The sequence below is a fragment of the Psychrobacter sp. genome (assembly GCF_018260395.1).
Taxonomy (GTDB): domain Bacteria; phylum Pseudomonadota; class Gammaproteobacteria; order Pseudomonadales; family Moraxellaceae; genus Psychrobacter.
The window spans coordinates 1-57,671 of sequence record NZ_JAGLBC010000001.1 but is presented as its reverse complement, the minus strand read 5'-3'; the positions used below and the strand labels follow the sequence as shown (position 1 = coordinate 57,671).

The 57,671-nt window shown below is 39.1% G+C and carries 51 protein-coding genes and 2 tRNA genes (1 of these 53 running past the window's edge); 27 read left to right on the top strand and 26 right to left on the bottom strand.

What is annotated here, in order from left to right; translation table 11 throughout:
- The 3 genes from merB to QZ265_RS00255 form a co-directional block, all read left to right on the top strand.
- A protein-coding gene (gene merB / locus QZ265_RS00265) for an organomercurial lyase (RefSeq protein ID WP_296402215.1) crosses the window boundary here: on the top strand, positions 1–27 show its final stretch. Its footprint begins 600 nt before the window's first position; only the last 27 of its 627 coding nucleotides appear in the window; its start codon lies off the left edge, out of view; it ends in the stop codon at positions 25–27.
- A gap of 165 nt (positions 28–192) precedes the next feature.
- A complete protein-coding gene (locus tag QZ265_RS00260) occupies positions 193–789 on the top strand; it encodes a DJ-1/PfpI family protein (protein ID WP_296402213.1) in 597 nt (198 codons plus the stop codon).
- Positions 790–938: 149 nt separating this feature from the next.
- Positions 939–1,163 carry a hypothetical protein gene (locus QZ265_RS00255; protein ID WP_296402211.1) on the top strand — a complete coding sequence of 75 codons (225 nt, stop codon included), beginning with the start codon at positions 939–941 and terminating at the stop codon, positions 1,161–1,163.
- A gap of 28 nt (positions 1,164–1,191) precedes the next feature.
- On the opposite strand, the gene QZ265_RS00250 is transcribed toward QZ265_RS00255, so the two are convergent.
- Positions 1,192–3,198: a PDZ domain-containing protein gene (locus QZ265_RS00250; RefSeq protein WP_296402209.1), complete on the bottom strand. Its 2,007-nt coding sequence runs from the start codon at positions 3,196–3,198 to the stop codon at positions 1,192–1,194.
- A 600-nt stretch (positions 3,199–3,798) separates the two neighbouring features.
- Here QZ265_RS00250 and QZ265_RS00245 point away from each other — a divergent pair.
- Positions 3,799–4,281, top strand: a complete 483-nt coding sequence (locus tag QZ265_RS00245) for a peptidylprolyl isomerase (RefSeq protein WP_296402207.1) — start codon at positions 3,799–3,801, stop codon at positions 4,279–4,281.
- Between the two features lie 207 nt (positions 4,282–4,488).
- Here the strand turns inward: QZ265_RS00245 and phoR are convergent, their stop codons facing one another.
- From phoR to dtd, 3 genes are all read right to left on the bottom strand, one after another.
- Positions 4,489–6,054, bottom strand: a complete 1,566-nt coding sequence (phoR, locus tag QZ265_RS00240) for a phosphate regulon sensor histidine kinase PhoR (RefSeq protein ID WP_296402205.1) — start codon at positions 6,052–6,054, stop codon at positions 4,489–4,491.
- A gap of 95 nt (positions 6,055–6,149) precedes the next feature.
- Complete coding sequence (phoB, locus tag QZ265_RS00235) at positions 6,150–6,848, bottom strand: phosphate regulon transcriptional regulator PhoB (RefSeq protein WP_296402203.1); 699 nt, start codon at positions 6,846–6,848, stop codon at positions 6,150–6,152.
- Between the two features lie 208 nt (positions 6,849–7,056).
- Positions 7,057–7,503 carry a D-aminoacyl-tRNA deacylase gene (gene dtd, locus QZ265_RS00230; RefSeq protein WP_296402201.1) on the bottom strand — a complete coding sequence of 149 codons (447 nt, stop codon included), beginning with the start codon at positions 7,501–7,503 and terminating at the stop codon, positions 7,057–7,059.
- Between the two features lie 166 nt (positions 7,504–7,669).
- On the opposite strand from dtd, the gene asd reads away from it, so the two are divergent.
- Both asd and QZ265_RS00220 read left to right on the top strand, forming a co-directional pair.
- Entirely contained in the window at positions 7,670–8,554 is an 885-nt protein-coding gene (gene asd / locus QZ265_RS00225; RefSeq protein ID WP_296402199.1) for an archaetidylserine decarboxylase, read from the top strand.
- Positions 8,555–8,659: 105 nt separating this feature from the next.
- Entirely contained in the window at positions 8,660–9,376 is a 717-nt protein-coding gene (locus QZ265_RS00220) for a L,D-transpeptidase family protein (RefSeq protein WP_296402197.1), read from the top strand.
- Positions 9,377–9,448: 72 nt separating this feature from the next.
- Here QZ265_RS00220 and QZ265_RS00215 read toward each other — a convergent pair whose 3' ends face one another.
- Positions 9,449–10,054 (bottom strand): HD family hydrolase, encoded by a 606-nt coding sequence (locus tag QZ265_RS00215; protein WP_296402196.1) that lies wholly within the window; start codon positions 10,052–10,054, stop codon positions 9,449–9,451.
- 196 nt (positions 10,055–10,250) lie between these two features.
- On the opposite strand from QZ265_RS00215, the gene QZ265_RS00210 reads away from it, so the two are divergent.
- Positions 10,251–11,519 carry an MFS transporter gene (locus tag QZ265_RS00210; protein WP_296402195.1) on the top strand — a complete coding sequence of 423 codons (1,269 nt, stop codon included), beginning with the start codon at positions 10,251–10,253 and terminating at the stop codon, positions 11,517–11,519.
- A 57-nt stretch (positions 11,520–11,576) separates the two neighbouring features.
- Here QZ265_RS00210 and QZ265_RS00205 read toward each other — a convergent pair whose 3' ends face one another.
- From QZ265_RS00205 to fadB, 4 genes are all read right to left on the bottom strand, one after another.
- Entirely contained in the window at positions 11,577–12,155 is a 579-nt protein-coding gene (locus QZ265_RS00205; RefSeq protein ID WP_296402193.1) for an isochorismatase family protein, read from the bottom strand.
- 221 nt (positions 12,156–12,376) lie between these two features.
- Entirely contained in the window at positions 12,377–12,823 is a 447-nt protein-coding gene (locus tag QZ265_RS00200; protein WP_296402191.1) for a hypothetical protein, read from the bottom strand.
- 236 nt (positions 12,824–13,059) lie between these two features.
- Positions 13,060–14,232, bottom strand: coding sequence for an acetyl-CoA C-acyltransferase FadA (fadA, locus tag QZ265_RS00195; protein ID WP_296402189.1), 1,173 nt, complete (start codon positions 14,230–14,232; stop codon positions 13,060–13,062).
- A 135-nt stretch (positions 14,233–14,367) separates the two neighbouring features.
- Positions 14,368–16,527 (bottom strand): fatty acid oxidation complex subunit alpha FadB, encoded by a 2,160-nt coding sequence (gene fadB, locus QZ265_RS00190; RefSeq protein WP_296402187.1) that lies wholly within the window; start codon positions 16,525–16,527, stop codon positions 14,368–14,370.
- Positions 16,528–17,204: 677 nt separating this feature from the next.
- On the opposite strand from fadB, the gene QZ265_RS00185 reads away from it, so the two are divergent.
- From QZ265_RS00185 to panD, 10 genes are all read left to right on the top strand, one after another.
- On the top strand, positions 17,205–18,155 hold the full coding sequence (locus tag QZ265_RS00185; protein ID WP_296402185.1) for a polyprenyl synthetase family protein: 951 nt from the start codon (positions 17,205–17,207) through the stop codon (positions 18,153–18,155).
- A 185-nt stretch (positions 18,156–18,340) separates the two neighbouring features.
- Positions 18,341–20,413, top strand: a complete 2,073-nt coding sequence (locus QZ265_RS00180) for a tetratricopeptide repeat protein (RefSeq protein ID WP_296402182.1) — start codon at positions 18,341–18,343, stop codon at positions 20,411–20,413.
- Between the two features lie 214 nt (positions 20,414–20,627).
- Positions 20,628–21,227, top strand: a complete 600-nt coding sequence (gene lolB, locus QZ265_RS00175) for a lipoprotein insertase outer membrane protein LolB (protein WP_296402180.1) — start codon at positions 20,628–20,630, stop codon at positions 21,225–21,227.
- Between the two features lie 159 nt (positions 21,228–21,386).
- A complete protein-coding gene (gene ispE, locus QZ265_RS00170; RefSeq protein ID WP_296402178.1) occupies positions 21,387–22,382 on the top strand; it encodes a 4-(cytidine 5'-diphospho)-2-C-methyl-D-erythritol kinase in 996 nt (331 codons plus the stop codon).
- 82 nt (positions 22,383–22,464) lie between these two features.
- Positions 22,465–22,540 (top strand) — tRNA-Gln (locus tag QZ265_RS00165).
- Between the two features lie 224 nt (positions 22,541–22,764).
- Positions 22,765–22,840, top strand: a tRNA-Gln gene (locus QZ265_RS00160).
- A 94-nt stretch (positions 22,841–22,934) separates the two neighbouring features.
- Positions 22,935–23,891: a ribose-phosphate pyrophosphokinase gene (locus QZ265_RS00155; RefSeq protein WP_296402176.1), complete on the top strand. Its 957-nt coding sequence runs from the start codon at positions 22,935–22,937 to the stop codon at positions 23,889–23,891.
- Between the two features lie 292 nt (positions 23,892–24,183).
- Positions 24,184–24,858: a 50S ribosomal protein L25/general stress protein Ctc gene (locus QZ265_RS00150; RefSeq protein ID WP_296402174.1), complete on the top strand. Its 675-nt coding sequence runs from the start codon at positions 24,184–24,186 to the stop codon at positions 24,856–24,858.
- 121 nt (positions 24,859–24,979) lie between these two features.
- On the top strand, positions 24,980–25,564 hold the full coding sequence (gene pth, locus QZ265_RS00145) for an aminoacyl-tRNA hydrolase (RefSeq protein WP_296402172.1): 585 nt from the start codon (positions 24,980–24,982) through the stop codon (positions 25,562–25,564).
- Between the two features lie 439 nt (positions 25,565–26,003).
- Positions 26,004–26,384 (top strand): aspartate 1-decarboxylase, encoded by a 381-nt coding sequence (gene panD, locus QZ265_RS00140; RefSeq protein ID WP_296402170.1) that lies wholly within the window; start codon positions 26,004–26,006, stop codon positions 26,382–26,384.
- Between the two features lie 156 nt (positions 26,385–26,540).
- Here panD and QZ265_RS00135 read toward each other — a convergent pair whose 3' ends face one another.
- Both QZ265_RS00135 and QZ265_RS00130 read right to left on the bottom strand, forming a co-directional pair.
- On the bottom strand, positions 26,541–27,824 hold the full coding sequence (locus tag QZ265_RS00135; RefSeq protein WP_296402168.1) for a hypothetical protein: 1,284 nt from the start codon (positions 27,822–27,824) through the stop codon (positions 26,541–26,543).
- A 413-nt stretch (positions 27,825–28,237) separates the two neighbouring features.
- Positions 28,238–30,439, bottom strand: coding sequence for an NADPH-dependent 2,4-dienoyl-CoA reductase (locus QZ265_RS00130; protein ID WP_296402166.1), 2,202 nt, complete (start codon positions 30,437–30,439; stop codon positions 28,238–28,240).
- A 417-nt stretch (positions 30,440–30,856) separates the two neighbouring features.
- Between QZ265_RS00130 and QZ265_RS00125 the strand changes: the two genes are divergently transcribed.
- The gene (locus tag QZ265_RS00125; RefSeq protein ID WP_296402241.1) at positions 30,857–32,539 is read left to right on the top strand and encodes an AMP-binding protein; all 1,683 of its coding nucleotides are present in this window, start codon (positions 30,857–30,859) and stop codon (positions 32,537–32,539) included.
- A gap of 167 nt (positions 32,540–32,706) precedes the next feature.
- On the opposite strand, the gene QZ265_RS00120 is transcribed toward QZ265_RS00125, so the two are convergent.
- From QZ265_RS00120 to QZ265_RS00100, 5 genes are all read right to left on the bottom strand, one after another.
- Positions 32,707–33,855, bottom strand: coding sequence for an aminotransferase class V-fold PLP-dependent enzyme (locus QZ265_RS00120; RefSeq protein ID WP_296402164.1), 1,149 nt, complete (start codon positions 33,853–33,855; stop codon positions 32,707–32,709).
- A gap of 244 nt (positions 33,856–34,099) precedes the next feature.
- Entirely contained in the window at positions 34,100–34,570 is a 471-nt protein-coding gene (bfr, locus tag QZ265_RS00115; protein WP_296402162.1) for a bacterioferritin, read from the bottom strand.
- Positions 34,571–34,707: 137 nt separating this feature from the next.
- Positions 34,708–35,184: a bacterioferritin gene (gene bfr / locus QZ265_RS00110; protein ID WP_296402160.1), complete on the bottom strand. Its 477-nt coding sequence runs from the start codon at positions 35,182–35,184 to the stop codon at positions 34,708–34,710.
- Between the two features lie 280 nt (positions 35,185–35,464).
- Positions 35,465–35,668 carry a (2Fe-2S)-binding protein gene (locus QZ265_RS00105; protein WP_296402159.1) on the bottom strand — a complete coding sequence of 68 codons (204 nt, stop codon included), beginning with the start codon at positions 35,666–35,668 and terminating at the stop codon, positions 35,465–35,467.
- 235 nt (positions 35,669–35,903) lie between these two features.
- The gene (locus QZ265_RS00100; RefSeq protein WP_296402157.1) at positions 35,904–36,545 is read right to left on the bottom strand and encodes a thiol:disulfide interchange protein DsbA/DsbL; all 642 of its coding nucleotides are present in this window, start codon (positions 36,543–36,545) and stop codon (positions 35,904–35,906) included.
- Between the two features lie 565 nt (positions 36,546–37,110).
- On the opposite strand from QZ265_RS00100, the gene ubiG reads away from it, so the two are divergent.
- The 4 genes from ubiG (at position 37,111) to QZ265_RS00080 (ending at position 40,174) form a co-directional block, all read left to right on the top strand.
- Positions 37,111–37,875: a bifunctional 2-polyprenyl-6-hydroxyphenol methylase/3-demethylubiquinol 3-O-methyltransferase UbiG gene (gene ubiG / locus QZ265_RS00095; RefSeq protein WP_296402239.1), complete on the top strand. Its 765-nt coding sequence runs from the start codon at positions 37,111–37,113 to the stop codon at positions 37,873–37,875.
- 118 nt (positions 37,876–37,993) lie between these two features.
- Positions 37,994–38,701, top strand: coding sequence for an HAD-IA family hydrolase (locus QZ265_RS00090; protein ID WP_296402155.1), 708 nt, complete (start codon positions 37,994–37,996; stop codon positions 38,699–38,701).
- A 192-nt stretch (positions 38,702–38,893) separates the two neighbouring features.
- The gene (locus QZ265_RS00085; protein ID WP_296402154.1) at positions 38,894–39,670 is read left to right on the top strand and encodes a YciK family oxidoreductase; all 777 of its coding nucleotides are present in this window, start codon (positions 38,894–38,896) and stop codon (positions 39,668–39,670) included.
- A gap of 237 nt (positions 39,671–39,907) precedes the next feature.
- Entirely contained in the window at positions 39,908–40,174 is a 267-nt protein-coding gene (locus QZ265_RS00080) for a DksA/TraR family C4-type zinc finger protein (protein WP_296402152.1), read from the top strand.
- A gap of 236 nt (positions 40,175–40,410) precedes the next feature.
- Here QZ265_RS00080 and ompR read toward each other — a convergent pair whose 3' ends face one another.
- Positions 40,411–41,157, bottom strand: coding sequence for a two-component system response regulator OmpR (ompR, locus tag QZ265_RS00075; RefSeq protein ID WP_296402150.1), 747 nt, complete (start codon positions 41,155–41,157; stop codon positions 40,411–40,413).
- A 636-nt stretch (positions 41,158–41,793) separates the two neighbouring features.
- Between ompR and QZ265_RS00070 the strand changes: the two genes are divergently transcribed.
- Positions 41,794–44,265 carry a Tex family protein gene (locus tag QZ265_RS00070; protein WP_296402237.1) on the top strand — a complete coding sequence of 824 codons (2,472 nt, stop codon included), beginning with the start codon at positions 41,794–41,796 and terminating at the stop codon, positions 44,263–44,265.
- A gap of 322 nt (positions 44,266–44,587) precedes the next feature.
- On the opposite strand, the gene QZ265_RS00065 is transcribed toward QZ265_RS00070, so the two are convergent.
- Positions 44,588–45,868, bottom strand: a complete 1,281-nt coding sequence (locus QZ265_RS00065) for a saccharopine dehydrogenase NADP-binding domain-containing protein (RefSeq protein ID WP_296402148.1) — start codon at positions 45,866–45,868, stop codon at positions 44,588–44,590.
- A gap of 519 nt (positions 45,869–46,387) precedes the next feature.
- Here QZ265_RS00065 and dapA point away from each other — a divergent pair.
- From dapA to QZ265_RS00045, 4 genes are all read left to right on the top strand, one after another.
- A complete protein-coding gene (gene dapA / locus QZ265_RS00060) occupies positions 46,388–47,296 on the top strand; it encodes a 4-hydroxy-tetrahydrodipicolinate synthase (RefSeq protein WP_296402146.1) in 909 nt (302 codons plus the stop codon).
- A 241-nt stretch (positions 47,297–47,537) separates the two neighbouring features.
- Positions 47,538–47,888: a hypothetical protein gene (locus QZ265_RS00055; protein ID WP_296402144.1), complete on the top strand. Its 351-nt coding sequence runs from the start codon at positions 47,538–47,540 to the stop codon at positions 47,886–47,888.
- 114 nt (positions 47,889–48,002) lie between these two features.
- Positions 48,003–48,725 (top strand): phosphoribosylaminoimidazolesuccinocarboxamide synthase, encoded by a 723-nt coding sequence (purC, locus tag QZ265_RS00050; protein WP_296402142.1) that lies wholly within the window; start codon positions 48,003–48,005, stop codon positions 48,723–48,725.
- 155 nt (positions 48,726–48,880) lie between these two features.
- On the top strand, positions 48,881–49,192 hold the full coding sequence (locus QZ265_RS00045) for an NGG1p interacting factor NIF3 (protein ID WP_296402140.1): 312 nt from the start codon (positions 48,881–48,883) through the stop codon (positions 49,190–49,192).
- Between the two features lie 112 nt (positions 49,193–49,304).
- Here QZ265_RS00045 and yjgA read toward each other — a convergent pair whose 3' ends face one another.
- The 8 genes from yjgA to QZ265_RS00005 form a co-directional block, all read right to left on the bottom strand.
- Complete coding sequence (gene yjgA, locus QZ265_RS00040; protein WP_296402138.1) at positions 49,305–49,814, bottom strand: ribosome biogenesis factor YjgA; 510 nt, start codon at positions 49,812–49,814, stop codon at positions 49,305–49,307.
- Positions 49,815–49,892: 78 nt separating this feature from the next.
- A complete protein-coding gene (gene rapZ, locus QZ265_RS00035) occupies positions 49,893–50,873 on the bottom strand; it encodes an RNase adapter RapZ (RefSeq protein ID WP_296402136.1) in 981 nt (326 codons plus the stop codon).
- Positions 50,874–51,035: 162 nt separating this feature from the next.
- Positions 51,036–51,902, bottom strand: coding sequence for a pantoate--beta-alanine ligase (panC, locus tag QZ265_RS00030; RefSeq protein ID WP_296402134.1), 867 nt, complete (start codon positions 51,900–51,902; stop codon positions 51,036–51,038).
- Positions 51,903–51,955: 53 nt separating this feature from the next.
- Positions 51,956–52,768 carry a 3-methyl-2-oxobutanoate hydroxymethyltransferase gene (gene panB, locus QZ265_RS00025; RefSeq protein ID WP_296402132.1) on the bottom strand — a complete coding sequence of 271 codons (813 nt, stop codon included), beginning with the start codon at positions 52,766–52,768 and terminating at the stop codon, positions 51,956–51,958.
- A 61-nt stretch (positions 52,769–52,829) separates the two neighbouring features.
- The gene (gene folK / locus QZ265_RS00020; RefSeq protein WP_296402130.1) at positions 52,830–53,345 is read right to left on the bottom strand and encodes a 2-amino-4-hydroxy-6-hydroxymethyldihydropteridine diphosphokinase; all 516 of its coding nucleotides are present in this window, start codon (positions 53,343–53,345) and stop codon (positions 52,830–52,832) included.
- Between the two features lie 28 nt (positions 53,346–53,373).
- Entirely contained in the window at positions 53,374–55,539 is a 2,166-nt protein-coding gene (pcnB, locus tag QZ265_RS00015; protein ID WP_296402128.1) for a polynucleotide adenylyltransferase PcnB, read from the bottom strand.
- A 147-nt stretch (positions 55,540–55,686) separates the two neighbouring features.
- Complete coding sequence (locus QZ265_RS00010) at positions 55,687–56,283, bottom strand: rhomboid family intramembrane serine protease (RefSeq protein WP_296402126.1); 597 nt, start codon at positions 56,281–56,283, stop codon at positions 55,687–55,689.
- Between the two features lie 32 nt (positions 56,284–56,315).
- The gene (locus QZ265_RS00005) at positions 56,316–57,320 is read right to left on the bottom strand and encodes a 5'-nucleotidase (RefSeq protein WP_296402125.1); all 1,005 of its coding nucleotides are present in this window, start codon (positions 57,318–57,320) and stop codon (positions 56,316–56,318) included.
- Between the last annotated feature and the right edge of the window lie 351 nt (positions 57,321–57,671).

The window sequence follows — 57,671 nt, the reverse complement described above, 5'->3', positions numbered from 1 at the left end:
CAAAAGATAGTGATGGCATTAACTTAAATGTTAATTCCTATATACAGTCACTTGAGCTCGCTTTAAGCTTAGCCTGTAAACTATATCAAAGAATATGATTTATGGAATCAATTCGTTAGGAGATAATATACCCATACCTACCATTATTATCTTGAGTTAAAAATCAAAAAGTTAGGTAAGAGGATAAACGATATGCAAAATATTACGGCGCTTATATTCGATGACTTTGAAACCTTAGATCTCTTCGGTCCTGTTGAAATGTTTGGCAGACTCAATGAGCGTTATACCGTTCAGTTTTGTTCCCCAAACGGCGGGTTAGTTCATAATGCCCACGATGTATCCGTGCCGACTCACTCTGTTACCAATTTACCGAACTCAACCGATATTTTATTGGTCGTTGGTGGACTAGGTACTCGAAAGCAGGCTAAGGATATTCAATTTTTGCAAGGATTACGACAACTGGCCAATGATGCTGAATGGGTATTGTCTGTTTGTACGGGCAGTGCTTTATTGGCGAAAGCAGGCTTACTTGATCACAAGCAAGCGACATCTAATAAGATAGCTTGGGAATGGGCGACGTCACAATCTGATAGCGTAAATTGGATTAAACATGCTCGCTGGGTGGTCGATGGTAAATATTACACCTCTGCTGGGGTGAGTGCTGGCATGGATATGGCATTGGGTTTTATTGCAGATAGACATGGTATTGAGTTTGCTCAGCAAGTGGCTAAAGAAACTGAATATCGATGGGCATCTGATAGTCGTATGGATGAGTTTGGTGAGAATTGAAAATAAAATTGTCATTTAATGCATTGATTAGACTGCTTCGAAAATAAAAAAGAGTACAGACTTCTACCCTTCAAATATAAAATCTCGACTTTACGAAAGAAAAGATTTGATTTTATTTAGTCCTACATAAATTTGCTCTTAGTAAGAGTATGTTGCTACCTTCTTTTTTTAAAGGAAGGGCTGAGGATAGATTGACTTGTAAAAAAACCACCGTTGCTCTAACAAGTTCGTTTAGCCCAGATTGCAGCAGATATACTTGGTACAGTACTGTGGTGCGTGCGCTTGATAGGTGGCGTTATCGTAAAGCAGGAACGACACAGATCATTAGCGCACGCCACAATACCAACCAAGATAGTAGCGAAAATCTGGATTAGCTCCCCTAACCCAACCTACTTCACAAAGCTACTTTACAAAGCTAGGCGTCAACCAAGTCTCATACCCTGACTCGTTCAAACTCAAACTAACTTTGTCTAAGCTTGGATTAGCTGTGATGCCAGATTGGGTTTTGTTAGCCACATCAAAAGTCATTAATTCATCACGGCGGAACGCATGACAAAGTACGGTTTCAAGGTTTGATTCTGCAATACTTTGAAGCTGCTTTTTACTCGCCTTTACGCCATCAATTGCTACAATCACATCCTTAGCAGAAATCCCCGCCTCACTAGCCACGCTATCACGCAACACTTTATTAACATTTAGACCTTCTGTGGTCTCGGTGATTGCAATACCCCAAGGTGAAGTGTTTTCTTTTTCTTCTAACTTGAAGGTTATGCCATTAGTCTGTAGCAAGTCCTGAATAGGTAATTCATCAACGCCATCCACATATCTGGCTTTAAACGCTTTCCATAACTCCTTATCCATAAACTGACCAATGACCGCTTCAAGATTATCATTGTCCATACCAATACGGATACGATTTCCTGCCCTCCCTTGCTCTTTTGCCAAGGTATAAAAAGCTTTTACCACATCAAATAAACGGTATTTACCTGCACTTTGCTGCATTAGGGTCAAGTCTAAACAAAGTGCTACCATTGCTCCTTTATTATAGTAACTGATACCAGCATTACCGGTATTTTCATCGGCACGATACAGCTTAATCCAAGCATCATAGCTTGACTCAGCTACGCTTTGTAGCATACGGCCGTGAGTTTGGGTATAACGGTTAATCTGAGCAGCTAACAATTTAAGATAGCTATATTTGCTGACCACCCCTGATGCCTGTAGCATAAAATCATCAATATAGGAGGTAAAGCCCTCAAACACCCAAAGTAGTGAGGTGTATGCTTCTTTACGTAGATCAACATTGAGCATGACATCAGGACGCACGGTCTTAACCCACCAAGCGTGGAAATACTCATGGCTACACAATCCTAAAAAGCGTTGATAGCTTTCGCTAGGTTCATCAGGCTCTTCGGCTATCGGCAAATCATTACGAGGCGCTACCAAACTAGTCGAGTTAATGTGCTCAAGACCACCATAATCATTACCGCTCGCATAAGTCATAAAAGTATAGCCATGATAGTCTTCACTACCAAATGGAGCATCGCCTAGCCAACTGACATAGGTCTGGCAAATTTGCTTAATATCCTGCTGTAGCCTGCCCATATTGGCTGAGTGCTTACCAGATATATAGAAATGGTGTGCAATAGTATTGTGCCAATTATCGTGAACAATAAAATCAAATTCATCTTGTGGCGCAATCTCGAACGGATAGTCGATAAGTTCATGATAGTTCTCAGCTTGCAGGTGATAATAATGCAAGTTAGCACTGTGCAAGTAAGTTGGCTTAAGACCACAAGCCAGTTTGATTGATCTATCTGCAGCATTAATATCATAAAAAGCTTGAGGTACAATCAACATGACGGTAACTGCAGAATTTTCTAAATTCTGTACTGCTAGTGCCAACGAAGTAAAGTTACCGTAAAGACGCTTTTGATCCACGTAAGCGGTACGAACCGATAAGTCATAACAGTACACTTCATAACTTACCTGTACCGTATCTCCAGCTTTGATATCCGTCAATTGCCATTCATTCTTACTCAGTTTGCGAGCTCTAAGCATAGCAGTTTGAATTTTTTTATCGGGTAGATTCTGAGCGTCTTCTATAAGCTGATTATTGGTTTTCTCTTTAAATTGATTGGTTTTGTCTTTAAGTAGACTGTTTTTATATATAGATAGATAATGCACCGCTGTTATATTTCGAGCAAATTCACGTATCAGATAACTGCCCGGAATCCAAGCAGGTAGCCATAAAACAGGGTTATCTTGTTTAGCGATGAAGGTCAGGCTGACATCCACTATATGCTCTCTAAAACGGCTAAAATTTAAATGATAATCAACCTGTGACAAATTGTCTTGGCTGTTGTTTTTTAAATCTGGATTGCCTTTGATATTCTGCAAAGTGGTCATATTAGGGTTTATATCCATTTCAATGAGTTTTTAGCTTATAAAAAACAGTAACCAGCCTTTAAGACTAATAGATTATTTTAGGCGTTTGCTACTGTAGGATTTAGGACAATGTAAATAAATATTTTAATAGATTGTATTTTATTTATTGTATTTTTTCATATAAGTTAAATATGCTGAACATATAATTAATAGTTCAATAGCTCCTATTATATGAATCACTGGTGGCTATACAACATTAAAATATTAGTCAGATTTTAAGGCATATGAACCTTAAAACTCGTACTTACATTAGATATTAACTGAAATTTTAAATAATTTAGGCTTAATTCAGCCACATTTTGCCAAATCTCTAATAAATAGGCTTATATATTTGTAAAAACCTTAGCAATTTATCAATTAATTTGAGAACATGACTTGAAACTTATGTCTTTCATCGCAATCTATAACACAAGGCAATTTGCAGAGGTGTGGCTAACCAAAAGTTTACGGTAAATGTTAACTATGTTTTCGATATAATTAATCTTATTTTTGCCATAATAAGCACCCTACTTTATTGTATTTTTAACATATAGAACGCCTATATTTTTTTGAGGAAATTTTATGACAACCATCGCAAAAGATACTGCTGTACGCTTTAATTACATTCTAAAAGACGAGAATGGCAACGTTATTGACCAATCACAAGGTGAGCCATTGGCTTACTTACATGGTCATAACAACATCATCCCAGGTCTTGAAAAAGAGCTTGAAGGCAAGTCTGCTGGCGAATCATTAACAGCAGTTATCGAACCTGCTGACGCTTATGGTGAATACCAAGAGCAAGCAGTACAACAAGTACCTCGCTCTAATTTCCAAGGGGTTGATAACATTCAGCCTGGCATGCAGTTCCAGTCTGAAGCTGAAGGTCAAGTTATGCTTGTAACTGTTACTGATGTGAATGATGAAACAGTAACGGTAGATGCTAACCATCCATTAGCTGGCAAAAAATTAAGCTTTGATGTTGAAATCGTTGAAGTACGTGCAGCCACAGAAGACGAACTAAACCATGGTCACGTGCATGGCACTGGTGGTGTACAACATTAATAACTATTGAACTCTTATTCAATTGGTTATTTATTTGATAAAAGCGCTTAAGTTGCATGACTTATTAAACTCAAATTTAATTAAATTATAGCAATAAATAGCCAATCAAATTTAAATAAAAAAAGAGCCATTCTTATTTAATGAATGGCTCTTTTTTTTGGTTTAAATATCTTTGCTGTTATAATAACTTTGCTATTATAAAGGTATTTATTCTGCTGCTATTTGTTTAAGGTCAGTCTTTATACCAACATCATTACACTCTAGTTTATCATCACTTTTATCATCGCCCGCTTTATAAATACGATGCGCTGGAAAGAAAACACTGAAGGTTGACCCTTTGTTTTCCTCTGACTCAATGTTCAGTTTAGCATCATGCTGATAGAGCACATGTTTTACGATTGCCAATCCAAGTCCAGTACCACCAGTACTTCTACTGCGACCACTGTCTACCCGATAAAAACGTTCCGTTAAGCGTTCAAGGTGCTCACTGGCAATTCCAATTCCATTGTCTTGAACTGAAAATAGACACCCATTTTTAACCTCTTGCCAAGCAATTCTAATCTCACCCCCTTTAGGCGTGTACTTTATAGCATTGGTAACTAAATTTAATAAAGCGCTATTGAGATAAACAAAAGAGCCATAAACATCTAATTGAGAGTCAATATGTAGGTCGATCAAATGGCCATAATCTTTATTATAGATTTGAGTATCATCGAAGATACTGGTCAATAGTTTCGGCATATCTACCCGCTCAGAACGAATAGCCTCTTCATTCTCAAGACGTGATAACAGCAATAAATCATTAATAATGCGATTCATACGCTCGGTTTGTTGGGTCATTAAGTTAAAGCCACGCTTCCATTTTGGATCTAAGTCAGGCTGATCTGAAAAGGTTTCAATATAGCCCATCAAAACAGTTAGTGGCGTTCTTAATTCGTGCGAGACATTACCCACAAAGTCTTTACGCATCTGTTCTAAATGCTGTAATCGAGTCACATCATAAATAATTAATAGCTTTTCTGCGCCAAAGTGAGTGACTTCACACTGTAAATAACGTTCATAGTTACGCCAAGAGCGCAATCTCAACCCTTCATTGGGAGAAACCGCATTGATATAATAATCTTGAAACTCTGGCACATTGATCAAATCTAAGATACTTCGACCTTGATCTTCTGAGCGCAGGTCTAATAAGGTCTCAGCCGCTTGGTTCCACCACTCTAAGGTATCTTCTTTATCTAGTAAAATCACCGCATCTTGCAGTGCCAGTAAGGAGCTACGAATCTTTTTAATTAATCCCATCATTTTCTGATGGGTCATTTGCTCTTGTTTTTTACTATCGTAAAGCTGATTGGCGATAAAGGTTAAGCTGCCTGACAATACGGGAGGTGGCAAAGTTAAAGACTTACTCGTCCAATTATAGAACTTCTGAACAGCATACAGACGCCAAACATGATAAAGCAATAAGGCTATAATAATGCCCCAAAGCATTGAACCAAGATAAGCGCCGACTGCTATTGCGGATAGTATTAATATGACCAACCATTTGAAATCAGACCAAAATAAAGTGGTGCCATGGCGATCGTCACCTTGTCTATCCAGTCTAACTTGCTTTTCGTTAAGTAAACTGGGTGCCTGACTTTTTTTATTCGAGGATTTAAGTGGCTTAACAGATTTCTCCAAATCAGATTGCTTAGTGTTTTCTGCCGCTAGTTGGTCATCAACCTCTTGCTTATCGACTTCTAAAGTAGGCTTCTTGTCCGATGACAAACTCATGGCATTCTCAACTGTCGTAATACAAATGATAAAAGAAAATGGCTAAATATTTAGATTATTAAAAAATTATAACCTATTTTAAGCCCTTTATTAAATCAATGCACTTGAGTTGAGAAGCGATAACCTGTGCCACGAACTGTTTGGATAAACCCGGCATATTCGTATGGCTCAAGTACTTTGCGTAAGCGTCGAATATGAACATCAATAGTACGATCTTCTACATAAACGTTGCCACCCCAGACTTGATCTAACAACTGAGTTCGGGTATAAGCTCGCTCTGGGTGACTCATAAAGAAAGCCAATAGACGATATTCAGTGGGTCCAATATCAACTGGCGTACCATCAGCTGATAGACGTTGACTCACGGGATCTAGACTCAATCCTTTAGCTTCAATAGGCTTTTCGCCAGATAAAACACTACTGCGTCGCAGAACAGCTTTGATTCTTGATACAAGCTCTCTAGTAGAGAATGGCTTAGTGATATAATCATCAGCACCGGCATCCAATCCTTGTACTTTATTATCTTCTTCACCGCGTGCGGTTAACATAATAATTGGAATCTCAGACAGCATCTCGTCCTTCTTAAGACGACGACATAAATCAATGCCTGATTGATTGCCAGGTAACATCCAATCTAATAATATCATTGCCGGTCTGTGATCCACCACTTGGTTGTGAGCATCATTCACATCCTCCGCTTGCAGACATTCAAATCCTGCCATCTCTAAAGTAGTAATAATCATCTCGCGGATGGCAGGTTCATCTTCTACAACCAATATGGTTTCAGTATTCATGCTATTGTCCTATAGTTTACGTCACTGATATTGTTGAATAATGGATAAGTACAATATCAGAACGCTGTAATATATCTCGTAAAATTATGACCGTTATATTACAGCTTATAATTATGACAAATCGATGACAAGCAACTAACTTATTAGACTAAGTTATCATTTAATTTAACAATCATTTTTATAATGAATCAAAAAGCCCTTTTTAAATTCAATAATAATCGATTTCTAAAATGAAATTAAGCGGGCCATCGTTGTCAGCTTTGACCAACATATTAGCCCCAAACTCACCTGTCTTTACTTCTCCATACTGCTGTTTTGCATACGCAACCATTTGTTCGAATAAGGCATTGGCTATCTGTGGTGCCATTGCCCTGCCAAAATCTGGCCGACGACCTTTGTCAGTTTTTGCCATTAAAGTAAATTGTGATACCAATAGTAGCCCACCCTGTACTTGCTGTACATTTTGGTCAAGCTTACCAGCTTCATTGTCAAATATGCGGTAAGTCAAAATTTTATCGATCATTTTTTTTGCGGTTTGCAACGTATCTTCTGGACCTAAACCAATATAAGCCAAAATACCTTTATTAATTTCTCCCACCGTATTCCCCTCTACTACTACGCTCGCTTTGGTAACCCTTTGAATCAATGTCTTCATAATTTATATACCTCCTAATTTAGTTTTTTTAAGGTTAATGAAGACCAATATCTTCTATCTATACCCTTATATTAGATAGCATTCATGATAAACTAATCTTATATTTAACCCTATCAATGAATCTTTATTTCCCTATCTTACGTTGAACAGCCTTATGAAAAATATTATGAAAGAGTCAATCAAAAAACAAGCTCAACAGCTGCTAACCAAAGACGGTATATTTACTGCCATACAACATGTTGTGCCTCAACAAAAGTTAAGCGAAACCGCAGGTCGGCTTGCTGCTAGCAACAACCCATTCGTAAAGAAGGCTTTTGTTAGTATGTTTGCCAAAGCGTATGGCATTACATTAGATGAGTATGGTAGAAAAAACCTAAGCGACTTTAAAAGCTTCAATGATTTTTTTACTCGTGAATTAGCAAAGGATGCTCGCCCTATTAATGACACTGCAAACGGCATTGTCTCGCCTGCTGATGGCGTAATTTCACAGATAGGTTATATTGAACAAGATCAATTACTGCAAGCCAAAGGTCGTTACTATGCCGTCGGCCATTTATTGGCAGACACTGACAATAAGGATGCTGATTATTACAGTGCTGGTAGTTTTGCCACTGTTTATCTGGCACCCAGTAATTATCATCGTGTACACATGCCTTTTGATGGCAAATTGATCGAAACCCGTTATGTGCCCGGTGCTTTATTCTCAGTTAATAATGTTACTGCTCAAAATGTTCCTGATTTGTTTGCGCGCAATGAGCGTCTAGTTTGTATTTTTGAGACTCAACATGGCCGTGCTGCAGTGGTGTTGGTAGGGGCAATGATTGTTGCAGGAATTGAAACGGTTGCTACCGGCAAAATCGAGCGCAGTGACTCTATACAAACCCTAGCGCATAATCTCACCCTTAATAAAGGCGATGAATTAGGACGCTTCTATTTGGGCTCTACCGCAATTGTGGTAATGCCAAAGTCGGCCGGTGTTGAGTGGTCAAAAACTATGCAATCTGGTTCTGCAGTGCAGATGGGACAACTTTTGGGAATAGCCAATAAGTAATCTCGAATAAGCTTTCCATCCAAAATACATCTTATATACCTGTTATTCACATAGGTCATAGTCATAATCAATTATCTTTGACTGCTGTGATGTACAGGTAATCCTATGCCCAATTTAGAATCTTCATCAAACGCTTCTAACAAATCCTTATCAAATGCTACCTCACATACAGCCGCATGTAGGCAGTCCACTCATCTTGCTATAAAAAACCATCATAAAAAATATCACCTTATAAAAATAATTTTTTTGCTGATATTTGTTTTGGGCATTCTGGTATTGCTTATTTCCAAAGAATCAAGCGAACAAGAATTAGAAAAATTGATAAGAGTGCAATCCTCTTTCGAGCAATCGGGTTATGATAAACATTTTTCACCCTCACCACTCAGTCTTGCTGAAGCGAATATAGATAAAGTATATGCTGATAAATCCACACAAAAATTATATCTCCTGCAAGATGGTAAAGCGGTTAAAAGTTATCATATTGCGCTAGGAGATGTGGTTAAAGGCCATAAGCAGCAAGAAGGTGATGAGCGAACACCAGAGGGCTTATATATTTTAGATTATAAAAATGAGAATTCAATTGCACATCGATCCATCCATATTAGCTACCCCAATAATACAGATAGAGCGCAAGCTAAGACTCGTGGCGTTAATCCTGGTGGCGATATTATGATACATGGTCAAATGAATGGATTTGGACAATTTGCAGAGCTAACCCAGCAGCGAAATTGGACCGATGGCTGTTTGGCAGTTACCAATGCCGAAATGGATGAGATTATGAATGCCGTTAAAGTGGGAACCCCAATTGAAATCGTGTGGTAAGTAGGGTTTAGGGCAATACATGAAAATTGTATGAAGTTTTATACCTTAATTTTATATAAATCTTCATATAGGTTAACTATCTTCTATTAGCCAACCTTTTTGCGTGGCATACTCTATTTGCTTTGATATCCACTTATGTAAACTAGGAAAAATATCTGCAATAAACGCATGCATGCCAGCTACTTGTGAGCGCTTAACCTCATGATCACGCCAAGTCTTACCTTCAGTATTTATATTTAACAAAAATGGTAATAATCGATCAATAACCTTAAGTAGCTGAGCCTCATTACTACTGCCTGTCTCTTGTTCATCCCAAATATCTACTAAATCATGAATCCCATTGCCAGGCTGTGCCATTAATCGCTCAATGCCTTGTCGCTCTTGAACATGAGCTTGGCTACGGGTATCGGCATATAAGAATGTATCGCCAGCATCAATTTCACCCAAATCGTGCACTAATGCAAGTTTAAGTAGCTTCTCAAGATTAACATCAAGATTACATAGCTCAGCAATAGACCAACAGGCCATCGCCAAATGCCAAGAATGCTCAGCTGAGTTTTCTAATCGGTCAGTCTGGGGCACATAACTACGTCGATTAACTCGCTTTAAAGCATCAAGCTCTAATAAGTACTTACTCACCTCTTCTATATCAATTTTGTCATTATTAATTAATGGCATAATTTAGCCTCTATTATCAAAAAAAATACTCTGTTTGATGTTTATATCCATCTTAGGTCAACTATCTGTTATCAGATATTAAACTGAGCTAACTTAACTAAATTAGCTAACTAAATAATGAATCGGGTTTTATGTTGATAAAACCTATCTAAAGGCACATAATAAATTATCACTTATGCTACGACAAGGATGATCTATGCCAGTAGATGATGCAGCAACCCATGAGCCAAATCCAAAGATTATGCCCAAGGATAGTGGCAAAAATACTCAAGCTCAACTAAAAAAGCCCTTTCAAAAGTGGCGAGTTATTGCCGGCTTTTCATTATTACTCGGCGTCAATCAATTCTTATGGCTAACCTTCGCGCCTATTATTATTAGTACCCAACAGCATTTTGGTGTCGGTGAGTTTTGGGCAAATCTTTTAACTCTGATGTTTCCTATAGTATTTGTGATATTGGCCATACCTTCAGGCAGGTTATTGGACCATGTTGGCTACAAAAAGGTGGTCGGTTATGCAGCTATCCTAATGTTAGCAGGCGCAATTGTACGTTGGCTAGGTATGAGTCAATATTGGCTGGTTTTGGTCGGCCAACTACTCATTGCCATAGCTCAGCCCTATATTACCAATGCCATCAACTTAGTGACTACAGACTGGTTTGATAAGTCACAAATCGCCACAGTGACAGGCGTTATTATGGGCGGTATGTTTCTTGCCACTGCACTAGGCGCCTTTGCCCCTGCTCCATTGATCAAGCTGTTTGGATTTTCTGGAATGTTGTTAATAAATATCGCTGTGACTGCAGTAGCGGTATTGGTTTTTTTTATAATGGTAGAAGAAAAGCCCAGACGTCAAGCGGTGGTTATTTCACTTGGTGAAATCGAATCATTACTCAAAAACAAACGTTTATGGCTTATCTCATTGTCAGTTTTTATTGCCATGGGTTACTTTAATGGGCTAAGTAATTGGATAGCGCCTATTTTAGCGCCTAGAGGCATCAGCGAAACTACAGCAGGTATCATCACAGCCATGCTTATCGTCGGTGGTATCCTAGGGGCTTTGACTATTCCCTTACTATCTGATTATTTACAAAAGCGTCGCCTGTTTTTAATATTATCCACTATCGTGGGTGCCGTTGCTACCTACCCGCTGCTTTATACCACCACAGGTACAGCCACACTGGTTACCAGCTTTTTATTGGGTTTCTTTTTGCTGGCGGGTTATCCATTACTGATTGCGGCGGCTGAAGACACGGTTCATCCTTCACAAGCGGCTTCAGCTGTAGCCATGCTTATGATGATGGGCAATTTGGGTGGAGTGGTGATCGTAATGATAATGCAAGGCGTTAAAGCAACCACAGGTAGTTGGTCTTACACTGGCTGGGTATTGATTGTTGCAGTGGTTATTGCAGGATTTTTAGTCCTACAACTTAAAGATAGAGCCACGGTTACTAGAAGAATAGCTTAGCTTAGCTTAACCTAACTCACATTAACGCTTTAATTAAGCCTACTAGGTAATTTTAGGCTATTTAACAAGCTGACTAATTGCTTTAAAGGCAGGATCCTTACTGGATCGACAAAGCTCAAATAAGATTGCTTCTGTAGTGGTTATGACTGCACCGGCTCTCCGCATACGACGAATCGCTTGACGACGATCATAAGCATTACGTGAGCCTGTAGCATCAGCTATGACTACCGGCTGCATGCCATTATCGAGCAAATCTAGTACCGTTTGTAATACACAAACATGAGTTTCTACCCCAAACACCAAGATCGAAATACGGTTCTGCTGCGCCAAATAGTTCCAAGTTTCATCATTGTCACAGCCACTAAAAGTGACTTTTTCAATAATCTTGGCCTTTGAAGTATCAAGTACTTCCATTATCTCAGGAATCGTTTCACCAAGCCCCTTTTTGTATTGCTCATTAAGCACAAGGGGTACACCAAGTATTTGTAGGCCTTGAATTAAAGTAACTATCTTTAAAATTATCTCTTGTTGACGATATATATGTGGCGTAAGCTTCTCTTGCACATCAATGATCATCGCTTGAGTATTATCGCGCATAATACGATAGGTTTTATCAGTGGTGATAGTTTTTGACATAACACACTCCTTGTGTTTTTGGGAACCAAAATATCAATTACTATTAAGTCATATTAGTATCACTAGGTCAAACGCTTTGGTGCACACAAGTTATAATATAAACCCAAATACCGTAGTAATCGTTAGGCTTTAATATCACTAATCATCCAGTGCAAAGCATGCAGTACTTGGCATCGAGTACCTTAGATCGAGTACTAAGCATTCAGTAAAGTTAAAAAGTATTAACTATCCGCGATACCGACAATATTAATCTGTCGCTCATAAAAGCCCATATGACCATAATTACCAGCTTTGCTAATTATCGCCTTAACACGGACACGGTTTAGGGTATAAAAACTATCTACTACCCCTCTTTTTTTGGCCAAATCATCTAAGATATTACTAGGGTCAGAGATATGATATTGCATGCCCTGTTCGGATGTCAGGCTAAACTGCTCTAAAGACTTATGCACACTGCCAACAATCACTTGAGGTTTTAATGAATCTTGTCCTACTTTGTCAGCCATTGCATTGGCCACAAGTTTACTATTTGAAAAAAAACTCAAACCAATGCCAATTGCTGAAATGACAAATAGCTTGGTTAAAGTGCCTCTACGATTAGGAGTTTCACTGGGAGATAGTGAGTCATGGGTAGCTGGTATATTTTTAGAAATTTTATTAATAGACATAACCACAGTACCTTTTATTTTATATCCTTTGATTGAGATTTTTATATCCTTCGCTTAAGAAAAAATGCCTTGAAAGACCATACCTTGAAAGACAATGGCTTAAGAGATAACACAAAAATAGCCACCTAAAATAAGACAAAAAAAGCACCTCTAACATTACGCTAGAGGTGCTTTTGATGCAACATAATAAAGGTTACAAGCTTAATTTTATCTCGCTTTAAGAAGCATTTTAAAAACTATACACGCTCAATCACTGTAGAGATACCTTGACCTAGACCGATACACATAGTGGCCAAACCAATTTCTGTATCCATTTGTTCCATAGCATTGAGTAGAGTTACGGTGATACGCGCACCAGAACAGCCTAGTGGGTGACCTAAAGCAATAGCGCCGCCATTAATGTTTATGATGTCCTGTTTATCTGAAAGATTTAATGCTTTTAATACAGATAAACCTTGTGCAGCAAACGCTTCATTAAGTTCAATGGTTTGTATGTCATCTAAGCTCATACCAGCACGTTTAAGCGCTTTTTGAGTAGCAGGCACTGGACCATAGCCCATGATAGCAGCATCACACCCTGCAACTGCCATGCTACGAATACGAGCGCGAGGCGTAAGACCTAGATCTTTCGCTTTTTGAGCGCTCATAACAAGCATTGCTGAAGCACCGTCTGATAATGCTGAAGACGTCGCTGCAGTAACCGTACCATTGGCTGGATCAAATACTGGACGTAGTTTTGCTAGTGATTCCATTGTGGTATCCGGACGAATAACCTCATCAACCGTACACAGCTGAAGATGACCTTGCTCATCGTGGCCTTCAATACCAATGATTTCATTGTCAAAACGACCATGGGTAGTCGCATCCCAAGCACGACGATGAGATTCAAGCGCGAACGCATCTTGCTGCTCACGAGTGATGCCGTTCATACGACCTAGCATCTCAGCGGTTAAGCCCATCATGTTAGAAGCTTTTGCATAGTGCTTAGAAGCTGCAGGGTTGATATCAATGCCGTGCATCATACCAACGTGACCCATATGCTCTACACCACCAATGATGAACACATCACCTTGGTCGGTCATAATTTGAGCAGCTGCAGTATGAAGCGCTTGCATCGATGACCCACATAGACGGTTAACTGTTTGGCCACCGGCAGTTTTTGGAATGTCTGCTAATAGACCTATATTACGACCAATATTCATACCTTGTTCTAGAGTCTGGTTCACACATCCCCAGATCACATCTTCAACTTCATTGGTGTCAAAATCGTTACGTTTAACTAAAGCACGTACCAGCTCAGCTGACATGCTATCTGCACGAACGTTACGGAACATACCATTCTTAGATTTACCCATTGCAGTACGCACGCCATCTACGATGACCACGTCTTTTGGACTTAATGTTGTCATGTATTACTCCTTGAATTTTTATCGTATCGCCAACTTAACCCAGTTTCATTATTTAACGGTTCTAAATTTATTATCATAATGGGTTAAGCTGGCCACCTAATTAATTGCTAGCTATTTGGTCATTGCAAATGATTATTAAGCTTTTGGGTAAAAAGTTTCACCAGCGGCTGCCATATCACGAATTTTTTGCGGTGCTTCATATGCTTTACCAAGATGAGCATATTTTTCACATAACGCAAGGTAGTCATCAAGACCAACTTGGTCAATGTAACGGCATGGACCACCACGGAATGGAGGGAAACCAACGCCCATAATCATCGCCATATCTGCCTCAGCTGGCGTAGATACGATATTGTCTTCTAAGCAGCGAACTGTCTCATTACAGAATGCAAGCATCATGCGATCAATAATAGTCTGATCATCGAACTGTTGTTTTTCGCTATCCGTGGTTTCTTTTAACAGCTCATAAGTGGCTTCATCAGCAGTTTTTTGAGGCTTGCCTCGTTTGTCGTTTTCATATTTGTAGAAGCCAACGCCATTTTTTTGACCCAGACGATTGTTCTCAAATAGATGCTTGATAGCGCCTTTATAGTCAGGTTTCATGCGATCTGGGAAGCCTTCAGCCATGACTTCTGCGCCATGTACGCCAGTGTCTAAGCCAACCACATCGATTAAGTAAGCAGGACCCATAGGCCAACCGAACTTTTGCATCACTTTGTCAACTTGGACAAAGTCTGCACCTTGTTTAAGCAGAAGATCAAACGCACCAAAGTATGGGAACAACACACGGTTAACTAAGAAACCTGGACAATCATTCACCACAACAGGTACTTTACCCATACGCTGCGCTAGCGCTACAGTTGTTGAAACCGCTTCTTCTGATGATTTCTCACCACGGATAACTTCAACTAATGGCATGCGATGTACAGGGTTAAAGAAGTGCATACCCACAAAATTCTCAGGGCGCTCAAGTACCGTGGCTAAGTAAGTGATAGAGATTGTTGAAGTGTTAGACGCTAAAATGGCATTTTCTTTGACCAAGCCTTCTACTTCTTTTAAAACCGCATGTTTAACTTTTGGATTTTCAACAACCGCTTCAATAACGATGTCAGTTTCACCAAAGTCGCCATAGTTAAGCGTAGGACGAATACGGCTTAGCGTCTCACCCATTTGTGCTGGGGTCATTTTTTTACGTTCTACCATTTGGCTAAGTAGCTTGCTCGCTTCGCCCATACCTAAGTCTAATTGTGCAGACTTGATATCTTTCATGATAATTGGCAAGCCTTTTGAAGCTGCTTGATAGGCGATACCGCCGCCCATGATGCCAGCACCGAGTACAGCGGCTTCATTGATATCATGTGCTGATTTGGTATGCTGTTTGGCAAGTTTCTTAACCACTTGATCATTTAAGAACACACCCACTAAGCTTGCAGCTTGTGGTGTTTTAGCTGCTTTTGCAAAGGCTGCTGCTTCAACTTTAATTGCTTCATTACGAGGCAGGTTGACATGCTTTTCAATCGCTTCGATTGCGATAGCAGGCGCAGGATATTGCTTTGGATTGGCTTTTGCAAAGATTGCAGCTTTAGCACTGCTAAAGGCCATAGTTTGTTCAAGTTGGTTTAACTTAACAGGGTTTAATTTCTCTTCACGTCGTGCTTGCCAGTCTAAATCACCTGCGATGGCTTTTTTAACCAAGTCAATAGCCGCGTTTTCAAGATCATCTTGAGCAACAACTGCATCAACCAAACCAAGTTTAAGAGCTTCGGCAGGCTTTTGAGCTTTACCAGTTGCGATTAATTCTAAAGCATTGTCAATACCAATAACTCGTGGGGTACGTACGCTACCGCCGAATCCTGGGAAAATACCTAGTTGAGTTTCTGGCAGACCGATTTGAGCGTTTTCGCTCATAATGCGATATTCACAAACCAATGTCATTTCGCAGCCACCACCTAGTGCTGCACCATTAATGGCCGCAACTTTAGGAAATGGTAAATCTTCAAAGCGATTAAATACACCGTTGATTTCAACGATCCAATTTTTAATTTCTTCTTCTTCTTTATTAAAATGTCCAACAAATTCTGTAATATCTGCACCAGCGATAAACACGCCTTTAGAAGAGGTAACAATTAGACCTTTTACATTGTCTGCTTGTTCTAATGCGGTTACAGCTTCGTCGAATTGTTTATTGGTTTCAGCATCAAATTTATTAACGCTCTCACCTTCAGCGTTGTACTGCATGTTGGCAATGCCATCATCCAATAGTGATACGGTAATGCGGTTACCTTGATATATCATGTAAATCTCCTTGTTATTTTAGTGATTTATTATAAGCTTTGCGCGCTCTTACACCACGCCCTAAGCTAAAGTACGTTGATCAAAGTTTAATCATAGTTTAATAGGCTCAATAATCTAATTAGCTCAGACTAAGCTTAAGCGTAAAAACATATGCTCAAAACGATTCTATAGTATTAGAATATATACAGTGTATTAGATTACTATTATATAACTTGCTCATTTATATCTTGGAGCAAACCTCTTTTTTTTATGACGTTTTTGGTTTACGGCGGTTAGTGTAGGGGATTTAACCCCCTACTGTCACAGCGCAATCACTGACTCATAGGTCATATATTTTAATGTTTATTTCTTACAGAAATATTTATTACCCTAAATATAATCCTTGCGGTTAAAGTATTGTTTAGCTATGAAGTGACTGAACGAGTAATCTAACTACACTGAGTATTATAAGCAATTAATTAAACGCACTATCAGTAAGGTTGCTAAGTTTTGTAAGCTGACTACAGGTCATAAACATAACTTGCACATGTTAAACTAGTCCCCATAAAGATAAGAACAACCTAACTTTAATCTATGCCCTATTTTAATTTAAGCCATCTTTTAATTTAAGCTTTAATCTAGACGTTAGTTAGTCAACAGTTAGTCAACCCTCTTCTGTATCGAGCATCGGTTCTATGATGAAACAGCCAATCAATTTTGAAAAATTAAGTCAACAGGTCATTACTACATTAGAGGCCGATATTGATTCTTTGTTAAACCATGCCAACTTGCCAAACCCTTTAAATGAAGCCTGTCATTACGCCATGATGGGACAAGGCAAGCGTGTGCGTCCGTTATTGGTCGCTTGTGGTTATCAGACAGTGATGCAAAATAAGGCTATGACTACTTCAGGTCTGACTATAGCGTTTGAGATATCGTCAGAGCTGCCAGTGAACTGCCGACGAGCCATGCTTGCCGTGGAGCTTTTACACACCTACTCGCTTATCCATGACGATTTACCTTGCATGGATGATGATGACTTACGTCGTGGTCGCCCTACTTGTCATATCAAATTCGATGAAGCTACAGCTATGTTAACCGGTGATGTGTTACAAACGCTAGCTTTTGAAATATTAACCGCTAATATAGATGGGTTTGAAGCTATACCTGATGATCAGGTTGCCAAGCTACTTAAAGTATTTGCCCCAAGAGCCAGAAAAATGGTCTCAGGACAGATGTTAGATTTAAATGCTGAAAATAGACAGATAGATCAAGACCATCTTGAAACAATACACCGTGATAAGACTGGTGCATTGATTGAAGCGGCAGTATTAATGGGTGGCGTTTGCGCCGAAGCTAGCGCTGAGCAATCACAATCGCTAATGCATTTTGCCAAAAACATTGGTCTGGCATTTCAGGTACAAGATGATATTTTGGATGTGACTGCCAGCACGGATACTTTAGGTAAACCAGCGGGTAGCGATGAGGGTCTAAATAAGTCCACTTATGTCAAATTGATGGGCGTTGAAAAAGCTACCGACTATGCCCAATCCTTATTCGTAGATGCCAAGCAAGCGGTGGATAGCTGCTTTAGTGAAAAAAGCGTGCTAAATGCCTTAGCAGATTGGCTATGGCAACGTCAGAAGTAATAAGGATAGTACTATTAGACTGACTAATAATTGACTATAATGTAACCTAATTTATTACTCAATATAAATATCTTATTCAACTTCTAATTAAGCATCTAACCAAACAGCTAACTAATTAACTACCCAATTAAGGAACTTAATTAACAACCAAGCGCTTTTCATCCTCTTTCACTAATCGGAAATGTATGCCTTTCTTGCGTCAGACAACTAAGTCTAAAGGAGTAACAACCAAGGTACTCTCTGGTTTTGAGAGCACTCAGGTTGGCTTGCGTTCAAAAATCAAGCGTACCCTATTTTCTGAGCTAGAAAAAGCTATAGCTGTTAAACGCTCTAAAAGAAGATTAAGAAAAACATCAAACCGATCCATAATTAAACCGGTCAATAATTCTAAACCAAAATCGCTTAATTTAACGCGCCAACGGTTATTACAGTTGTTAATTTTATTAAGCCTAGCCAGTATGGCCACTCACTCAATGACGGCCAATGCTAGCGTTCTTGACCCTATTCGTAGAGTATTGTCTCCTATTATGAACATCATTGATAAAAATGATGATTCAAAACCTCTTGCCAAGTCTGATCAGTTAATTACAGAGCAAGTAGCCTTAGACCCAAATCTAAGTAGCCATCCGGTGGATTTATCAAACAGTCGTATGTCATTAACTAATGAGCGGCCTAGCCTACTTAATGTGATGCAAGCTGAATTTTTGATAGATCGTGGTGAGATTGACGCCGGGCTTGATCTTTATAAACAGGAATCTTTTAAGGAAGATTCAACTAGCGTCTTTGAACGAGCGTTAGAGTTATCTTTGTTATATGAGACGCCTAAAGAGTCTTTATCCTTTGCTGTTAGATGGCAGAAGCAAAACCCTGATCATATTCCTGCCTTATTCTATGTGGCTCACTTGGCACTAAAAGCACATGACTATACTCTATCTGGTAAAGTTTTGGCTGAAATTTTGGACTATGATACTCAGGCCGATTTGAGTGAAATTCTAATCGGTATCTATCCCACCAGTAAAGCGGATCAACGTCTTTTACTCGAAACATTATTACGTTTACCTCAACATGACAATCCTTCGCTGTTAGTAATGCAAGCAGGTTTAATGTTGCAATTGGGACAGCCTGATATTGCGCTAGTTAGTGTCAATCGAGCATTGAAATACAAGCCTGATAATGCTCCCTTTATCCTACTAAAAGCTGATATTTTAAAGCAGCTACAACCTGATGACCAGGTGCTTAAATTTGTCAGTGACCAGCGTAAGAAGCTAAAAGATAATAAGAGTTTATACTTGTACGAGATACGCTACCGTTTAGATTTAGGTGAAACTCACGAAGCGCATCAACTGTTATTAGAAGCCAATAATTTATTCCATGATGAAGAGATTACTTTGCTGGCAGCTCTTGTGAGTATTGATATTGACGAATATGCAAAAGCTGATGAGCTATTGTCAGAATTGGCAGCCTCACCTGCGTATATTGACCAAGCTTATTACTATTTGGGCATTAGTGCCGAGCGTCAACAAAAGTTTGACCGTGCTGAGCGTTTTTTATCCAAGGTTATGCAAGAGAACTTGGTACTAAAAGCACGCCAAAAATTAGTATCTATACAGTTGTTACAAAACAAGCCTGATCAAGCGTTGGCTACCTTAAACCAGTTAAGCCTACAATTTGATGTGTATGGTCCTGAAAGTGCTATCATGCAGGCCGATATTTTGCGGCAGCAACAAAAACTGGCAGAGGCTAAAAAGACTTTAGCTGAAGCGAGTAAGCGGTACCCTGATGATACTAAGTTAATGTTCGCTCATGCTCAGCTTTTAGACAATAAAAAAGATACGACATTAAAACGCCAACTATTAGATCGTCTATTACTTATTAACCCAGAAAATCCTGATTATATTGTGGCATCCGCCAAGCTATTATATGAAGTTGGTAATAAAAAGGATGTCGAGCAAGCGCTTACTCTTGCTGAGTCAGTATTACAATTGCCGTTTAATTCACCTTTGTTTAATCAGCAGAACTTTTTATCTGCACTTAATATTATAGCTGCCGACTCGCTGTCAAAAGGCCAATATCAGCAAGTTATCGATTATTTACAAGAGCCCTATCAGGTTTCTCCAAATTTAGATTCAGGCATTATTTTGCTACGTGCTTATCAAGGGCTTGGCAATCAAGATAAGGTTAATAGTTTATTTGAAGATATTAAACAACGCTTTGCGGTGGGTCAGCAAGACATTAGTGACCGTCTGCAGTCTTACTAGTATGGCTAAAGGCTATAAGCATTTATAAAGCCTTGTTAAAATCTAAGTCTTGGATGGATAATATAAGTCTTTTCTCGAATCTTTTGCTCATTCAAATACAACTTAACGAATAAGTTTCCGATAATTAAGGACAATCATGACTCACTTGCTCAGTTCAATTTGCCTTCAAACAAACACTTTTACTAAAACTTACTCCAAGAGGAGTTTAGCTGCTTTGATTTTTGCTAGCAGTGCTTTTATGTTCACAGGCTGTCAAACTACCCAGCAAATGGGTACAGCACCTAACGTAAGTAGCGATGTCATTACAGCTGGTGCCCCCCAGTATCCAGAATTGCTACAACGCTTTAATATTGGTGGCAAAATTGGCATTACTATCCCAAAAACTGATACTAGCAATGCAAAAAGTGGCAGCGCCTTTTATGTCTGGGCTCAAGAGCAAGATCGTTTTGCAATAGATCTTACTGGTGCTTTGGGTATTGGTCATACAGTTATTGAATACAATGGCAATAGCGCCACCTTGGTTAGCGAACAGACTGGTGAGATTAAAGCCGCCTCTCCGGAAGAGTTACTACTGCGTGCTACAGGTTGGCAAGCGCCAATTTCACAGCTTCGCTATTGGATTTCTGGTCGTCCAGCACCATCAGATACCAATAGTAAAGTTGATGCACAAGGTCGTTTAGAAAGCTCCCAAAATGGCGATTGGGTTGCAAGTTTTAGTTATAATAGTAATGATGCCAGCATTCGTATTCCTAGCAAAATCACTGTGGTCCGTGCTGATGGTTATAGAGTCATCATGACCATTTCACACGGCTAGTAAAAATTCGACTAAGTAAAGCTCTGTTTTACTCTCTAAAATAATAATTAATTATTTATCAGTGCTAAGTGCTTTTTGGCAACCCATTTAACTAGTCTGACTATCGATATTAACCCACACCAATGGTCAGGCTAGTTTTCGTATTTAGGTTATGACGCTATGACTCCCTTGCACCTGCCAAATATTTTGCCACAAACAGGTACTCTGCCACAGCTAAGTATATTGTCACCAGCCAAGATTAACTTGTTTTTACATATTAATAGCAAACGTGCAGATGGCTACCATAACTTACAAACTGTATTTCGATTATTAGACTGGGGAGATACTATACATTTTGCTGTCAGTCAAAAACTGTTCAACATCCATCAGTCTTTTGAAAACAGCAATCTGCCTATCAGCTTAGATAGTGATGTAGCGGTGACTACAGATATTATGGATAATTTGATTACCAAAGCTGCAGTGGCATTGATTAAATACGTTAAGAAAGAGTGTCATCGCTTAGGTATTGAATTAACAAACACATTACCTATAATTAATATCAAGCTTGATAAGGTACTGCCAACTGGGTCAGGACTTGGGGGTGGATCATCTAATGCAGCGACCACCTTATTGGCTTTAAATAAGCTATGGGGTTTTAATTTAGACCAACAAACCTTGATTGATATTGGAAGCTGTGTGGGCGCTGACGTGCCGATTTTCATTTTTGGTCGAGATGCAGTGGCTGAAGGTATTGGTGAAAAACTCACTGCTATTAATTTACCTCATCAACATTATTTACTACTGAATCCTAAGGTTCACGCCTCTACTAAATCTTTGTTTGCTCATCCTCAATTACGCCGAGATGTGCCAGTTATAGGCGTATCCGACATACAACAAAATAATGAGGGGTATCTTGATCGATTGTATAAACCTTATAGCAACGTATTTCAGCCAGTTGTCGTAGAAACTGTGCCCAAAGTAAGGCAAGCCCTACATTATCTACAACAACTAGAATCTATAACCCATAGTACAGCGCGAATGACAGGTACTGGTAGCAGCGTTTTTCTACCCATTCCTCAAGCCCTTATTCCTAAAATCCAGACCTATATAAAAAATAATCGACCTCCTTGTCCAACATTGATTACTCAATCTTTGTTGTTAAAAAATAGCGATTGAGCGTTTTAAAGGGAATGACATTTAGATATAGCAGAAAACAGTTGCAATCACTAAATTCTTCTGTATAATAACTCGCCCATAAAGGGGTATAGCCAAGTTGGTAAGGCATCAGGTTTTGATCCTGACATCCGTTGGTTCGAGTCCAGCTACCCCTGCCATATTCGTCATAGGCTAAGCAATTTATTTATAAATTAAAAGGTTTAGTTTATTGACACATCTAGTTAGTTTTCGGTATAGTTCGCCTCGAACGCTACCGAGAAGACAACCAGTATAAATTATGAAAATATTAGTAAAAAATTTATTAATATTTTTATAGTAAATTATCAAGAGTCATGCTAATTTAACAACAGCATAAGATTACTTGATAAAGTTTGTCTGTTACAGGGGTATAGCCAAGTTGGTAAGGCATCAGGTTTTGATCCTGACATCCGTTGGTTCGAGTCCAGCTACCCCTGCCATTTTCTTATAAACGTTCATCTTTCTTCTTTATTTGTGCAGTCTACCTCCTTTAAATAAGACTCACCTCTAAGTCAAATAAATAGGACTTGAACCATGCCATATCTGGCGATTTTTACGGGTAATGCCCACCCTGAGTTAGCAAGAACTGTCGCAGATCACCTTCATATTCCTCTTGGCCGTGCTGACGTCACGCGTTTCTCTGACGGCGAAATAGCTGTTGAGATTAAAGAGCATGTCCGTGGTAAAGACGTCTTTATCCTACAACCTACTTGTGCGCCTACCAATGATAACTTGATGGAAATCATGGTAATGGCAGATGCTTTGCGTCGTTCAAGCGCGGGTCGTATTACGGCTGTAATGCCTTATTTTGGTTATGCTCGTCAAGACCGTCGTCCACGTTCAGCTCGTGTCCCAATCTCTGCCAAAGTTGTGGCAGATATGCTAAATATTGTTAGCATTGACCGTGTCATGACTGTTGATTTGCACTCAGATCAAATCCAAGGCTTCTTTGATATACCTGTTGATAATATCTATGGTACTCCAGTACTATTAAAAGACCTAAGAAAACATGGTTATGACAACTTAATGGTTGTTTCACCAGATGTAGGCGGTGTCGTACGTGCTCGTGCTATGGCTAAAGAGCTAGGTGGTAATACTGATCTTGCTATTATTGATAAGCGTCGTGCTCGTGCCAATGAGTCGCAAGTTATGCATATTATTGGTGATGTGAAAGATCGTGATTGTGTCATTGTTGATGACATGGTGGACACAGCTGGTACCCTTTGTAAAGCTGCCCAAGCGCTTAAAGACAATGGTGCACGTCGTGTATTGGGTTATATCACTCACCCAGTGCTATCGGGTAATGCTATCAAAACCATTAGCGAATCTGTATTAGATGAGTTAGTAGTGACGGACAGTATTCCTTTGACTGCCGAAGCAAAAGCTTGTAAAAAGATTCGTCAAGTTACTATCGCTTCGCTACTAGCAGAAAGCTTACGCCGTATTAACAATGAAGAATCTATCAGTGCTATGTTCGAGTCTATTGATTAATTGACTGATTAAGTAAGTGATGAATGAATGAATGAATAAATAATTTATATTAATATCAGTAGCACTTTTTGATCTTTAAAAACCACCTTCTTTGCAAGGTGGTTTTTTTGTACTAGATTTTAATAGGTATAATCCGTATAATACGCCCTCTGTATCTATGCAAACCTAAAGTATCGCCTATTAATAGTCCTTACTTATTGCGATACAGAATAAAGATGTGTGTCTGGCCACGTTGGTCGCAAGCGTTGCTTGAACGCATCAACACCTAATTTATTTAATCAAGGATACTCTCATGAGTGATTTTTTATACACGGTTAATGGCATTGCCCGTACCGATGATCAGCAGGGCAAAGGTGCGAGCCGCCGCCTGCGTAAGCAAAACTTAGTACCTGGCATTATCTACGGTGGTAATGAAGAGCCTACAAGTATTGCTATCAAAAACAATGAACTTTGGAAACTTCTAGAAAACGAAGCTTTCTTTTCAAACATTTTGACTATCAAGCTTGATGGTGAAGAGCAGCAAGCGGTTATTAAAGACCTGCAGCGTCATCCATCTAAAGGCTTTCCAATGCATGTTGATTTTCAGCGCATTATAAAAGGTCAGAAAATCCACATGAATGTTCCAGTTCACTTAACTGGTCGTGAAGAAGCTCCTGGTGTTAAAGCTGGTGGTATTTTATCTACGTTAGTAACTGACATCGAAATCGTATGTCTACCTTCTAACTTACCTGAATATTTAGAAGTGGATGTGTCTAATCTAGAAATCGGCGAATCTCTACACTTGACCGACATCAAACTTCCTGAAGGTGTTGTTATCTTCGAACTTGACACAGATGAGCCAGTTGACCGTACTGTTGTGAATATGCAGGCACCTACTGTTGAAGAAGTTGACACTGATGCTGAAGAAGTTGATGCCTCTGATGTCCCAGCTACTGAGCAAGGTAATGACGAAGACGAAGGCGAATAAGATACAGGCGGATAATGTCGTCCACGGTTAACCGTGCTTGAGTATAGCTTTATATGGTTTGACTCTTATTTAACGCTCAGGCAGTTAGTCGATTTTTTACTTATTGAACAGTGAGAACGCTATGTCCCAACTTAAACTTATTGTTGGGCTTGGCAACCCAGGCCAGCAGTATGTCGAAACTAGACATAATGCTGGCTTTTGGTTTGTGGCCCTGATTGCTGATAAATTTAATATTGAGTTGGCAGCTGATAAGAAGTTCAATGGTTTAACTGGACGCGGACGTATCTTCGGTGAAGACGTTCGCCTGTTGTTGCCGATGACCTTTATGAATAACTCTGGTCAATCCGTTGTGCCTATGGTCAAGTACTATGGTGTTGAACCGCATGAGTTATTGATTGCTCATGATGAGTTAGATATTCCTGCAGGTAGTATTAAGCTAAAAACAGGTGGTGGACATGGTGGACATAATGGTCTTCGTGACATTACGCCACATTTAGGCAATGATTTCCATCGTTTACGTATCGGTATTGGTCATCCTGGTCATAAGTCAAAAGTTAGTGGCCATGTGCTGTCAAAACCTTCAACCAATGACCAAATAGCTATCGAAGCGGCTTTGGAAGCAGCTATGAATTCGCTACAGTTATTGGTTACAGGTGATATAGAAAAGGCACGAAGCCAAATTAATGGTTTTAAGCTTAATAGTTAGTTTATTAATTTGTTTTCGTAGAGACTATATGATTCCAGTGAGAATATATGCTATCAATGCAACTATTATCACTAGCTAGTGTGATTGTATTACTTAAATTTAGTTTTGCTGAGTTTAAGTATGGATTTGATATAGTATTGTTTGAATCATATGTCACTAATGAGTTTAGTGTTAAACTTAGATTGTCATAGATAAAACTTGCTACTATACGCTTTAAACCTGCGCAAAATTTTGGTAAGCTACTCAAATCTATGGTTTTTATCTAAATTGCCATGTTCATGTAATGCTTCAATTACTACCTGTTGAAAAATATTTTTGACGGTTGTGCTTTTTTCTTAACTTTATCAAAAAATGCAGAAAGTCACTCATTTTATTAGTATAATCTGCTTTCAAGTTTTATTCTGCTTAACATATAGTCCATCTTTTAAGGAAATCCCCTATGTTATTGACCTTACTAAAAGGCAAACTACATCGTGCCCGTGTCACTCATGCTGACCTACATTATGAAGGCTCTTGCGGAATAGATGGTGATTTACTGGATTTAGCAGGTATTCGTGAAAACGAATCTATTGATATCTATAATGTTACAAACGGCAAACGTTTTCGCACTTATGCCATTCGAGCTGAAGCTGGATCTGGCATTATTTCATTAAACGGTGCCGCTGCTCACATGGCTGATTTGGGCGATATCGTCATTATTTGTGCTTATGCACTTATGGATGATAATGAAGCAGACAACCATAAACCAAGATTGGTATATTGTACTGAAGACAATACTGTAAAAGATACTGCCAACGTTATTCCAGTACAAGTGTCTTAATTTTTACTGTAGTAGCTAAAAAAACCAAATGCTAAGCAATTTCTATTGCTTAGCATTTTTTTTGAATGACAGTTTTATTAAATATCTTGCAATGAATCTAACACCTAAAGCGACTATTATTCGTCTTTTGCTATAAATTTTTCGTAATTGATTTAGTTAAAACCTATACCCTAACTTTACGCCTAAGGCATAGCCGGTGCCGTCATCAAACTTAGCCAAGGTTCGTTCTGAAAGTGACTTATCAATGGGTAGCTTAGAATATGCTGTACCGCCTTCAAACCACATATACTGAGCCCCAGCAGAAACCGTCATACTGTCATTAACATCATAGCTGCCCCCTAAAGCTAAGCTTTTAATCGTATCGTAAGGACCCAAAAGACTTAACGGTTCAGAAGTGCCTGAATCATACCCCACTCTAACTTCGCCAGAAAATTTTGGTGTGAACTGTTTACCTAAGGCTACCTCAACGCTGTAAGCGTCATCCTTATATTCAGCTAGCGGCTCACCTACCACTTCAGTGATAGCAGAAGGAGAAATGTTGAATTTAGTCCATTCTACCCAGCGTGCATTGACCATACCTAGTAATTGATACTTCTCACTAAGCCCAGTTTGAAAATCTAAGTTTACTGATTGGGGGGTTTTAAAGCCTAACGTGGTATTGCCAAATCCAACTTTAGGTAAACCAATTGCATTTTTAACAGTATCGGGAATGTTATTATAATCGGTAGGCCCAGTGGTTTGTAGAACGCCATTAAGTATAGCGTTGTTAACCAGTAAGCTTTCGTTAGCTTTAAAACTATGTTCTCCTTCGCCGCGCCACGTTACTGCTGCTCGCAACATAATCTCGGGAATTTCATAAGCGAATCCGATGACAGGAATTAAAGCGTTACTTTTATCTTTGACATTTAAATCGTAAAAAATCGGATCACCTTCGAAATTTTGCGCCAACTGAACACCTCCTTCAGCTTGTTGGTACTCCATACCACCATAAAGCCAAAAGTTACTATTTAGCTTACCACCACCAAGCACAGTCAGACTACGAGTATCCACCCTCGCTTCGGTGGTTCCCATGCTGTTGCTAAATTCACTACCCGTTTGGTATAGGGTATCAACTCCAAAGGGCTCATCATAAATTAATGCCAATGCAGTATTTTCAGTAGGCGCTACCTTAACAGCAGCTCCCCAAATGTCAAAATCATCCATCATATCTTTGATTTTATTATTTTGACCAGAATTTATGCCTCCTGCCACATCAGTACCTTCGATTTTTGGGTCAGCATAGGCATAAGAGAGTTCAGCATAATTTCCATCTGCAAAAAAAGGCAGTATGGACTGTTTGGTATATTCTAGACCTGCTGCGTTTGCAGTGGTAGCATTTAAAAAACTCAGACCGCCTAAAGCAGCTAAAGTCAACACTGAACCATACATATGATTGTTCATGACACATCCTTTTGTCAGATTATTTATAAGGTGCTTATTAAATTAAATACCCATCTTGCTCCTTTGTCAAATTTATGTATATTTATATTGCAGTAATTATTCATAATAATCTTGTTAATTACTAGCCTATGACATGGTAACTTACTTATATATTTTATATTCTAAGCATAACCTATATATGTTTTAGCTTAAGTTTCAGCCAATACACATTTAGATTAACAATAGACTTTAACTGACTACTGCTCAGACATTCATATTGCAATTTATAAAAAGTTTTAATACGCTATTAAAATAAATAATCATGCATAAAATTAGAATTTGAAATAATCATTTTGATACTTATACAGCAAAAAAAAACCTCCTTTAATTAAAAAAGGAGGCTTTAACATCCGAATACAAATATTTAGTTATTATTAAATCTTAGCGGCTAGTTCAGCGCCATCTCTAATAGCACGCTTGGCATCAAGTTCAGCGGCTAATTTAGCCCCACCTATAATATGATATTGAGTCGTTTTTTGCTTGACCGCTTTGCCTTTCAAGTCAGTCACTGCAGGCATTAAGTCATTGACGGACTCTTGACCAGCACAGACCACAATAGTATCCACACGCAATAACTGACTTTGTCCTTGCGGTGTGGTTACCCATAATCCTTCGTTAGTCACTTTGTCATAGGTAACACCCGGCATTTGCAACACACCATGTGACTTAATATGTGCTCGGTGTACCCAACCTGTAGTTTTATTTAGATCTTTACCCAACCGATCAGCTCGGCGCTGTAACAAATATACACGACGCGAAGGTATAATTTTCTCAGGTTTGGTTAAACCACCATCAGTCTGATAGATAGCGTTATCATCTACGCCCCATTCTTGCTTCCACTCTGACACTGACTGCGGTTCAGGACGGTAGCTTGGGTCTTTAAGCGTTTCAGGCCCTAATTCATGCAATGTCTGGCCATGACGCGCGGTTAAGTACTCGCTGACATCAAATCCAATACCACCTGCGCCAATTACAGCAACTGTCTCGCCCACTTCTTGTTCACCTGATAATAAGTCAGCATAACTGATAACTTTCGGATTGTCTGCACCCTCAAGCTTACCTTCTAAGCTTCGAGGTACTACGCCTGTGGCTATCACCACATGATCATAGTTGGCTTCGTCCAGCATTTCTTTGGTTACTTTGGTATTGAGCCTAATGGTTACGCCTTGATGATTTAACTCATTAAGATAGTAACGGGTAGTTTCGAAGAATTCTTCTTTGCCGGGGATTACCTTGGCATAATTGAACTGACCACCTAAAATATCTTTGGCTTCATAAAGTGTCACTTTATGCCCACGTTTGGCTGCAACAGTTGCCGCTGACATACCGGCGACACCTCCACCAATTACTGCAACATTTTTAACTTTTTTAGCAGGCTTATAAGTTAACTCGGTTTCATAACAAGCGCGTGGGTTAACCAAACAAGTAGAACGTTTATTTTCAAAGGTATGATCCAAACAGGCTTGGTTGCAAGCAATACAAGTATTAATAAGATCAGATTGGCCAGTTTTAGCCTTATTAACCCAGTCTGGATCAGCTAAGAATGGGCGTGCCATTTGAATAAGATCAGCCTGTCCTGAAGACAAAATAGTTTCAGCTGTATTAGGCATATTGATACGGTTGGCTGCCATCACAGGAATAGATACGTGCTTTTTTACTTCAGCAGTGTAATCCACAAATGCCGCTCGAGGCACACTCGTGACAATGGTCGGCACACGCGCTTCATGCCAGCCGATACCAGTATTTAAAATAGACACCCCAGCTTCTTCTAAGGCTTTAGCAACGGTAATGACTTCATCCATCACATTTCCGTCCTTGACCAAGTCAATCATAGATAAGCGGAAAACAATGATAAAATCTTCACCCACAGCTTCACGGACAGCTTTAACGATAGCCACCGGGAATTTCATTCGACCATGAATATCACCACCGTACTCATCTTTACGCTGGTTCACATGACGCGATAAGAATTGGTTTAGCAAATAGCCTTCTGAACCCATAATCTCGACCCCATCATAACCTGCTTGCTTCGCTAATGAAGCACAACGGGCATAGTCTTCGATCGTGCTTTCGATATTACTAATACTCATTTGGCGGGGTTTAAACGGGGATATAGGCGATTTAAAGGCACTGGCAGAAACTACGAACGGATGATAGCCATAGCGACCACTATGTAGAATTTGCATAATGATCTTACTGTCATGACGGTGAACAGCACGAGTCAAGCGCTGATGATTTATCACATCTACACGACTATTCATCGTGCCACCAGCTGGTATCAACCATCCTTCTCGGTTCGGTGAGATACCACCGGTAATCATCATCGCTACACCACCTTTAGCACGTTCTGCAAAATAGGCAGCCAACTTACCATAGTTATAAAATCGATCCTCTAAACCAGTATGCATTGAGCCCATTACGATACGGTTCTTTAACTGGGTATGGCCCAAGTCTAAGGGCTGAAAGATATGAGGATAAGGAACTTCATTTGTGGCAATCGTATTAGCGCCAGAACTTGATTTAGTGATATTGCTATCTGAATCACTTAATTTATTTGAGGTAGCGGCTGCTGCCATAAAAATATCCTTATTAAATATAGAGTAATTATTTAACCCGAGGGGTAGATGTCAAATATATATATGAGACTAACAAGCGTAGTCTTTAAATCGTCTTAGCTTATTGAGTCTTTAACTGAGTCGCAAATAGATTTAGTTAACCTTTAAAAGTTAAGTACTATTTGTAACCTAAAAATAAACAACATTTGAATAAACGATTTTTTAATTAACGATTTTTGAATTAACAACATTGAGTTGACTAGATAATTTCAGTTAACATATACTCACTGACTAAAGTTTATCAACTACTATCGTATCATAAGCTGATTAGGATAGGTCATGCAAAGGTTTCGCAATGACCATCTAGGCATAGTTACACGAACCAAACCTTATCACTCAGATACGAACCATAAAAATTCTGATAAAGGACTATCTACAATGACGGATTATAGCACTGGCTTAGACAAGAATGATGCCAACCATCAACCCTTAACCCCAGTACAATTCATTGCACGCACCGCCTCAGTATACCCCAATAAAACATCCATAATTTATGACGATTTGGTAAATGCGCCACTTACCTATACTTGGTCACAAACCTTCAGTCGCTGTCGTAGCCTTGCCAATGCCTTAAGAAAACTGGGTATTGCAAAAGATGATACGGTGGCAATTATGGCACCTAATACTCCGGCGATGGTTGAAGCCGCATTTGGAGTGCCTATGTCACAAGGCGTGCTTTGTACCTTAAACACTCGACTAGATATTAATGCTCTGACTTTCTGTTTGCAACACTCAGAAGCTAAAGTGCTAATTATGGACAGCGAATATGTAGATCATGTCGAACTGATTGAAGAAACTTTCCCTAACTTAATCCTTATACACGCCACAGATAGAGCATATCCTGACGTAAAACCCTTTGGTAAAATGACTTACGAGCAGCTGATAGCGTCTGGTCAATTCGATACTAAGCAGGCGGCAACAGATTTTGACCGTACCATATATCCTAATGATGAATGGGATGCTATTGCCTTAAATTATACTTCAGGCACTACCGGTAAACCCAAAGGTGTGGTCTATCATCATCGTGGCGCTACTTTAAATGCCTTATCCAACATCCTTGATTGGGACATGCCAAAGTTCAATACATATCTATGGACCTTACCGCTTTTTCATTGCAATGGCTGGTGCTTCCCTTGGACTATAGCGGAACGTGCGGGTATCAACGTCTGTTTACGTCAAATTGATGCAAGCTTAATCCTAAAGCTCATTGCTAAATATAATATTACTCACTATTGTGCCGCACCTATTGTGCATAATATGATCTCTTCAGGTGATGAGTCACTTAAACAGGCCATCACTCACACTGTTAATGGGTTTGTGGCAGGCGCCCCGCCATCAGAAGCGATGCTAGAGAAGATGGAGCAGATGAACTTTAACATCACTCATGTTTACGGCTTAACGGAAGTGTATGGGCCGGTAACTATTTGTGCTGAGCATGACGAATGGCAACAACTATCGGTTGCAGAGCGTGCCACTAAAAAATCTCGACAGGGTATTACTTCTCATCTTATGACAGGTTTTGAAGTCTTAAAACAAGGCACCAATGAGGCCGTTGCTGCAGATGGAATTGAGATGGGAGAGCTAGCCTTAAAAGGCAATATGGTCATGAAGGGCTATTTAAAAAACCCTAAAGCTACCGAAGAAGCATTTGAGGGCGGTTGGTTTCGAACCGGAGACTTAGGGGTAAAATATGCTGATGGCTATATTAAAATTATGGACCGCTTAAAAGATATCATCATTTCAGGTGGTGAAAATATTTCTAGTATTGAGATCGAAAATATTCTTTATGCTCTACCCCAAGTAAGTAGCTGCGGCGTGGTAGCGGCTTCTAATGATAAATGGGGTGAAGTACCCGTGGCCTTTATTGAAATTGCTCAAGGCGCCACATTGACTCGTGATCAGGTTATCGAACATTGCCGCCAGCATTTGGCTAAATTTAAAGTACCTAAACACGTGATATTCTGTGAAATTCCAAAAACCAGTACCGGAAAAATCCAAAAGTTTGAACTTCGTAATGCTGCTCAGTCTATGGCCAATGAGGAGCCAAAGGTTATGCATTGAAGGTCAGATAATCATTGATATCTTAATCTGTTATATTAAAATCATTAAATAAAGATAATAAAAATGCCCTTAAAAATGGGCATTTTCTTTGATAATTATCTAGTAATTAAAAACTAAACATTAAAAGATTAATTTATAGATTAATTTATAGTAAGTTAAGTGCGCTGCTATTTTGCGGGGTGCACTTTATCAAGTACCGCTTTAAAACGCTCTACTGCTGCATCAACATCAGTTAATTTATCAAGACCAAATAAACCCAAACGGAAAGTTTGAAAACCTTCAGGTTCGCCCACTTGTAGCGGAACACCTGCTGCAATTTGCATACCTTGTGCTGCAAATGCACGACCTTTATGCATCTCTTCATCATCTGTATAGCAAACCACAACGCCTGGCGCTTGATACCCTTCTGCAGCAACACTTTGAATACCACGATCTTCTAAAATATCACGAACGCGATTACCCAGCTCCCACTGTGCTTCTTTTAGCTTATCAAAACCCTGCTCTTTTGCCTCTAGCATCACATCACGGAACACACGCAGACCGTCAGTTGGCATGGTGGCATGATAAGCATGACCTCCATTTTCAAACGCACGCATGATAGTTAGCCATTGTTTTAGATCTAAGCTGAAGCTGTCCGATTCAGTTGTCTCTACTTGAGCCACTGCCCTCTCGTTCATCATTACCAGACCTGCACAAGGTGTACTGCTCCAGCCTTTTTGCGGTGCTGAGACCAACACGTCAATACCCAGTTGCTTCATATCCAACCAGATGCAGCCAGAAGCGATACAGTCGATAACCAATAGACCGTCAACACTATGTACGGCGTCAGCTAACTGCTTGATATAGTCGTCTGGTAATATCATACCTGACGCAGTTTCAACATGTGGGGCAAATACCAAAGCAGGTTTTTTCTCTTTAATAGCTGCCACAGCGTCTTCAATAGCCACAGGTGCAAAAGGATTTGGCATGCCTTCTTCAGACTCCCCTTCGACTTGATGTGCTTTTAAAGCTGCTACGGAACTGGCAATCTTGCCTTTTTCTAAGATCTGAGTCCAGCGGTAGCTAAACCAACCATTTCGTATAACCATACAATCTTTGTTTGTTGCTAGTTGACGGGCTATGGCTTCCATTGCAAAGGTACCAGATCCTGGAACAATGGCCACGGCATCTGCCTCATAGACTTGTTTTAAGTTAATAGATAAATCATTCATAACCAATTGAAAAGCTTTTGACATATGGTTTAACGCACGATCTGTATAAACCACTGAATATTCTAATAAGCCTTCTGGATCAATATCTGGACGTAAACCTGGCATACCTATTCCTTATTTATAATAAATTATTCTAAAATCTGATAGTAAAACCACTAGTGTTAAAACTGTTAATATCATACGACAACAAGTATATCGCTAACAGAGTGTAGAGTACAACTGACTAATCTTATCCGTCCACTAAGCACCATTATTATGCTTATAATTTATCAAAAAAAACCAGCACTAAAGGCTGGCTTAATTTAAGTTATAAAATATTTCATAAAATATTTTATAAAAGGTTTTTATCTTAGTCATCTATCTTTTGCTGGATATAATTCTCAATCCCTACAGCTCGTATCAAATCTTGCTGAGTATCCAACCAATCAATGTATTCCTCATTACCATCTTTTAGATCCAGTAATAATTTACGAGATACATAATCTTGTTTTTGTTCACATAATCTAATAGCATCTTTGATAACATTGTATTTATGGTCTTCTAATTTGATATCACAATCAATAATCTCAGCCACATCTTCACCTATTAGAAGCTTGCCATAGTCTTGAAGATTTGGTAAGCCATCTAACAATAAAACACGTTCAATAATTTTATCAGACCATTTCATTTCACGAATAGACTGTTTATAGAAATAATCATTTAATTCTTCAATACCCCAATGCTTGGTAATACGAGCATGTAAAAAATATTGATTGATTGCAATCAATGACTGACCCAAAACTTTATTTAAAGCGTGAATGACTTCTCTATCACCCTGCATAACCAACTCCAACTCATATAAAATTTGCTTTAGCTTATTTTTAGCTTATATATTTTTAGCTTATAAAGGGTAAGCTATCTATCCAAACTTGGCTTTATATAACGGTTTTCCGATATGTCATTTTTGATATATCAGATTTAGGATATATCCCCAATTTGGCTTTGTAAGTAGTTTTGAAGTCCAATCATATCAATCAAGCGAAGTTGTTGTTCTAACCAATGAGCATGATCCTCTTCAGTATCTTCTAGTTGTGAAACCAACATATCACGAGTTACGAAGTCTTGCTCTTGCTCGCACAGTGCAATCGCTTCTTTTAAATGTTTTTGTACTTTATATTCAAGATTTAAATCAAGTTGTAACATTTCAGGGACGGTGCTGCCTATGGTAATAGCATCTACCGTCATATCTGGTTTACCATTAAGCATTAAGATACGACGAATTATAGCTTGGGCATGCTCAGTTTCATCTTCCATTTCATGATGTATGCGATCGTATAGCTTGCCATAGTTCCATTCACCATACATTTCTGAATGAATAAAATACTGGTCACGAGCCCCAAGCTCACCGCCAAGGAGAAAGTTTAAGTAATCAATAACTCTTTGATTGCCTTGCATGGTGTATATCCTATTTAATAAACATCATATTTAAATGTCTTTATTCTTAAATTAACAGATTCATTATGAATAGACGTGACTCTATAAAATCTGACTACTACAAGTAATTATAGTAACAAATTTGAAAGCAGATTAGGGTTATTTTTGGAACTGAGAATAGAGGGATAAGGGACAATGATAACCATTGCTACTACAAATTAGAACAATTAAAGATAGGATTTATCAATATAGAACTTAAGACTATACACTAAAAACCGAAAATCTTTAGCACATTTCAAACTTATACTGCGTAGGCTAACTGGCTTACCAAATCGCTTTGATTGGCGTGATGTTCTTCTAATAAGTCATTAATCATAGGTTCGCAGCAGCCACAGCAATTGGTCACATCAAGCGCATTTTGTAAGGCTTTCATGGAATCGATACCAGAAGCCATAGCCGCTTTAATTTGGCGATCTTTAACGTTATTGCATATACATACGATCATGAAATACTCCTCAACTGAATATAGCGGCAATTAAATATTCATAACCTTCTAAATAATAGTGATTATAGCTTCATATGATAACGATAACGGTTCTTATTTACAATAAATATTTTAACTTTTTATGAAGATAATTTACTTCATTATCAATACAAATATTAATACTAAATTTTAGAACAAAAAAAAGACCAAGCTAACTTGGTCTTAAATAAAACTCTATTAATCTACAACTGTTAAATTATTTTACAGCTTTTAAGTCAGTACGTACTTTTTTGACTAAGTAATCGACAACTTTTGGCACATTCTCATCTTCACCTTGCACCACATATTTACCATGTACGACTACAGAGGGCACACCAGTTAATTGATAACGCTTGGCGCCTGCTTTAGAACGTGCAATTTTGGTGCTTACTGCAAATGAATTATATAGACTATTGAATTTATTTTGATCTAAGCCTTGGCTTGCATACCATTTAGACAAAGAGTTTTGGTCAAATAGACGTTGGTTGTCTTTGTGAATAGCATCAAATAATTTATTATGAGTTTGATTTTGGTAGCCCATAAGCTGTGCGGCATAAAAACCTCTAGCGTTTGCTTCCCAAGTTGGGTTAAGCGCAGCTGGTGACTCCATAAAAATCACATCACTAGGTTTAGTCTTTGCCCATTTTTGCATATGCGGATTTAGTGCATAGCAATGAGGACACCCGTACCAGAAGAATTCGCGGACAATAATTTTATCGCCACTAATAGCCTCAGGATTATCCAATACTGTATAGTCTTTACCAGCTACATAATCTGCAGCTGAAGCGGGTATCGAGGCTAGGCCTACAGCGGCAGCTAAAGAGGCTAAAGCAAAACCTCGCTGAGAATAAAACTTCATTTTAATTCCTTAAGAATATGTATATAGTTAAGAATATCATCGAATTTACAGTTCGCCAATCAGATATTAAGGCCTTCTAGAGGATTAAGACTAGACATGCCTACAGATTTCACTAACAATTGACCTAAAATTTACATCTTTTAGTTTAATGAAAGGCCACTGAGTCATGGCTACTTATTCACGTTTTGCTATGATAACCCATTTATCAGGGCTGTGTGAACCGTAAGCCTTGCTAAAACCTTAATAGATGGTTCAATAAGCGTTATTTAGCCCTATTGCCAATGTCGAAATTCAGGTTAAATGTTGTAATTTATTGGCTGAACGTATGACCTTCAAAGGTGCTCTATTTTATTAAGCATGGTAATATAGATCTTAAATAATAAACCCGTAATAGTAATTAATACCATTTTTACCAGACAGTCGACCCGTTTTAGAGCGACCACGTTAAATAACCAGCTAACTTCAAGGTTTAGGCTAACTCATGACCCATAATAATACGCAGGGCAACATAACCCCTTTACAGACAGATACTTCATCAAGCAATATTGAAAAAGATAGCAATAGCATGACAACTGATAGCTTTGACCAACAACAGGTCGGCAATATGAGCAATAATGTAGACTTAGGTGAAGTGGGTAAATTCACTCAGTTGGCTAGCCAATGGTGGGATAAGCAAGGTGCATTTGCTACTTTACATGAGATTAATCCCCTACGTCTAAACTGGATAGAAGAGAACGTCATTCGCTATATGGGCTCTGGTTTAACGGGCAAAACTGTACTGGATGTTGGCTGCGGTGGTGGTATCTTAACCGAATCAATGGCACGCAGAGGGGCAAGTGCTACTGGCATTGACTTAGGTCTTGAAAACTTACAAGCTGCCCGTCTTCATGCTGAACAAAGTGACTTGACGGAGCGTCTACGTTATACACATATTGCAATTGAACAATTGGCCGCTCAACAGCCTGAAAGCTTTGATGTGATCACTTGTATGGAAATGCTCGAACACGTCCCTGACCCGAGTCAAATTGTTCAAGCTTGCTTTGACTTATTGAAGCCAGGTGGGGTTTGTGTGCTTTCAACCATTAATCGAAATCCTAAGTCTTATTTGTTTGCAATTATTGGTGCTGAATATGTCCTAGGTTTATTGGATCGTGGTACTCATGATTATGCCAAATTCATTACACCTGCTGAACTCGATAAAATGGCCATTAATGCAGGCTTCAACCGTCAAGATTTAATCGGCTTACATTACAACCCTATTACCAAACGATATTGGTTGGCACAAAACGTCGATGTCAATTATATGATGGCCGTCATTAAACCGGCATGAAGGTCGTGTTAAGCCGTTTTAGTCAAGGCAAAGTAGTTAGAAGCTGTATTCATAAGTAGCTGCATCTATCATTTAAGTATTTAGACTCACTTTAATTACTCTGGGTATTAAAAAAACTATGTCAACAAATTATGTCAAAGCAGTCTTATTTGATTTAGACGGCACTTTAATCGATACTGCAACTGACTTTGTTCGTATTATTGGTCAGATGTCTGAAGCGAACGGTTGGCAAACGCCATCAACTGCATCGATTCGTGAGCAGGTATCTGCTGGTGCGGGTGCCATGGTTAGTTTAATGCTTCAACATAATAACCAGCCTTTAAATGACGAGCAAGTACAACTATATCGTCAACAGTTTTTGGATACCTATGAAGCCGATATCTGTGTAGACAGCCATGTGTTCCCAGGGCTCGAATTACTTTTGGATTTCTATGATAGTAATGGTATCCCGTGGGGCATCGTTACCAATAAACCCCGCTATTTAGCTACCAAATTACTAGAATGTCTCAATCTTGACGAACGTTGTTCAGTTTTGGTATGCCCTGATGATGTGAGCAATACCAAGCCTGACCCTGAGCCTATGTACCTTGCTTTAGAAAAGCTAGGGTTACCACGTGGAGTGGCCAATAGTGTTATTTATGTCGGAGATCATATTCGAGATATTCAAGCAGGCGCAGCGGCAGGCATGACCAATGTGCTTGCTAGCTATGGTTATATTCCTCCTGAAGATCAAGATAACTTGAGTTCATGGGGAGCTGATTATATAGCTGAAACTCCAAAGGCCTTGGTACAGCTATTACGATCAAAAGAGTTTGATTATTTATAGCCTTCAGTCTTTATATAATTCATACTAAATATTTTTCCATAAGACTATCAGCTTTGCCCTCGGATAATATACCTATTCAAGGTCTTTAAAATAGATGATCTTTGGAATTGATTGTCGTTGGAATTGATTGTCTTCGAAATTAATAGCATTTAAAAATTTATCCTAATTTGTCTGTAAATGAATAGTGACTATATGACTAAAACCCTTTTAACGCATGACCAAATTCGAACTTTTAACCCTGAACCAAACTGCTTAAATGGTAAAACTATTTTAGTTACGGGTGCTGGTGATGGGATTGGCCGAGTGGCTGCCTTAACTTATGCAAAATATGGGGCTACCGTATTGTTGTTGGGTAAAACTGTAAGTAAGTTAGAAGCGGTGTATGATGAGATTGAAGCCGCAGGTGGCAAACAGCCAGCTATTATGCCCATGAATCTTGAGTCTGCCAGCTATAGTGATATGCAGCAGTTGGCAAATCTTATCCAGACTGAGATTGGCGAGCTTCATGGTGTACTGCATAATGCCGGTATACTAGGGGCTTTAACTCCGCTTGAAATGTATGATATCGTGACTTTTGAGCAAGTCATGCGTATTAACACTACCGCTACTTTTATGCTAACCCAAGTATTGATGCCTTTATTAAAAGACGTTGATAATGGATCGTTTGTGTTTACCACTAGCTCGGTTGGTTCGCATCCTAGAGCCTTTTGGGGAGCGTATGCCCTATCAAAACAAGCCGTTGAGGGCATGAGTGATATCTTTACTCAAGAGACCCAAAATACCACAAGCTTACGCTTCAATTGTATCAATCCTGGTGCTACCCGTACTAATATGCGTGCTCATGCTTATCCTGGTGAGAATCCTATGACCCTTAAGACGCCAGAAGAGATCATGCCAGCTTATGTATGTTTGATGAGTGATGTCAGTATTAGGGTAAGAGGTCAAGTGATTGACTTACAGCCTAAATAAGTCTTAGATAAGTCTTATTAAGCCGAAAAAAGTTAATGTGGATGCTTAGCCAATTACTCAAAAAAAGAGAGTTAGCTAGTAAAAGAGGGTTATCTAGTTTAGATAGCCTTTTTTTTGCGCCATGGTATATCTGGTTTGAACAGTTATAGGTTCTTGAAAATTACGCCTAAGACCCCATTAAATATAGACAAGGCCCAACTATATGTGGCCAAATCATGATTGATAAGGGAGTTGATTATGGCTGGAGGATGGGCGCGTGATGGCGCTGAACATGATCAAATGGATGCCACCATTAATGATGCTCTTGAACGGGCAAGAAGAGCTCTGCCAAAAGGTGAAAGCTTAGCGTTCTGTGATGAGTGCGGTGACCGTATTCCAGAAGCTCGTCGTCAAGCGCTACCTGGTGTCGAACACTGTGTAAAATGTCAGTCTGAACTTGAAGCTCAGTTTAGAACTCAAGAGCTTTATAACCGACGTGGAAGTAAGGACAGCCAGTTGAGATAGTTGGTTATTTATTGGTTTATTTATTTACTTGGTTATTTATTGGTTTAGTTCATTCATATATTTAGACTGATTATGACAGTGAGTAAGTAATAATATGTAATACGACTTATATAAATAAATAATGTAACTTGGAAATGTAAAAGAGGCACTCTATATTTAATAGAGCGCCTCTTTTTGTTTAGTAGATTCACTGAACAAACTTATTAAACATAACAACTTAAATACAACAACTTTAGTTAAGCGTCTTCTTCATCCGGAACAAAAACATAGCCCACGCCCCAAACTGTCTGAATATAACGCGCCTGAGAAGGATTGTCTTCAATCAAACGGCGTAAGCGTGATACCTGAACGTCAATTGAACGTTCCATAGCACCCCATTCTCGTCCGCGCGCTAGATTCATTAGCTTATCACGAGTCAAAGGCTCGCGAGGATGCTGAACCAAAGCTTTTAATACCGAAAACTCACCCGTAGTTAATGTCACCACATTGCCATCTCGTTTTAGCGTACGAGTAGATAAATCTAATGTCCATGGGCCAAACTGTACCACTTCAATTTGCTGTGAAGGGGCACCTGGTAATTCACGACTGTGACGGCGCAACACAGCTTTAATACGTGCCAGTAGCTCTTTGGGATTAAATGGCTTAGGCAAGTAATCATCTGCCCCTGCTTCTAATCCGGTGATACGGTCACTGTCTGAGCCTTTGGCAGTCAACATGATAATAGGAATATCGCTATTGTCTTCACGTAGACGCTTACAGATACTGATACCATCTTCGCCTGGTAACATCAGATCGAGCACAACTAATGAAAATAACTCACGTTGCATCAATTTGTCCATTTGGCTACCGTCATGAGCCGTACGAACTACAAAGCCGTCGTCTTCTAGAAAGCGTTGTAGTAATGAGCGTAAACGCGCATCATCATCTACCACTAATATGCGATGGGTTAAACTGTCTGTATTGTTGATTTTATTGTCTGACATAATATTTTCCTATGGTTTATTTTATTATAGCAACCCAAGGGGTAAAGGGAAAAATACGTTTTGCAATTATTAAGTTTGCGATTTATATTCATTGATTAATTAGTTAAACTTAGTGTTAAACCTTGAAGCTTTTTTAACGCTTTCACCTAGTAGCAATACCTAACTTATCATAGGTAAATACATTGCATCATTTTATATATCATGGGATTGAGCGTTAAATAATGCCTCAATACAATACCAATATCCAAAAACCTTATTTAATATATGGTTATCAAATGGGTATTAATCAATGATACACTTGATAAAAGATACACTTAACAAATGCTACACTTAGCAATAGGCTATGCTTTATTGAGTTAAGCTTTAACTTTTAGCAAGATAGAGCGCTAAACCTAAATTTAGTGTATAAGATTATGATATAAATTACACACCTATTACATAGTAATGCTGTATGGGTTTGTTAATGTAAACAAGACTTACAGCCAGATTGAAACATAAATAAGCAAAAGCATTTTTATTATGTCAGCTTTTGCTATAATGCCAACCACATTAATTAACTTCGATACGGATATGAACCAAACCGATACCCAAATTACCCACGCTAGCGAAGATAACACTTACCTATCTGCTGATGTTATTGCCAACATTCATACCAAGCTTGCAAAAGAGCTGGGCATTAAGCCTGCGCAAGTCAATGCGTTTGTTAAGCTTTACGACGAAGGTGCCACGGTGCCGTTTATTGCCCGTTATCGTAAAGAAAAAACGCAAGGTCTGGACGACAGCCAACTACGAGCTTTAGAAAAAGGTTTAAATTATGAACGTGACATGGCGTCACGTCGTGCCAAAATTCTTGAGTTACTACAAGGCCAAGGCAATCTAACTGAAGCGTTGCAAACTCGGATTGAGCAAGCTACCTCAAAACTTGAGTTAGAAGACATATACTTACCTTACCGCCCCCGTCGTCGTTCTTTGGCGGCCAAAGCCCGTGCAGCAGGTCTAGGGGATGTCGCTGACAAGCTATTAGCTTCTGAGATGACGCCAACTGAGGCTTTAGAAGGTTATCAATTACCAGAAACTGTTACCGATGATATGGGTAATGAGATTGAGGTTGATTTCTCAGATGCTGAAAAACAGTTGGCCGGTGTTGAAGCTATTATTATAGACAACTGGACCCAAGAGCTTGAGTTACTAGATACCTTACGTACTGGTTTTGCTAAAATAGCGACTATTAACTCAAGTTTAGCCAGCGAAGATAAGCGCGAAGTGGGAGAGAAATTTGCCGATTACTTCGAGCATAGCGAAAGCTTAGCACGCCTGCCTAATCATCGCCTTTTGGCCATGCTTCGTGGCCGTCAAGAAAATGTGCTGGTGTTAAAAGTTGATGGCGAGGACGCCCCTTTCATAGAAAAAATTATCAGCAAGTTCGAATTAGATGCCAAACAGCCCGAAGCAAACCGTCAGTTTTTAGTGACTGCGGCAAATAGTTTGTGGAAGGACAAATGGCGTCCTCATTTAGAACATCGTTTATTGACTGAAAAACGGTTAGCGGCTGAAGCTGATGCGATTGACGTATTTGCTAGTAATTTGCAACATTTATTAATGGCAGCTCCAGCAGGACGTAAAGTCATATTAGGCGTTGACCCTGGTATTCGTCATGGCGTTAAAATGGCAGTTATTGATGAGCATGGTCAAGTCATTCGTGATTCCGATAACATGCCAGCTATTGCTACAGTTTATCCATTTGCCCCAGACAATAAAATGGGTGAAGCAAAAGCGACTATTGCCGAGCTATTAAAAACACATCAAGTGGAATTGGTGGCAATTGGTAATGGGACAGCAAGCCGTGAAACCGATGCTATGATTAAAGAGCTTATCGATGCTGATGATGCAATAACGGCTAAGGCTGTGATAGTTAATGAATCTGGCGCCTCGGTATATTCAGCCAGTGAGCTTGCCAGTGATGAGCTAGCCGACTTAGATGTCTCTATCCGCGGTGCAGTCTCTATCGCTCGCCGTTTGCAAGATCCATTATCTGAGCTGGTTAAAGTTGAGCCTAAAGCCATTGGCGTCGGTCAATACCAGCATGATGTTAACCAATCGCAATTGTCTGATAGCCTCGATAAAGTGACTCAAGATTGTGTGAATGCGGTTGGTGTTGATGTAAACACCGCCAGCCCTGCTATTTTAGCTCACATAGCTGGCTTAAACCGCAACGTGGCTCAACAAATTGTGAATTATCGTAAACAACATGGTGCATTTACCAGTCGTGAGCAATTAAAAGACGTGCCAAGATTGGGCGTTAAAACTTTTGAACAGGCTGCTGGATTCTTACGTATTCGTAATGGCGAAGAGCCATTAGATGCCACAGGCGTTCATCCAGAAAGCTATGGTTTAGTTAAAGAGATTTTAGCTAAATCTGGTAAACAAATTACCGAAGTTCTAGGCAATGATAGCTTTATAAATACCCTAACGACAGATGGTATTGAGGCGGCCAATGATGACAATATTAGTGTTGCCGCCATTAAGCAAGAGCTTGCAAAACCTGCTCATGATCCACGTCCTGAATTTAAGACCGCTCAATTTAGAGATGATGTGAATAGCATTAGTGATTTAGAAGAAGGTATGCAGCTTGAAGGCGTTGTGACTAACGTGACCGGCTTTGGTTGCTTCGTTGATGTGGGCGTTCATCAAGATGGTCTAGTGCACATCTCTGAAATGGCGAATGATTTCGTTGAAGACCCAATGAACTTAGTTAAGCCAGGCGACATCGTCAGTGTACGTGTTATCTCAGTGGACGCTAAGCGTAATCGTATTGGCTTTAGCATGAAGTCAGATCAAGCTACCTCTGTTAAACCAGAAGTAGCCGCAGCCGCCAAGCCAACTATTGATAAGGTAGAGGATAGAGCTAGACCTGCTCGTACACCGCATAAAAATAACAAATCCAAACCAGCCAATAGTAAAAATGCTCGTAACAATCCTCGTACTAATGCTCGCACAAATCCTCGTGAAGAAAACGCTAAGGCTGTCAAACCTACTAATAAGCCAAAAACTGAAGAAAACAAGATTGGCTCATTGGGTGCTTTGTTAAAGCAAGCGGGTCTCAAATAAGCATTATTCAAGTTAGAATTGACTAGGGCGTGTTCCTATTTGGATTATGAGGCTAAAAATGAGATAGATTTTTGTCAAACACGAATAATTTCGAAGATAATATAGGCATATTAGCTAGAAATTAGACACAGTTTGGCGAAAATATAGCCATTTTTAGACCATAACTTATTTAATTTGCAAATAGGGACACGCCCTAAGTTTATTTCGATTGGTTTTGAGCCTGTTAGAACATAAAAAAGGACAGCTATTTTTAGCTGTCCTTTTTTATTTTTGAATTGGGCATAGTAAGTTATAAATTAAAATCTCTTAAGCACGATCTAAACTAAGCGCTTAAATCAACAAAATTAATACCAGCATACTGTTCTAAACGCGTGATAAGAGGTTCTCCCATGGCAGCAGCTGGCGTCCAGAATCCACCTGCAATGTCATCTTTACTGATGTCTAAAAGTAGACACAACGCACTTTGTGCCAACATCTGACAAGTACTTCCATAACCAGGATCTTTATCGCCAGTAACTTTGGTTAAAACTTGATGTTTGTTCTTGGTCTTTCCAAAAAAACGCAGATCAAAATAACCATTATCACGCTCCTTTTTTGCAGGACCGTCGCCAGGCTTCGGCAATACGTGATCATTTAACAAGTCACGAGTCGGCTTGAACATCATGGTAGCTGCAAAACCTGCGATACCCATCGTCATACCATAACTCAATATTCGACCTTTTAGACCTGCAGGTAACCATATGGCTTCATCGTATTTAAAATCATGACCATATTCATAATCACGTAACTGATTCGAACGATGCACAATACGAGTATTTATAGACGCCATAATAAACGGTGCTACCCAACGCTGGTTTTTTTCATCCCATTGCGGCATCACGACGTTGTCTTGACGAACATCAGGACGATTTTTGTCATCGTTTAGCAGATAAGGGTTAGACAGCTGTTTACGTAATGATTTATTCTTGCCTATTTCTTCAAAAATAGTAGCCATTGAAGATACCGTGCCACCTGACAATCCGCCTTTGGCAGCTTTAACTCGCATGTTGATAGTGTCACAATACTCATCATACTTTTTTTGTGCACATTGTTGAGTAAATAATACGCCTAAATCAGAAGGCAAAGAATCAAAGCCGCAAGAGTTAATAATACGAGCGCCTGATTCTTTAGCAGATTGCTGGTATTTATCCAACATATCTTTAATGAAGATAGCTTCACCGGTTAAATCGACATAATCTGTACCCGTCTCAGCACACGCTTTAATCAACGGTTCACCGTATTTCAAATAAGGCCCAACTGTAGAGATGATAACCTGTGCCTGCGCGGCCAAGTTTTGCAAGCTATCTGCATCTTCGATATCTGCTATAATTATTGATAACTCTAAATTGCCCAAATCTTTTTTTAATTGATTTAGCTTGTTTTCGTTACGACCTGCAATGGCCCAACTCAAAGACTCAGAATTATTCTTTTGTTTCGCTTCTTTCAAATCGCCATTTAAGAATGTATGCAGATACGCGGCTACCAATTGACCAACAAAACTTGTGGCACCAAATAACACAATCCCATATTTGCGTTCTGTCTCAATTGTGCTTTTATTACTCATATTATTTAATCCATTAAAAGTGTTATTGCTATTTATACCTTTATTTTAAGTATTTTAATTAAACCATACTCCACGAGTATCTGAAACTTATGTTTGTAAGAAGTGATTATCGAGTTGTAAGAGAAGGTATAAAATATAGCTAAGAGGTAGACTCACATTTATTATTATTTTTAGCAAAAGTGTGGTATCACATGGGCTCAATTAGACGTAAAATAGCTTAATGATTGCGTAAGGGTGAATGTGCTAAAATAATTGCAATATTTAGACTAGGCACTTGAAAATTTTAATGCTTAAGTTGATAGGTTAATGTAGTTGACTAAAACTAAGATTATTAACCAATGTTTGAGTGGCTTACTCGCATCGAATGACGTAGTTTCAAGTAAAATCCCCCTTGCATAGAAATACGCACTTGTTATGATAGCCGTTAAGTTTATCAAACCTGCTCTAATTGATTTTTGAAAACAAATTTACACCCTAATATGTTGTAATATCTTATGTTAAAAATAACAAGGCAATATTATGAGTAATCATTATTCTGAATTTAAATCCAAACTTCAAGGCTCAATGGTTGCCTTAGTCACTCCTATGTTGGCCAATGGTGATGTAGATTACCCACGTCTGGCGAACTTAATTGACTGGCAAATCGAACAAGGTACAGATTGTCTAATTGCAGTAGGTACCACAGGTGAGTCTGCTACTTTATCAATGAAAGAACACAGTGATGTGATTCGCTTTTTTGTAAAGCATGTTGATGGACGTATTCCGGTAATTGCTGGAACTGGCGCCAACAATACTAAAGAAGCCATACATTTAACTTCAGAAGCTAAAGAAGCAGGGGCCGATTGTGCCCTATTGGTAGCTCCTTATTACAATAAGCCGACTCAAGAAGGTCTATATCAACACTATAAAGCGATTGCTGAAGCTGTAGATATGCCACAAATGCTTTATAATGTGCCTGGACGTACGATAGTAGATATTGCTCAAGCTACGGTGGAACGCCTAGCTGACATTGATAATATTGTTGCTATTAAAGATGCGACAGGTTCTGTTAAACGTGGCAAGTTGCTTATTGAAGCTTTGGGCGACCGTATTGTGGTATTGTCAGGTGACGATGGTACCGCTCTAGAACTTATGAATTATGGCGCTAAAGGCAATATTTCAGTGACTGCAAACATAGTACCTAAAGCTATGAGTGAAGTATTTAATGCGGCGTTAAAGGGCGACTTTGAGGCGGCTAAGACAGCTCACGATTCTATTAAACATCTGCATGGTTTGATGTTTGTTGAATCGAGCCCCATTCCAGTAAAGTATGCTCTGCATAGAATGGGTAAAATTGACAAAGGCATTCGTTTACCGATGGTTTGGTTAGATGAGAAATACCATAGCCAGGTAGATGTTGGCTTACGTAGTGCAGGTTTAATAGTTTAGACCATACGGTTTGTTTAAAACTTTGATTTCATACTGGCATTCATTTGAATAATAGTAGTTTTGGAATAATAGTAGTTTTGGAATAATAGTAGTTTGTGAGTAGTAGTAGTTTTTGAGCAATAGTATTTGACCAATAGTTTTTTAATTAATAGTACTTTTTGGCTAATAGTATTTATGAATAATAGCGGTTTAACGTTGAGAAGTTTCTCTTAGCGTTTATACTGCTAACATAGGATAACTCATGCACCATATTCAATTTTCGAATAATTCACAACCGTCACTCTCGACTAGATTACGTACAGTCATGCAAGTGGTTATTATTGGCGCTAGCAGTTTTGGTTTTTTATCGGGATGCCAAGCTACTAAAGGTGTGTTTGGTAATATTAATGATGGTAGTTTAGCCTATCAAAAAGCTAAAAAACTTGATCCTATCAAATTACCAGCTGACCAAGACACTGCACCTTTTATCCCTTTTTACCCTACTCCTGCAGTGGGTGTAAATACCCTTGAAATCAAAAATGACTCAGGCAAGCGTTTTGAGTTACCACCGCCTTATCGTCAAGTGTCTACAAACAATAAAGCCAGCGAATAAGCGTTGGCTTTCACTTTTAATTTCGTCACTTTTAATGTTGTCACTTTACGCTTTTATCCTTATTTTTTGTACTGATACCACCACTCAGTAAACTCTATGCATAGGACTTAAATCATGCAGCTCCAAAAACAAGACCTGCTTTACAAAGGCAAAGCTAAATCTGTCTATGAAACAGAGAATTCAGATTATTTAATCCTTCATTTTCGTGATGATACCTCTGCTTTTAATGGCGAACGTATCGAACAATTAGGTCGTAAGGGTCAGGTAAATAACGGTTTCAACGCTTTTATCATGCAAAAGCTTGAGGAAGCTGGTATTGAAACTCACTTTGAAAAGCAGCTTACTGACGATGAAGTATTGGTTAAGCGTTTAAAGATGATTCCAGTTGAGTGTGTGGTTCGTAACTTCGCTGCAGGTAGCTTAGTACGCAGACTTGGCTTAGAAGAAGGACAGCCATTAACACCTCCAACTTATGAGCTTTTCTTTAAAGACGATGCTCTAGGTGATCCCATGGTAAATGAGTCTTTATCAGTGTCACTTGGGTGGGCAACTCCTGAACAATTAGAAAAAATGAAAGAATTAACTTTCAAAGTTAACGACGTTTTAAAAGAGATATTCGACGCAGGCGGTCTAATGTTGGTTGATTTCAAACTTGAATTTGGCGTTTTCCAAAACCGTATCGTACTTGGCGATGAGTTTTCACCAGATGGTTGTCGCATTTGGGACAAAGAAACTAAGAAAAAATTGGACAAAGATCGTTTTCGTCAAAGTTTAGGCGATGTGATTGAATCCTATGAAGAAGTGGCTCAGCGTATTGGTATTCCTTTATCCCGTTAAATTTTATCCCGCTAAATAAAGCCTAATTCATAAAAAAGATTTATAATTTCCCTCATTAAAAGCTGATTATGATTAAATCATAGTCAGCCTTTTTATTGGCATTAAATCTAGTTAGGTTTTAATTGTATTTTTAATCGACGACAAGGCTAACTGTAATGTATAAATTAACAGTATTTATTCCAGACACTGACTTAGAAAAAGTAAAAGAAGCCTTGTTTGTAGCAGGCGCTGGTCATATTGGTAACTATTCACATTGTTGTTGGCAAGTCAAAGGAGTTGGACAATTTATGCCTCTTGCTGGCAGTCACCCCCACATTGGTCAACAAAACATCATCGAAGAGGTGAATGAGTGGCGGGTAGAAATGGTAGTGGCTAAAGATAAACTAAATGAAGTGGTAATTGCATTAGAGAAGGCGCACCCTTACGAAACGCCTGCTTATGATGTAATCTCACTCGTTGATATTTAAGGTGTAATTGAGCATTCAATTGGCCAGTTAACTATCCATTGACTAATATTAAATCTAACATATCTTCAATCTAACATATCATCAATCGAACTAGACCTTCATCTAGCTAAGCCTAATCCAATTGACTTAAGATAGCCACTTCTTTGATATAGCTTAATAGATCATTTTCAGACTCTTGTAACAGCTCATCGTCGCTCATATGCCTGGCGTACTCAATCCATAACAATAATTGAAACAAACTATTGCGCTCAGCGGCTTTGAACTGCTTACAGAACTGTTTTAAAGTACCCTCATCATTGATATTTAAGCGCCCATACCACCCTTCAATCTTTACTGCCTGCTCTTTGCTAAAGTGAATTTGAAACAGATTATTTACCAATGCGTGACGATTTTCTTCGGCAATGAGTTTGCCCACTCGCTTGATTTGACGGTTACGTGCCGCTGCGCTAGAAATGTCTGATAAAGTCATCAATTCAGCTAAAAAATACTCAGATGCTGGTAGATTTTTCATCTGTTTTTTGGACAAAGCCGATAAAGGTACAGACAATAGTTGTAAACGTTCATGTGCTTTTTTTAATTCAGTACGAGAAACTCGCATGTCATGTTCGGACCAGTCAATCATAAAACTCTCAAATAAATGGTAAATATAATAGCATTGCTAAATAACGTAAAGGGATGAACTGTCGTGACATTAAAACTTTTAGTGCCCCCAATGCAATTTTTCTCGGTGTTTAATCGTTGTCTTTAATTCAGTAGGTAAGCTTTGAGACAATTGCGTATACAATTTCTCGGTAATATAAACTGAGCGATGCTTTCCGCCGGTACAACCGATAGCCACAGTAACAGTATGCCGATTATTGTGTAAAAATTCAGGTAGCCAACGATTTAAAAATTGATAGATATTTTGCTGCATTTCTGCCACTTCTGGAAATTCTGCAAAAAAATCAGCCACTTCTTTATCTTTGCCCGATTTAACTCTTAACTCAGGATTCCAATGTGGATTGGGCAAAATACGCACATCAAATACAAAATCGGCATCAATAGGTATACCGTATTTGAACCCAAACGAAAGAAAGTTCACAGTAATTTTATTATCAGCACCAATGTATTCTCGGACTCGCTCTTTTAGCTGATGAATATTAAGGGTACTGGTATCAATGGTGATATCTGCTTTACTATAAATAGGTTGCAGTGCTTCTGTCTCTTTTTTAATAGCACTGGGTAAGTTTTTGACATCATAACTCGGTATAGCCATCAGTGGATGCACTCGGCGAGTAGCAGCAAAGCGGGCTACTAAAACAGGCTCTTGAGCAGTAACATAGAGAATCTTAACGCTATCGATGCCATAGGAGGTAATTAACTTCTCATAAATACTAGTAAAGTTAGCTGAATCTGCTTGAAGCGTGCGAATGTCTACACCTAGCGCCAATTTATCAATACCACCCGCATTTGACAGCTTTTCAGCCGCATCAGGTAACAAAGATAAAGGCATATTATCAATAACGTAATAACCTAAATCTTCCAAAATATTTAAAACCGAGGTTTTACCAGAACCTGATCGTCCTGAAACAATCAGCACTTCTACGGGTGTCCGCTTTTCTAAATGTGCTTGTGCTTCTACAGATGACGGTTTAGCGATTGGGCTTTGTCCTGTCTCAACTTCTGACTGCATAGCAGACATATGGTAAACTCCCCAGTTTTTTTAGATACTAATAATATTGTTAACGGAAAAACATTATTGCTGCTCTTTGTCGTTGTTCCTCAATACCACATACCACACTTAAGAATTACAAACCAACTTCGCCACTCTTTACCAATAAATCATATTTTTAAATTTGAGGCGTCAATACTGCACTTCAACCTCTACGTTGTCTAATAATCGTGCTTTACCGAACCAAGCCGCTACCGCTATGATCCAAGTTTGATGACCACTAAATTTAGTTATAGGCGTTAAATCCTGATTTTTAACTTCTAAATAATCTATCTTAAAACCCAAGGCATTAATGGCCTTGATACTATCATGAATTAGAACTTGTAGGGCTTCTATACTTTTGACCGCCCCACTTTGTAACTTGATAGCTAATCTGTGTAAAGCTATATTTAGTTGTGGCGCTATCGCACGCTCCATTGGGGTTAAATATTGATTGCGTGAAGATAACGCTAAACCATCTGCGGCTCTAACAATCGGGCCGCCAATAATCTCTATGTCAAAGCTTAAATCTCGGACCAACTGCTTAATAATAGCCAATTGCTGATAGTCCTTTTTGCCAAATATTGCCACATCAGGCTGGACGATATTAAACAATTTGGTTACAACAATACCCACACCATCAAAGTGAGTGGGTCGTGATTTACCACATAGTATTTGACTGATATTACCTGCTAAAACTTGAGTAGGAGGTGGCATAACGGGATACATATCCTCTACATAAGGAGCAAATACATAGTCCGCTTCAGCGTCCTTCAACATTTCAGTATCGGCTTTTAAAGTTCTTGGATAACTGTCTAAATCTTCACCTACTCCAAACTGAGTTGGATTAACAAAGATACTTACTACCACTATATCGGCATGTTGTTTGGCCAATTTGACTAAAGAGATATGACCCTCATGCAAATTACCCATAGTTGGCACTAAAGCTATCTTTTTATTTGCTCTTAATGGTTTAAGCGCATCACGCAATGTTTTTATTGAGTCAAAAGTGGTCGTCATTCATTTATCCAAATAATACGATCAAAATCAATATGGCGAATAAAATTTAAAAACTAATTAAATTGATGCTCAGGTTGAGGATAACTGCCTTCTATGACTGAGTTATGAAATAAGGCAAAAGCACCTTCAACACTACCTGCATAGTTACTTTTTTGGTTTCGCTCATCGGTTAAGAAATCATGAACAAAGCGTGCCACTCTACCTTGAGTTACTCCTAACATGTCATGCATCACCAATACTTGACCATCTGTGTCCGCACCCGCCCCTATACCAATGACAGGCACAGTTACTGATTCAGTAACTTGCTTTGCCAGTGAAGCCGGTACACACTCAAGTAAAATTATAGCTGCTCCAGCTTTTATCACTGCCTTGACATCAGTCAATAATTTAGCAGCACTATCTTCTGTTTTACCTTGTACTTTGTAGCCACCAAACACGTTGACAGATTGTGGCGTTAAGCCTAAATGAACACAAACTGGTGCCCCTGCTGCTGTCAAAGCTGCTACCTTATCTGAAAGCTCGGCGCCACCTTCTAACTTAACGACCTGCGCACCAGCTTGCATAATTCTTCTGGCATTAATAATGCTGTCTTCAAGCGTGACATAGCTCATAAAAGGTAAATCAGCCAAAATTAATGCATGCTTGTTGCTACGTGCCACGTTTGCGGTATGATATACCATATCATCGACAGTCACCGGTAGAGTAGAGTCATGTCCCTGTACCACCATGCCTAAGCTATCACCAATTAAAATGGTATCAACCTCTGCATTTTGCATCATTTTTGCAAACATAGCATCATAACAAGTTAGGCAGCTAAACTTACGACCGTCTATTTTATATTTTTTTAAAGTGGATAAAGTAATCATATAGGCCAGCCCATAAATAAGGAATTAAAGACACAATAAAAGCTATAAAAAACAGCATCAACTACGACAATTTAGTTAATCCTGTCCAATTTCGACTCTGTTCTAGTTCAGTGATTGATACGCCATTAATCTTAACATTTGAATTTAGTTCAATTAGAGGGATTAAGACAAAGTTACGCTCAGTAATACCAGGATGTGGAACTTTTAATAGTGGTGTGTCGATTTGTTCATCGCCATATAATAAGACATCAACATCTAAACTTCTCTCCCCCCAGCGGCGTAAGCGAACCCGTTGAGCTTGTTGTTCTAAATATTGACAAAAACTTAATAAGTCATGAGCCTCTAAAGTGGTCACAATTTCAACAACTACATTGATGAAGTCAGGCTGATCTTGAGGTCCCATAGGTTTAGACGCATATAGTGATGAAACATTGACTTCTATCACCTTCGGATGAGCCTTTAAGCCTTGCACAGCATTTAGAATATGCTGTTTAGGTGTACCGAGTTCATTAGCCAGATTGCCTCCCAAGCCTAGGTAACAGCGTACAGAGCTCGGGCTAGTTAAGGTCGCCACCATGTCAATTACATCCTTAGCTATAAAACCATTAAGACGGGCTTTCTTCTTTGGCTAATCTTTCACTAACCGTCACCAATGAGCTTGGGGCACGACGACGACGTATTGCAGGCACTCTATCACTCTTGGCAATGACATTCTCAACAATAGCTGTCACGGGTTGTTTGCTTTGAGCTTGTTTGCTTTGAGCTTGTTTGCTTTGAGCCTGCTTGTTTTGAGCATGAAGGGTTTTAGCTTGGTGTGAAGCTTCTTTATTACTCTCAGGCTGCTTAGGCTCATTGTGTTGATAGTCAGATTTTTTTGCACCGTTTGACTGCAGTTTTGGTGTATCTGTCTTAACAACGTGTTGCGTCTGTTCAGATTGTGATACGTGCTGCTTAGTAATGTCTTCCTGTTTCGTCTGCCGAGCTTGCAATTGCTCAGACTGAGACAATTGCTGACTTGGAACACGGCGACGACGTTTGGTAGGTATAGGCTCTGATTTAGGCAATAAAACCACGTCTTTTTTCACTACCAACTGAGAAGAAACAACTTTCTGTGCAGTAGCTTTTGTCGGCGCTTTAGAAACAGACTGCGCTGACGTAGGAACATCTTGTTCTGATTGTTCAGCCTTCGATGCGACCTTTTTGTCAGAGTCAGCCTGTAAATCAGCTCGTTTTTGAATATCTGATTGTTTAGGTACTTGCTTAGCCATTTTATCGGCATTAATAGTGAACAAAGGACTCGGTTGATTTTTTTGAGTTGATTGTTCACCGGCTACCTTACCTAATGATAGCTTCTCAAGTTGTGCTCTTTCTTCAGCATAATGCTTATACTTTGTGCTCTGATTCTCCACCTTTTGTTTAGGAGGCTTAGGCACGTAGTTGGAATTCGACTGAAGCGTTGATTCCATACTATCATTAGAGGTTTGTTGCTCCTGACGATTTCTATTGCGATTGCGGTTACGACTGGATTTACTAGCGCCGCGGCGACTATCCCCAGTAAAGCCATCAATAGCCTGTTGCTTTTCTTTTTCGGATAATGTCTGGTAAGTTTGCCACCACTCACCCATACCATTGGTCGACTCTGATAATGGATTAAGCTCATCATCACATTGTTCACGCAATAGCAGGAAGTCAAAAGCAGCTCTAAAGCGAGAATGCTCTGCCAATTGCACAATTTGTTTAATACGAGGATTGGCAAGTTTTGGCTGTAAAATCCAGATATCACGAATGAACTGCTCAGCAAAACGAGGAATGGCAGTTTTCACACGTTGGCGATCAATAACTTTACTGGCAGCTTGCAACTGCGCATCATGAAAAGGCATATTTTTCTTTTTGAATTTAGCCAATTGATGAAGATAGTTATCCCAAAGTAGAGCAGCATAGAAAAAGGCTGGATTAATACTTTTACCCATACCAATACGCTTATCGGTATTAATAGCTACTTGATTAACTAAGCGGGTTGGCTTTTCGGGTGGATAAATGATTAAATGACGAATAGCACCGTACTCGAACAATAAAGGTAACAAGGGTACTAGATATCCCCCAGTAAACATTTTTTGTGATTCATCATACAATCTATGTGGAGATACTTGTTCAAGTAGTGCCCAATTTTCGTCATGAAATTGCTCAGACAGCGCATCGTCAAATTCAAACCCTAACTTTGCTTTGAAGCGCAAAGCACGCAGCAAACGTACGGGGTCTTCTTCTATCCTTAATGGTGCGCGCCCTAATAATCTAAGCGTCTTAGTTTCAATATCATCTAACGCATTACAAAAATCATGTACCACACCTTTTAATGGCTCGTAATACATGGCATTAATTGTAAAGTCACGACGGGCAAAATCTTGCTGAATATCGCCCCAAACATTATCCCGAACAATCATGCCGTCACTGGTAGTATGAGCATCGCCATTAGGAGGCGCACGAAAAGTGGCTACTTCAATCATGTCGCGACCTGAATACACATGTGCCAATTGAAAACGACGCCCAATAATACGGCAACGCTTGCCAAATAAGTCTTTTACTTCATGCGGTCTTGCATCAGTTACGGCATCAAAATCTTTTGGATTTAAACCCATTAATGTATCGCGTACCCCGCCACCAACAATATAGGCGTCAAAACCAGCTTTAGTCAAAGTGGCTATTACTTCGATGATCGAATTGGGTAAATCCGCCTTACTTAACCCTAACTGCTTGGCTGAACGTTCTGCCATGCATCTACTCCCTACAAACAAACAAAAGCCCATTTCTACCCCCTTATAAATTAAGGTTTGGTAATCCAAGGCATATATACCCGATAGTGTAACAAATTTTCAAAGTTGATGCCTAACATACTCAAATTTAGCCATGCTGAGCCTTAGTTAATGGCTATTCCCATAATAATGTTTTGAGTTTGCACCAATTAGTAAACCAATACATAAGCCACCGAAATGTGCTGCAAAAGAAATTCCTGACTGTGGCATCAATCCTTCTTTGAGGATGAACCAATAACTCGCTCCCATAAAAATGCAAGCCAGTAAGTAGCCCCATCGTTTGGCAAAGACCGCACCACCTATCATATAACCCAACATCGAAAATATTAGACCTGAGGCTCCAATATGAATAGAGAATGGCGAACCAAGCCCCCAAGTCATTAATCCTGAACCGAGGATTAGTTTTACAATGGTACGGTAAGCATTGCGTTCAAACAATCCAAATAAGAATAATATCTGTATTAATACTAGGGTATTTCCCATCAAATGAGCAAAGTTGCCATGCATGGTCCAAGATGAGGTCACGCCTATCATGCTATTCAAACTCAAGTTGCGAGGTACAATGCCTAAAGCATTCCAATAATTGAATAACACGGTACTGTTAAGAAAGTACATGAGCCATATTGGCATTAATACAAATGCATAGAGTCCTATAACTTGGCCAAGTCGGTGCTTAATTAGACTGAAAATATCCTGCCATTGCATAGAATGTGCCATGTTATTAAATTTATATCAAATTACTGGTGCGCGTCTTTAACAGGTACCCAAGTGTGTGTATAAAGCTTTGAGTTAGAGTGATAAGGTACCAAGGCTGTCGGCATATAATTTTTAGCAGCGTCAATATGCTGGATTGAATCGTCAAAGAAGATATGTGGAGCAAAAGTTTTTAACACCGAAGTTTTCTCAAGACCACCTAAAAAAAATGCCATATCTACAGTGACCCCCCACTGGCGCAAGGTTTTAATTGCACGAAGATCAGCTGGAGCATTACGGGCAGTCACTAACGCAATTTGAATAGGTCGAGACTGTTCTGAATGAGGCAATCTGTCTTGCAAATGCGACAGTTTAATTAGTAAATCGGCATAAGGTCCTTTTTCGATCGGCAGATCTGTCATTAGCGCTTCTCTATCATGAAAAGCTTTTAAACCTTGTTGCTTATACAATAGCTCCCCTGAGTCATCGAATAACACAGCATCTCCATCAAAAGCAATTCTTAATTGATCAGTGTCTAATGTAAAGGTATTAACGGGTGTCGCGTCTAATATAGCACAAGCACATATCTGTGCATCTGCCACACTTTGTGCATCCTCTTTATTGGTTGTCAAAAATAAGTCTACCTTAAAGTCAGCAATATAATCTGCAACCTGTCCACCAGAAATAAATGCCGAACGAGTGATACATAGCCCTCGTTGTCGAATGGCATTCAAGACACGAATACCCGTTTCAGGGCAACTTTTAGAGATAATAACCACTTCAACCAAAGGAGTATCGTTTTGATAATTGTGGTCGGTGGTAGCTTTGCCACAATTGTTTAAATTCAATATAGCTTGGATTAATGGAAACCCTGCTCCAATCTCTAAAGGATCATTTTCATGTTGCTGCATGTATTCACGAAACTGTTTTGATGCGTCTGTTGGACTATCTTGTAAAAGTTTTTCACGATATTGCTCTGATTCTGTCAAATCAAACAATGCAGTAGCAGATATAGCAACAATCAAGGTGTTAGAGAAGTCGATAGCCATTGAATATAGACCATAATAGATGAATTAAAATGAGGCTTAAGATATTGTAATGTAGGATTTTACGTAATTAACAATTATATAGAATAAGTAACCTTAAAAAGTTTAAATATGTTTCCTGTATTGCTATCAAGCTTGAATTAAATTTATCAGTATAGTCTATAAACAGTGCTGTAAGGATTTTAGAATCTATAAAAGTTATTTTAGAGTCTGTTAAAAATACCCTATAATGAACAAGTGCCTAGCAAGATTTTAGGTTTAATTTTGAAACTTTAAATCCACAAATTGTAGAACGGGAAAAAACCCAGCTAAAGAAACGCGTCACAAAGAAAAAGCCCCCACTCGAGATGAATG

Coding starts and splice junctions, on each gene's coding strand:
- QZ265_RS00260 (WP_296402213.1), top strand. CDS start 193: ATGCAAAATATTACGGCGCTTATATTCGATGACTTTGAAACCTTAGAT.
- QZ265_RS00255 (WP_296402211.1), top strand. CDS start 939: ATGTTGCTACCTTCTTTTTTTAAAGGAAGGGCTGAGGATAGATTGACT.
- QZ265_RS00250 (WP_296402209.1), bottom strand. CDS start 3,198: ATGACCACTTTGCAGAATATCAAAGGCAATCCAGATTTAAAAAACAAC.
- QZ265_RS00245 (WP_296402207.1), top strand. CDS start 3,799: ATGACAACCATCGCAAAAGATACTGCTGTACGCTTTAATTACATTCTA.
- phoR (WP_296402205.1), bottom strand. CDS start 6,054: ATGAGTTTGTCATCGGACAAGAAGCCTACTTTAGAAGTCGATAAGCAA.
- phoB (WP_296402203.1), bottom strand. CDS start 6,848: ATGAATACTGAAACCATATTGGTTGTAGAAGATGAACCTGCCATCCGC.
- dtd (WP_296402201.1), bottom strand. CDS start 7,503: ATGAAGACATTGATTCAAAGGGTTACCAAAGCGAGCGTAGTAGTAGAG.
- asd (WP_296402199.1), top strand. CDS start 7,670: ATGAAAGAGTCAATCAAAAAACAAGCTCAACAGCTGCTAACCAAAGAC.
- QZ265_RS00220 (WP_296402197.1), top strand. CDS start 8,660: ATGCCCAATTTAGAATCTTCATCAAACGCTTCTAACAAATCCTTATCA.
- QZ265_RS00215 (WP_296402196.1), bottom strand. CDS start 10,054: ATGCCATTAATTAATAATGACAAAATTGATATAGAAGAGGTGAGTAAG.
- QZ265_RS00210 (WP_296402195.1), top strand. CDS start 10,251: ATGCCAGTAGATGATGCAGCAACCCATGAGCCAAATCCAAAGATTATG.
- QZ265_RS00205 (WP_296402193.1), bottom strand. CDS start 12,155: ATGTCAAAAACTATCACCACTGATAAAACCTATCGTATTATGCGCGAT.
- QZ265_RS00200 (WP_296402191.1), bottom strand. CDS start 12,823: ATGTCTATTAATAAAATTTCTAAAAATATACCAGCTACCCATGACTCA.
- fadA (WP_296402189.1), bottom strand. CDS start 14,232: ATGACAACATTAAGTCCAAAAGACGTGGTCATCGTAGATGGCGTGCGT.
- fadB (WP_296402187.1), bottom strand. CDS start 16,527: ATGATATATCAAGGTAACCGCATTACCGTATCACTATTGGATGATGGC.
- QZ265_RS00185 (WP_296402185.1), top strand. CDS start 17,205: ATGAAACAGCCAATCAATTTTGAAAAATTAAGTCAACAGGTCATTACT.
- QZ265_RS00180 (WP_296402182.1), top strand. CDS start 18,341: ATGCCTTTCTTGCGTCAGACAACTAAGTCTAAAGGAGTAACAACCAAG.
- ispE (WP_296402178.1), top strand. CDS start 21,387: ATGACTCCCTTGCACCTGCCAAATATTTTGCCACAAACAGGTACTCTG.
- QZ265_RS00155 (WP_296402176.1), top strand. CDS start 22,935: ATGCCATATCTGGCGATTTTTACGGGTAATGCCCACCCTGAGTTAGCA.
- QZ265_RS00150 (WP_296402174.1), top strand. CDS start 24,184: ATGAGTGATTTTTTATACACGGTTAATGGCATTGCCCGTACCGATGAT.
- pth (WP_296402172.1), top strand. CDS start 24,980: ATGTCCCAACTTAAACTTATTGTTGGGCTTGGCAACCCAGGCCAGCAG.
- panD (WP_296402170.1), top strand. CDS start 26,004: ATGTTATTGACCTTACTAAAAGGCAAACTACATCGTGCCCGTGTCACT.
- QZ265_RS00135 (WP_296402168.1), bottom strand. CDS start 27,824: ATGAACAATCATATGTATGGTTCAGTGTTGACTTTAGCTGCTTTAGGC.
- QZ265_RS00130 (WP_296402166.1), bottom strand. CDS start 30,439: ATGGCAGCAGCCGCTACCTCAAATAAATTAAGTGATTCAGATAGCAAT.
- QZ265_RS00125 (WP_296402241.1), top strand. CDS start 30,857: ATGACGGATTATAGCACTGGCTTAGACAAGAATGATGCCAACCATCAA.
- QZ265_RS00120 (WP_296402164.1), bottom strand. CDS start 33,855: ATGCCAGGTTTACGTCCAGATATTGATCCAGAAGGCTTATTAGAATAT.
- bfr (WP_296402162.1), bottom strand. CDS start 34,570: ATGCAGGGTGATAGAGAAGTCATTCACGCTTTAAATAAAGTTTTGGGT.
- bfr (WP_296402160.1), bottom strand. CDS start 35,184: ATGCAAGGCAATCAAAGAGTTATTGATTACTTAAACTTTCTCCTTGGC.
- QZ265_RS00105 (WP_296402159.1), bottom strand. CDS start 35,668: ATGATCGTATGTATATGCAATAACGTTAAAGATCGCCAAATTAAAGCG.
- QZ265_RS00100 (WP_296402157.1), bottom strand. CDS start 36,545: ATGAAGTTTTATTCTCAGCGAGGTTTTGCTTTAGCCTCTTTAGCTGCC.
- ubiG (WP_296402239.1), top strand. CDS start 37,111: ATGACAACTGATAGCTTTGACCAACAACAGGTCGGCAATATGAGCAAT.
- QZ265_RS00090 (WP_296402155.1), top strand. CDS start 37,994: ATGTCAACAAATTATGTCAAAGCAGTCTTATTTGATTTAGACGGCACT.
- QZ265_RS00085 (WP_296402154.1), top strand. CDS start 38,894: ATGACTAAAACCCTTTTAACGCATGACCAAATTCGAACTTTTAACCCT.
- QZ265_RS00080 (WP_296402152.1), top strand. CDS start 39,908: ATGGCTGGAGGATGGGCGCGTGATGGCGCTGAACATGATCAAATGGAT.
- ompR (WP_296402150.1), bottom strand. CDS start 41,157: ATGTCAGACAATAAAATCAACAATACAGACAGTTTAACCCATCGCATA.
- QZ265_RS00065 (WP_296402148.1), bottom strand. CDS start 45,868: ATGAGTAATAAAAGCACAATTGAGACAGAACGCAAATATGGGATTGTG.
- dapA (WP_296402146.1), top strand. CDS start 46,388: ATGAGTAATCATTATTCTGAATTTAAATCCAAACTTCAAGGCTCAATG.
- QZ265_RS00055 (WP_296402144.1), top strand. CDS start 47,538: ATGCACCATATTCAATTTTCGAATAATTCACAACCGTCACTCTCGACT.
- purC (WP_296402142.1), top strand. CDS start 48,003: ATGCAGCTCCAAAAACAAGACCTGCTTTACAAAGGCAAAGCTAAATCT.
- QZ265_RS00045 (WP_296402140.1), top strand. CDS start 48,881: ATGTATAAATTAACAGTATTTATTCCAGACACTGACTTAGAAAAAGTA.
- yjgA (WP_296402138.1), bottom strand. CDS start 49,814: ATGATTGACTGGTCCGAACATGACATGCGAGTTTCTCGTACTGAATTA.
- rapZ (WP_296402136.1), bottom strand. CDS start 50,873: ATGTCTGCTATGCAGTCAGAAGTTGAGACAGGACAAAGCCCAATCGCT.
- panC (WP_296402134.1), bottom strand. CDS start 51,902: ATGACGACCACTTTTGACTCAATAAAAACATTGCGTGATGCGCTTAAA.
- panB (WP_296402132.1), bottom strand. CDS start 52,768: ATGATTACTTTATCCACTTTAAAAAAATATAAAATAGACGGTCGTAAG.
- folK (WP_296402130.1), bottom strand. CDS start 53,345: ATGGTGGCGACCTTAACTAGCCCGAGCTCTGTACGCTGTTACCTAGGC.
- pcnB (WP_296402128.1), bottom strand. CDS start 55,539: ATGGCAGAACGTTCAGCCAAGCAGTTAGGGTTAAGTAAGGCGGATTTA.
- QZ265_RS00010 (WP_296402126.1), bottom strand. CDS start 56,283: ATGCAATGGCAGGATATTTTCAGTCTAATTAAGCACCGACTTGGCCAA.
- QZ265_RS00005 (WP_296402125.1), bottom strand. CDS start 57,320: ATGGCTATCGACTTCTCTAACACCTTGATTGTTGCTATATCTGCTACT.